Origin of the sequence: Dokdonella sp. (genome assembly GCF_035703485.1) — a bacterium.
Lineage (GTDB): Bacteria > Pseudomonadota > Gammaproteobacteria > Xanthomonadales > Rhodanobacteraceae > Dokdonella.
This window is the reverse complement of sequence record NZ_DASSYD010000118.1, coordinates 1-52543: the sequence shown is the minus strand read 5'-3', so window position 1 is coordinate 52543 and position 52543 is coordinate 1. Positions and strand designations below refer to the sequence as shown.

General features: G+C 59.9%; 47 protein-coding genes and 1 pseudogene. 28 read left to right on the top strand and 20 right to left on the bottom strand.

Going from position 1 to position 52543, the window contains the following annotated elements; all coding sequences use genetic code 11:
- Positions 1-578: hypothetical protein (locus VFN25_RS09055; protein WP_414648916.1), on the top strand; the 578-nt coding region annotated here is incomplete at its 5' end.
- 243 nt (positions 579-821) lie between these two features.
- Here VFN25_RS09055 and VFN25_RS09050 read toward each other — a convergent pair.
- Positions 822-1016 (bottom strand): hypothetical protein, encoded by a 195-nt coding sequence (locus VFN25_RS09050; protein ID WP_325141038.1) that lies wholly within the window; start codon positions 1014-1016, stop codon positions 822-824.
- A 560-nt stretch (positions 1017-1576) separates the two neighbouring features.
- Between VFN25_RS09050 and mnmG the strand changes: the two genes are divergently transcribed.
- A complete protein-coding gene (gene mnmG, locus VFN25_RS09045; RefSeq protein WP_325141036.1) occupies positions 1577-3463 on the top strand; it encodes a tRNA uridine-5-carboxymethylaminomethyl(34) synthesis enzyme MnmG in 1887 nt (628 codons plus the stop codon).
- Between the two features lie 82 nt (positions 3464-3545).
- Positions 3546-5903, top strand: coding sequence for a Tex family protein (locus VFN25_RS09040; protein WP_325141034.1), 2358 nt, complete (start codon positions 3546-3548; stop codon positions 5901-5903).
- Positions 5904-5968: 65 nt separating this feature from the next.
- Here VFN25_RS09040 and VFN25_RS09035 read toward each other — a convergent pair whose 3' ends face one another.
- The 4 genes from VFN25_RS09035 to glyQ all read right to left on the bottom strand — a co-directional run bounded on the left by VFN25_RS09035 (position 5969) and on the right by glyQ (position 11203).
- Positions 5969-6841, bottom strand: coding sequence for a YbaY family lipoprotein (locus VFN25_RS09035; protein WP_325141032.1), 873 nt, complete (start codon positions 6839-6841; stop codon positions 5969-5971).
- A 285-nt stretch (positions 6842-7126) separates the two neighbouring features.
- Positions 7127-8038, bottom strand: coding sequence for a GGDEF domain-containing protein (locus tag VFN25_RS09030; protein WP_325141030.1), 912 nt, complete (start codon positions 8036-8038; stop codon positions 7127-7129).
- A 100-nt stretch (positions 8039-8138) separates the two neighbouring features.
- A complete protein-coding gene (glyS, locus tag VFN25_RS09025; protein WP_325141028.1) occupies positions 8139-10301 on the bottom strand; it encodes a glycine--tRNA ligase subunit beta in 2163 nt (720 codons plus the stop codon).
- Complete coding sequence (glyQ, locus tag VFN25_RS09020; RefSeq protein ID WP_325141027.1) at positions 10298-11203, bottom strand: glycine--tRNA ligase subunit alpha; 906 nt, start codon at positions 11201-11203, stop codon at positions 10298-10300. Before glyQ ends, glyS begins: the two co-directional genes overlap by 4 nt.
- A 74-nt stretch (positions 11204-11277) precedes the next feature.
- Between glyQ and VFN25_RS09015 the strand changes: the two genes are divergently transcribed.
- Positions 11278-13119: a GspE/PulE family protein gene (locus VFN25_RS09015; protein WP_325141025.1), complete on the top strand. Its 1842-nt coding sequence runs from the start codon at positions 11278-11280 to the stop codon at positions 13117-13119.
- A gap of 104 nt (positions 13120-13223) precedes the next feature.
- Here the strand turns inward: VFN25_RS09015 and VFN25_RS09010 are convergent, their stop codons facing one another.
- From VFN25_RS09010 to VFN25_RS08985, 6 genes and pseudogenes are all read right to left on the bottom strand, one after another.
- Positions 13224-13445 (bottom strand): hypothetical protein, encoded by a 222-nt coding sequence (locus VFN25_RS09010; protein WP_325141023.1) that lies wholly within the window; start codon positions 13443-13445, stop codon positions 13224-13226.
- 218 nt (positions 13446-13663) lie between these two features.
- Positions 13664-14428, bottom strand: a complete 765-nt coding sequence (gene tatC / locus VFN25_RS09005; RefSeq protein WP_325141021.1) for a twin-arginine translocase subunit TatC — start codon at positions 14426-14428, stop codon at positions 13664-13666.
- Positions 14415-14717 (bottom strand): Sec-independent protein translocase protein TatB, encoded by a 303-nt coding sequence (tatB, locus tag VFN25_RS09000; RefSeq protein ID WP_325141019.1) that lies wholly within the window; start codon positions 14715-14717, stop codon positions 14415-14417. Before tatB ends, tatC begins: the two co-directional genes overlap by 14 nt.
- A 20-nt stretch (positions 14718-14737) precedes the next feature.
- A complete protein-coding gene (gene tatA / locus VFN25_RS08995) occupies positions 14738-14968 on the bottom strand; it encodes a Sec-independent protein translocase subunit TatA (protein WP_325141017.1) in 231 nt (76 codons plus the stop codon).
- A 132-nt stretch (positions 14969-15100) separates the two neighbouring features.
- Positions 15101-15775, bottom strand: a pseudogene (locus VFN25_RS08990) (lipid-binding SYLF domain-containing protein); the annotation flags it as partial.
- Positions 15776-15841: 66 nt separating this feature from the next.
- Positions 15842-16759 (bottom strand): DUF6923 family protein, encoded by a 918-nt coding sequence (locus VFN25_RS08985; RefSeq protein ID WP_325141014.1) that lies wholly within the window; start codon positions 16757-16759, stop codon positions 15842-15844.
- Positions 16760-16909: 150 nt separating this feature from the next.
- Here VFN25_RS08985 and hemH point away from each other — a divergent pair, with 150 nt between their 5' ends.
- Positions 16910-17962, top strand: coding sequence for a ferrochelatase (hemH, locus tag VFN25_RS08980; RefSeq protein WP_325141012.1), 1053 nt, complete (start codon positions 16910-16912; stop codon positions 17960-17962).
- The gene (locus VFN25_RS08975; protein ID WP_325141009.1) at positions 17959-18942 is read left to right on the top strand and encodes an alpha/beta hydrolase; all 984 of its coding nucleotides are present in this window, start codon (positions 17959-17961) and stop codon (positions 18940-18942) included. Before hemH ends, VFN25_RS08975 begins: the two co-directional genes overlap by 4 nt.
- Before the next feature lie 19 nt (positions 18943-18961).
- Here VFN25_RS08975 and VFN25_RS08970 read toward each other — a convergent pair whose 3' ends face one another.
- Both VFN25_RS08970 and VFN25_RS08965 read right to left on the bottom strand, forming a co-directional pair.
- A complete protein-coding gene (locus VFN25_RS08970; RefSeq protein ID WP_325141006.1) occupies positions 18962-19714 on the bottom strand; it encodes a M48 family metallopeptidase in 753 nt (250 codons plus the stop codon).
- Positions 19715-19738: 24 nt separating this feature from the next.
- Positions 19739-20656: a recombination-associated protein RdgC gene (locus VFN25_RS08965; RefSeq protein WP_325141004.1), complete on the bottom strand. Its 918-nt coding sequence runs from the start codon at positions 20654-20656 to the stop codon at positions 19739-19741.
- Between the two features lie 250 nt (positions 20657-20906).
- On the opposite strand from VFN25_RS08965, the gene VFN25_RS08960 reads away from it, so the two are divergent.
- On the top strand, positions 20907-21113 hold the full coding sequence (locus VFN25_RS08960) for a YdcH family protein (RefSeq protein WP_325141002.1): 207 nt from the start codon (positions 20907-20909) through the stop codon (positions 21111-21113).
- Between the two features lie 11 nt (positions 21114-21124).
- Here the strand turns inward: VFN25_RS08960 and plsB are convergent, their stop codons facing one another.
- Both plsB and VFN25_RS08950 read right to left on the bottom strand, forming a co-directional pair.
- Complete coding sequence (gene plsB / locus VFN25_RS08955; RefSeq protein WP_414648914.1) at positions 21125-23683, bottom strand: glycerol-3-phosphate 1-O-acyltransferase PlsB; 2559 nt, start codon at positions 23681-23683, stop codon at positions 21125-21127.
- A 33-nt stretch (positions 23684-23716) separates the two neighbouring features.
- Positions 23717-24640: a hypothetical protein gene (locus tag VFN25_RS08950; RefSeq protein WP_325140999.1), complete on the bottom strand. Its 924-nt coding sequence runs from the start codon at positions 24638-24640 to the stop codon at positions 23717-23719.
- Between the two features lie 253 nt (positions 24641-24893).
- Here VFN25_RS08950 and VFN25_RS08945 point away from each other — a divergent pair, with 253 nt between their 5' ends.
- The 12 genes from VFN25_RS08945 (at position 24894) to VFN25_RS08890 (ending at position 38070) form a co-directional block, all read left to right on the top strand.
- Complete coding sequence (locus VFN25_RS08945; RefSeq protein ID WP_325140998.1) at positions 24894-25940, top strand: rod shape-determining protein; 1047 nt, start codon at positions 24894-24896, stop codon at positions 25938-25940.
- A 104-nt stretch (positions 25941-26044) separates the two neighbouring features.
- Positions 26045-26971, top strand: coding sequence for a rod shape-determining protein MreC (mreC, locus tag VFN25_RS08940; protein WP_325140996.1), 927 nt, complete (start codon positions 26045-26047; stop codon positions 26969-26971).
- Positions 26968-27459, top strand: a complete 492-nt coding sequence (gene mreD / locus VFN25_RS08935) for a rod shape-determining protein MreD (protein WP_325140994.1) — start codon at positions 26968-26970, stop codon at positions 27457-27459. The genes mreC and mreD overlap by 4 nt, the downstream gene beginning before the upstream one ends.
- The gene (gene mrdA, locus VFN25_RS08930; RefSeq protein ID WP_325140993.1) at positions 27456-29339 is read left to right on the top strand and encodes a penicillin-binding protein 2; all 1884 of its coding nucleotides are present in this window, start codon (positions 27456-27458) and stop codon (positions 29337-29339) included. The genes mreD and mrdA overlap by 4 nt, the downstream gene beginning before the upstream one ends.
- Positions 29339-30454, top strand: coding sequence for a rod shape-determining protein RodA (rodA, locus tag VFN25_RS08925; RefSeq protein ID WP_325140991.1), 1116 nt, complete (start codon positions 29339-29341; stop codon positions 30452-30454). Before mrdA ends, rodA begins: the two co-directional genes overlap by 1 nt.
- Before the next feature lie 85 nt (positions 30455-30539).
- Entirely contained in the window at positions 30540-31538 is a 999-nt protein-coding gene (mltB, locus tag VFN25_RS08920; RefSeq protein WP_325140989.1) for a lytic murein transglycosylase B, read from the top strand.
- Positions 31535-32425, top strand: a complete 891-nt coding sequence (locus VFN25_RS08915; protein WP_325140987.1) for a septal ring lytic transglycosylase RlpA family protein — start codon at positions 31535-31537, stop codon at positions 32423-32425. The genes mltB and VFN25_RS08915 overlap by 4 nt, the downstream gene beginning before the upstream one ends.
- A 64-nt stretch (positions 32426-32489) precedes the next feature.
- On the top strand, positions 32490-33743 hold the full coding sequence (locus VFN25_RS08910; protein ID WP_414648913.1) for a D-alanyl-D-alanine carboxypeptidase family protein: 1254 nt from the start codon (positions 32490-32492) through the stop codon (positions 33741-33743).
- 2 nt (positions 33744-33745) lie between these two features.
- Positions 33746-34036 (top strand): YbeD family protein, encoded by a 291-nt coding sequence (locus VFN25_RS08905; protein ID WP_325140985.1) that lies wholly within the window; start codon positions 33746-33748, stop codon positions 34034-34036.
- A 55-nt stretch (positions 34037-34091) separates the two neighbouring features.
- Complete coding sequence (gene lipB / locus VFN25_RS08900) at positions 34092-34772, top strand: lipoyl(octanoyl) transferase LipB (RefSeq protein ID WP_325140983.1); 681 nt, start codon at positions 34092-34094, stop codon at positions 34770-34772.
- Entirely contained in the window at positions 34769-35749 is a 981-nt protein-coding gene (gene lipA, locus VFN25_RS08895; protein ID WP_325140981.1) for a lipoyl synthase, read from the top strand. The genes lipB and lipA overlap by 4 nt, the downstream gene beginning before the upstream one ends.
- Positions 35750-35790: 41 nt before the next feature.
- Complete coding sequence (locus tag VFN25_RS08890; protein ID WP_325140979.1) at positions 35791-38070, top strand: carboxy terminal-processing peptidase; 2280 nt, start codon at positions 35791-35793, stop codon at positions 38068-38070.
- A gap of 239 nt (positions 38071-38309) precedes the next feature.
- On the opposite strand, the gene VFN25_RS08885 is transcribed toward VFN25_RS08890, so the two are convergent.
- Genes VFN25_RS08885 through VFN25_RS08875 form a run of 3 tightly spaced genes read right to left on the bottom strand, consistent with a single transcriptional unit; the run spans position 38310 to position 41484 of the window.
- Complete coding sequence (locus tag VFN25_RS08885; protein ID WP_325140977.1) at positions 38310-39713, bottom strand: leucyl aminopeptidase family protein; 1404 nt, start codon at positions 39711-39713, stop codon at positions 38310-38312.
- 11 nt (positions 39714-39724) lie between these two features.
- Positions 39725-40411, bottom strand: a complete 687-nt coding sequence (locus tag VFN25_RS08880; protein ID WP_325140975.1) for an HAD family hydrolase — start codon at positions 40409-40411, stop codon at positions 39725-39727.
- A 14-nt stretch (positions 40412-40425) separates the two neighbouring features.
- Positions 40426-41484, bottom strand: a complete 1059-nt coding sequence (locus VFN25_RS08875) for a substrate-binding domain-containing protein (RefSeq protein ID WP_325140973.1) — start codon at positions 41482-41484, stop codon at positions 40426-40428.
- 448 nt (positions 41485-41932) lie between these two features.
- On the opposite strand from VFN25_RS08875, the gene gspL reads away from it, so the two are divergent.
- The 7 genes from gspL (at position 41933) to VFN25_RS08840 (ending at position 49392) form a co-directional block, all read left to right on the top strand.
- Positions 41933-43132, top strand: a complete 1200-nt coding sequence (gspL, locus tag VFN25_RS08870) for a type II secretion system protein GspL (RefSeq protein WP_325140971.1) — start codon at positions 41933-41935, stop codon at positions 43130-43132.
- Positions 43129-43620 carry a type II secretion system protein M gene (locus VFN25_RS08865; RefSeq protein ID WP_325140969.1) on the top strand — a complete coding sequence of 164 codons (492 nt, stop codon included), beginning with the start codon at positions 43129-43131 and terminating at the stop codon, positions 43618-43620. The genes gspL and VFN25_RS08865 overlap by 4 nt, the downstream gene beginning before the upstream one ends.
- A 50-nt stretch (positions 43621-43670) precedes the next feature.
- On the top strand, positions 43671-44438 hold the full coding sequence (locus VFN25_RS08860) for a type II secretion system protein N (protein ID WP_325140967.1): 768 nt from the start codon (positions 43671-43673) through the stop codon (positions 44436-44438).
- 2 nt (positions 44439-44440) lie between these two features.
- Complete coding sequence (locus VFN25_RS08855; RefSeq protein WP_325140965.1) at positions 44441-45244, top strand: inositol monophosphatase family protein; 804 nt, start codon at positions 44441-44443, stop codon at positions 45242-45244.
- Between the two features lie 250 nt (positions 45245-45494).
- Positions 45495-47855: a TonB-dependent siderophore receptor gene (locus tag VFN25_RS08850; RefSeq protein ID WP_325140962.1), complete on the top strand. Its 2361-nt coding sequence runs from the start codon at positions 45495-45497 to the stop codon at positions 47853-47855.
- A 63-nt stretch (positions 47856-47918) separates the two neighbouring features.
- Entirely contained in the window at positions 47919-48605 is a 687-nt protein-coding gene (locus tag VFN25_RS08845; protein ID WP_325140960.1) for a Fe2+-dependent dioxygenase, read from the top strand.
- The gene (locus VFN25_RS08840; protein WP_325140958.1) at positions 48598-49392 is read left to right on the top strand and encodes a tetratricopeptide repeat protein; all 795 of its coding nucleotides are present in this window, start codon (positions 48598-48600) and stop codon (positions 49390-49392) included. Before VFN25_RS08845 ends, VFN25_RS08840 begins: the two co-directional genes overlap by 8 nt.
- Positions 49393-49403: 11 nt before the next feature.
- On the opposite strand, the gene VFN25_RS08835 is transcribed toward VFN25_RS08840, so the two are convergent.
- Both VFN25_RS08835 and VFN25_RS08830 read right to left on the bottom strand, forming a co-directional pair.
- The gene (locus VFN25_RS08835) at positions 49404-50060 is read right to left on the bottom strand and encodes a response regulator transcription factor (RefSeq protein WP_325140957.1); all 657 of its coding nucleotides are present in this window, start codon (positions 50058-50060) and stop codon (positions 49404-49406) included.
- Positions 50057-51511 (bottom strand): sensor histidine kinase, encoded by a 1455-nt coding sequence (locus VFN25_RS08830; protein ID WP_325140955.1) that lies wholly within the window; start codon positions 51509-51511, stop codon positions 50057-50059. Before VFN25_RS08830 ends, VFN25_RS08835 begins: the two co-directional genes overlap by 4 nt.
- A 167-nt stretch (positions 51512-51678) precedes the next feature.
- On the opposite strand from VFN25_RS08830, the gene nudE reads away from it, so the two are divergent.
- Together nudE and VFN25_RS08820 are read left to right on the top strand one after the other, a co-directional pair.
- On the top strand, positions 51679-52242 hold the full coding sequence (gene nudE / locus VFN25_RS08825) for an ADP compounds hydrolase NudE (protein ID WP_325140953.1): 564 nt from the start codon (positions 51679-51681) through the stop codon (positions 52240-52242).
- Positions 52239-52543 (top strand): 3'(2'),5'-bisphosphate nucleotidase CysQ family protein (locus VFN25_RS08820; RefSeq protein WP_325140950.1); only part of this gene is annotated, 305 nt, incomplete at its 3' end. The genes nudE and VFN25_RS08820, both read left to right, overlap by 4 nt.

The window sequence follows — 52543 nt, the reverse complement described above, 5'->3', positions numbered from 1 at the left end:
GCAACTACTACAGCTATGAGGGCAATGGCGACTACTACTACGGCGCCACTGCAGCCGATGTGGTGATCAATTCATCTCCGTATGGCTATGGCTGGGCAGGATCGAACTACGGTTTCGGTTCGGGTTATGGCTATGGCTATGGATCCGGCTATGGCGGTGCATTCGGCTTTGGCTATGGTTGGGGCTACCCTGGGCCTTACTACTATGGCTATCAGCCAATCTGGTGGCAGCCATCGTATCCAAATCAGAATTCGGCGAACTCGCGCGGCGCACGCGTTGAGCATGATCGTGCGGTACGAGCCGGACTGATCCGGCGCGATACCGTGCAAGCTCCCGTATCGGCGAAATGGCGGCGCACCCAGCCTGGCGTACGATCCGGTTTCGCCGCACCTTCGGCGCGCAGAAGTGCAACCGGCAACCTTCGATCCTCGCCGCGTCCAGCGCCGACATCCCGAACCTCGACTCCGGTTCGCAGTTCTTCTATTCGATCGGCTCCAGCACCGATGAGCCGCTCTGCACCTGCTCCTGCTCCAGTGCGCTCGGCACCTTCACCTCGTCCGTCTTCGCGTAGGGACTAGGGCCTTTTATACTAATGCGACGAATGGCGTTGCGGGGGCCGGAAAGCCCCATCGCTACGTCAGTCGTCGCTCATTTGGAATGTCCAAACCACGCTCCTCAGTCCTTGCGCTGCGACTTTCCGGCCTCCGGCGCCAGCGCCGGAATCGTGTGAAAAAGTCCGACAGGCTGCCAGGCGCAAAAAAAAAGACCGCGCAGAGCGCGGTCTTCTGGACCCCCCCAGGCATGTTGCCTGGTGTGTTGCTTCAGGCTGGCAGGCGGCTCAGCGCTTCGTTGATGCGCGCGCGACGACTTTCCAGCTGCTGCAATTGTGAAGTGGGTTGTTCGGTTGCGGTTGTACCGCGCATGTCCTGCATGGCCATTTCAAGGCGACCGAGTTCAATCATCAGGTCGTGGCGCAGGAAGAGCGGGTTCAGACTCATGGTGGCAGAAGTAAGCATGGTGGTGAACTCCTTGGGCTTGGGGTGGGTAATTGAGTAGTAGCAAGGGGCGTGCCAAGTCACCAAAATCCTGAAAACTGGCTGAATATCGATTTTTTTGCGACAGGGTTGACGTTTCTTGTCGTAAAATGACCGACAATGATCTGCAACAACGGGGCTTGCCGTTTTTCCGCGATTCGCGTCACAGTCTGTCATTCGCTGTAACGGATATGGTTTCGCTCCCGCCCGAAAAACAAATGCCACCCCTTTGCAGGCGTGGCATTGTTTGATCGGGCCGTGACCAGTCAACCTGGCACCCGGCATATGGTCCTCTTGGATCCCCCCTGTTCCTATGACCGCCGGGTGCCAGCCTTCTTGGGAGACTGGGCCCTGCAATCATCGAAACAGTGCCTGCCTGAGCAGGTGCTGCTCCCACCGGCACATGGCCAGCCCCTGAATTCCGACCTTCGGCGTGCTCGCATACGCCTAGTGCCAGTGGGAGTGCGATATGACTACAGCAGTATCCGTGCCAAATCCGACAGACTGCTAAACTTGCGCGACTGAAGCGAAGCGGCAAATCCATGTCATCCATTCCATTCCAGCAATTCGATGTCATCGTCGTCGGTGGTGGCCACGCTGGCAGCGAGGCGGCCCTGGCTGCCGCACGCAGCGGTGCACGCACCCTGCTGCTCAGCCACAGCATCGAAACGATCGGGCAGATGAGTTGCAATCCGGCCATTGGTGGCATCGGCAAGGGGCATCTCGTGCGCGAGATCGACGCACTCGGTGGTGCGATGGCGCATGCAGCGGATCGCGCAGGCATCCAGTGGCGTACCTTGAATGCCTCGAAAGGCCCGGCCGTGCGAGCAACGCGCTGCCAGGCTGATCGGGTCCTGTACAAGGCCGCCATTCGCTCGATGGTCGAATCCCAATCAGGCTTGCAGCTGTTCCAGCAGGCTGTCGATGATCTGCTCATCGAAGGGGACCGTGTGACGGGTGTGCTGACCCAGATGGGCCTGCGCTTCCACGCGCCAACCGTGATCCTGACCGCGGGTACCTTCCTTGCCGGAAAAATTCATATCGGCATGAGCAATCACGCCGGCGGTCGCGCCGGGGATGCACCCGCGCAACGTCTGGCCGAGCGCATGCGGGAACTGCCGATTGCGGTCGATCGCCTCAAGACCGGAACGCCTCCGCGCATCGATGGGCGCAGCATCGATTTCTCCGGCCTCGAAGAACAACCAGGCGACAACCCGCCACCGACATTCTCGTTCATGGGATCGCCCGATGAGCATCCGCGTCAGGTCAGTTGCTGGATCACGCATACCAGCGAGCGCACCCACGAGATCATCCGCGGTGGACTGGATCGATCGCCACTCTATAGTGGCCAGATCGAGGGCATCGGGCCGCGCTACTGTCCGTCGATCGAGGACAAGGTCGTGCGCTTTTCCGACAAGTCGTCGCATCAGATCTTCATCGAGCCGGAAGGACTCGATACCTACGAAATCTATCCAAACGGCATTTCGACCTCGCTGCCTTTCGACGTGCAACTGGAGCTGGTGCGGTCGATTCGCGGCTTCGAGAACGCGCATATTACGCGGCCCGGCTATGCCATCGAGTACGATTACTTCGATCCGCGCGGGCTCAAACCGTCACTCGAAACCAAGGCCATTGGAGGCCTTTACTTCGCTGGCCAGATCAACGGCACGACCGGCTACGAAGAAGCCGCTGCGCAGGGACTGATCGCCGGACTGAATGCAGCGCGTGCCGTGCGCGATTTGCCTGCGTGGACGCCACGCCGGGATGAAGCCTATATCGGCGTGTTGATCGACGATCTGACCACAAATGGCACGATCGAGCCCTACCGCATGTTCACCTCGCGTGCCGAGTATCGTCTGCACTTGCGTGAAGACAATGCCGATCTGCGTCTGAGCGAGATCGGTCATCGGTTGGGTTGCGTCTCTGATGCGCGCCATGAGCGTGTGCAACGCAAACGTGAAGCCATCGACACCGAACAGGCGCGTCTTCGTGCCTTGTGGGTCACGCCGGCCAATGCACTGGGCAGCGCGATCAGCGGTGAGCTCGGCGTGCCACTGACTCGCGATGCGAGCGTGCTTGATCTGCTGCGCCGGCCCGAGCTCGACTACGCCAAACTGACCTCGCTGAGCGGGATCGGCCCGGCGGTCACCGATGCAAAGGTTGCCGAGCAGGTCGAAATTGCGACCAAATACGCCGGCTATCTCGATCGCCAGCGCGAGGAAATCGAACGCAGCCGCCGCCACGAGGACAGCGAGATCCCGGACGGCTTTGATTACGATGGCGTGCGTGGGCTCTCTGCCGAAGTCCTGAACAAGCTCAAGTCCGCGATGCCGACCACAATCGGTCAGGCGCAGCGCATCAGCGGCGTCACTCCGGCGGCGATTTCGCTATTGCTTGTGCATCTCAAGCGGCACAAGCGCGTCGCCTGAATCCCTGCATGCCCATCACACCAGGGGGCCGCGTCGGCGGCTCTGCGCATTTTTGTCCAGCTATCAGGAACGCCCGAAAAGAATGTCGAGCATTGAAACGAGAATTGCCGAAGAAATCGCCGCCCGCATTGAACAGGTCCGTGCCGCCGTCGAGTTGATTGATGGTGGCGCGACCGTTCCGTTCATCGCACGCTACCGCAAGGAAGTGACCGGCGGATTGGATGATACCCAGCTGCGCCTGCTTGAGGAGCGGCTCGGTTATCTGCGTGAACTGGAGGATCGTCGCGCGACGGTGATCGCGAGCATCGACGAACAGGGCAAGCTCAGCGACAGCCTGCGCGCTGAGCTGCTTGCCGCCGACAACAAGGCACGGATCGAAGATCTCTATCTGCCGTACAAGCCGAAGCGCCGGACCAAGGCACAGATTGCTCGCGAAGCCGGGCTGGAGCCGCTGGCGCTTGTTTTGCGCGGAGACCCTTCGCAGGTCCCCGAGGAGCGGGCTATCGCCTTCGTCGACAGCGACAGAGGCGTCGCTGACACCAAGGCCGCGCTCGATGGGGCCAGGGCGATCCTGCTCGAATCGTTCTCCGAGGATCCCGCTCTGGTCGGCAGCTTGCGCGACTGGCTGAGCGCCAAGGCCGTGATCCGCGCCAGACTGGTGGCCGGCAAGGAAAGTGAAGGTGCCAAGTTCCGCGACTATTTTCAGCACGTCGAAGCGATCGGCACGATTCCCTCGCACCGTCTGCTGGCCCTGTTCCGGGCGCGCAACGAGGGCATCCTCGATCTCGAACTGGCACCACGACCGACCACGCCAATCACGAATTCGTCGGCCAGCGAAGATCCTGCTGTCGCGCTTGATGAGGCCGCAGCGGCCGGTCACGCCGAGGCCGAAGGCCGCGTCGCTCGCCATTTCAACATCGTCGACCAGGGCAGGCCGGGCGATCGCTGGTTGCTCGACACCAGTCGCCAGACCTGGCGCGTCAAGCTGCACCTGCATCTTGGACTCGATATTTTCGGCCGCGCACGTGAAGCCGCAGAGGCCGAGGCGATCCGTGTCTTCGGCGATAATCTCAAGGATCTCATGATGGCCGCGCCGGCCGGCCCGAAAACGGTGATGGGCCTCGATCCTGGCATCCGCACCGGGGTCAAGCTGGCGATTGTTGATGGCACCGGAAAGCTCCTCGACACGGCGGTTATCTATCCGCACGAACCAAGGAAGCAGTGGGACCAGTCAATTGCCGAGCTGGCCAGCTTGAGTCGCAAACACGGCGTCAATCTGATTGCCATCGGCAACGGCACGGCGTCACGTGAAACGGACCGTCTGGCCGCCGAACTGATGCGCAAGCACGCTGATCTGAAACTCTCCAGGATTGTTGTCAGCGAAGCGGGGGCCTCGGTGTATTCGGCATCGGAAGTTGCGGCAAAGGAGTTTCCGAATCTTGATGTTTCACTGCGCGGCGCAGTGTCGATTGCGCGGCGCTTGCAGGATCCGCTGGCCGAACTGGTCAAGATCGACCCGAAGTCGATAGGTGTCGGCCAGTACCAGCACGACGTCAACCAGGTGAAGCTGGCGCACGCACTCGTTGCGCGCGTCGAGGATTGCGTCAATGCGGTCGGCGTCGATGTGAATACGGCTTCGGCGCCATTGCTTGCCCGGGTTGCCGGATTGAGTGCGGCCGTGGCCGAGAATATCGTCCGCCATCGCGATGAGCATGGCGCGTTCCGCACGCGCAAGGCCTTGCTCAAGGTGCCTCGTCTGGGTGACAAGGCTTTCGAACAATGCGCCGGATTTCTGCGTATCGCGGACGGTGATGATCCGCTCGATGCTTCTTCAGTGCATCCGGAGGCTTATCCGGTCGTGCAACGAATCATTGATCAGTGCGGGCGCGAAGTGAAATCCATGATAGGCGACAGTGCGTTCCTGCGTTCGATCGATGCACAGCAATTCACCGATGCGAGTTTCGGACTGCCCACCGTCCGCGACATTCTCAAGGAGCTGGAAAAGCCCGGGCGTGATCCTCGCCCCGAATTCAAGACCGCGACTTTTGCCGAAGGGGTCGAAGACATCCGTGACCTGAAGCCCGGCATGATCCTCGAAGGCGTGGTCAGCAATGTCGCCGCCTTTGGCGCCTTTGTTGACCTCGGCGTGCACCAGGATGGCCTGGTGCATGTCTCTGCGCTGGCAAACAAGTTCGTCAGGGATCCACGCGAAGTGGTCAAGGCGGGCGACATCGTCAAGGTCAAGATCATCGAAGTTGATATCGCGCGCAAACGTATTGGTCTCAGCATGCGCATGGATGACGAACCGGGTGAGTCACGACAAGCCGCGGTGAAGAGTGGCAAGCCCAATCGACGCCCACGCGAAGCGCAAACTGCGCGGTCGAATCCGCCGGCGGTCAATAGTGCCTTCGCCGACGCTTTCAGCAAGGCGCAACGCTGACCTGAAGCCACAACGAGAAAGGCCGGCGATTGCCGGCCTTTCAGTGAGCGTCCGATTCCGGAAAATTATTTCCGCTTCGGCAACTTCTTTTCACCCATCGCATACGCCTTGAGCGCATCGTCGTAGTAGGACTGGGCTTGTTCTTCGCTGACCGATTCGCCACCACTCACCTCATTGAGGATGAGCGTGCCATTCTCGTCCCAGCCAACCCGTGTCGTGATTCGACCCTTCTTGAGAATCGCCATCGGCTTGCCGTCGAGGAACGCGTATTCGATATTGGTGCGCACTGCGCTGTCACCCTCGCCGAGTTCGGAATTGACGCGCATGAAGCGCAACTTGTTGCCGGCTTCGACAAATCCATCCCACGCCACCGAAAGGTCACCGTCGAGGAAGGAATTCTGAATCCGCTTCATGCCGCCGATATGAGATTTGAGTTTGTTGAACGCAGCCTTGAGTTCCTCGCCGGGCGTTGCTTCAGAGTTGAGCACAACCTCAACTTCCGAACCGGCACCGCCGGTCAGGACCGGTGACTGCAAGGCTGGAACATAGTGGCGCTCACCATCGAGAAGCAGCACATTGACCACGTAGACCCGAGTTGGATCGATGTCGGATGGATCCACTGAAAGGGTGAAATGATAGGGCGGCTGGCCGCTGACCACCTCGGAAGTTTCGGCGAGGGATATCTCCGGCTGGGCAACATCCACCAGCTGGACGCTCAGTTTCGCTCCGGGATTTATCGCGGCAGGTACTCGCAGCTTGATCGTGCCATTGATGTGATCGGGAATCGTGGCTTCGACCTGCTGCTCACTGGATTCCGCGCCATTCCCGTTGCCATTGCCATTTCCATTGGCATTGGGTGCATTGGCGGTTTGATTGGAGGAATTGCAGCCCCCCAGTACAGCCAGCGCGGTTAGGGCGGCGGCGACATATATCTTCATGAAAGGATCCTCAAGAGCAATAAACGAGAAGCATCGTAGTTGGTCGGTGGAGCATAGCGCTCAATACATGAACGAACCATCGACCGCGACGGGGTTTGCCTTAACGAGCTCCTCGGTGGAAGCGCGTGGGGCGAGCACAATAAAGCGCCGGGGCAATGGAATCAATCGCTTCACTCACGTTCGGCTTCATATCTGCTGACTGAATCGACTCGCGGCAGCGCAGATCGAGCGGCGTGATTGTCACTTGATCGGCGTTGCCTTGACCTGGGGAGTTCCGGAAATTCTCTAGTCAGCTGCTGACAGCGTGGAGCGAACGAGATTGCGCCCTCCTTGCTTGGCGCGATAAAGCTGCTCGTCTGCGGCCTGCATCAAGTCACCGGTGGAGGTCATGCCGGGCTTCCAGTTGGCGGCACCGATGCTGACCGTGATTTTTTTCGCCGTATCGTTGAGGGTGAACTCAAGCTCAGACAGCGCGCGACGCAGGCTCTCGGCGAATTCCTCCGCCTGGGCGAGATCGTGCTCGGGCAGCACGACGGCAAATTCTTCACCGCCTATGCGCGCGACGATGGATTCCTCGCGCGAGTGTCCACGCAAGCAAAGCGCTACTCTCTTCAGGACCAGATCGCCATTTGGATGGCCAAATTCATCGTTGATCAACTTGAAGTGGTCAAGGTCGATGATGAGCAGACTGAGCGGTCGCTTGTAGTTGGCGGCGCGCACGATCTCACGATCAATCAGCTCAAGAAACTGACGGCGGTTGTAGAGATCAGTCAACGGGTCGGCCGTGGCCAGTTGATAGAGTTCCTCGTGATAGCGTGCCTCGACGGAAGAGCGATCCATGAACTTGAGTACATAACTGCCGATTCCGAGGTGATCGCCATCCTTGAGTTCGGCCTCAATGATCGGCTGGTCGTTGAGAAAGGTCTTGTTGGTGGAATCAAGATCCTTGATTCGGTAGCCAGCAGGCTCACGAGTGATCCGGCAGTGCGCGCGTGAAACGCTGCGCTCGATGATCTGGAAATCCGCTTCCGGAGCGCGACCGATGATCAGCGGCTCATCGCCGAGATTGATGCGCTGGCCGAGGCGCTGGCCCTGCAGAACGACGAGACACGCCGGAACTTCGCCGCCACCCACCCGGCGATGCGGATGCATGGTCTTGCGTTGGGTGGTGCTGGCGTCGTTGCTGCGTTGAGTCATGTGGCGCGGCGTACTTCAGTCACGAGGGCCCCCGTTTCAAACAGCCGTCTGTCAACAGCGAGTTTACGCGAACACGACCCGATTTTGCCTGCGAATGGGATCACGAAGCCGTGCCCGCAGACGGTAGCAGTGAGATGTCGGCAACATGCAGGAACATCGATCGCAAGCGGCCAAGCAGGATCAATCGGTTGCGCCTTACCGCGCTGTCATCAGCCATGACCATGACGCTGTCGAAGTATTGATCGACGGGATCACGCAGAGTCGCCATGCGTTGCAGCAGGCCGACATAGTCCGCCTCTGCAATCAGCGGCTCACTGTCAGTTTCGGCTTGGGCAACGGCTGCGACAAGATCACGTTCGGCATCCGACTCAAGCAGCGTTCTATCGATTTCGCCGCTCATGTTTTCGCCGGCCTGGCGCAGGATATTGCCGATGCGCTTGTTCGCCGCCGCCAGTGCCTGCGCTTCCGGGAGCTTCGCGAACTCGACCACCGCGCGCAGGCGGCGATCGAAATCAAGAAGCGAGGATGGCGCCAACACACGTACCGCTTCGAAGGCCTCGCTGCCGATACCCTGATCCGCGTAATAGTTGTGCAGACGCTCGGTGATGAACGCGTAGATGTCATCGGCAAGCGCGTGGCGGTGCTTGCCGGCATCGAATTCTCGCGGCCTTCCATCCTTGCCTTTGCCGAGTCCGGCGATGAAGGCTGCTTCCGGCAAGCTGGCCAATGCCTCGGCAAGATGCGCCTTGAGATCGAGATCCAGCTCGGCTTCGATCATGGTCCTGGCAAGGCCAAGCGCCGCGCGCCGCAGCGCGAATGGATCCTTGTTGCCGCTGGGTTTCATGCCGACCGCAAAGATGCCGGTCAGTGTATCGAGGCGTTCGGCAACCGAGAGCACCTGGCCCAGCTTGCCGCTGGCGATGCCATCGGCGGCATTGCGCGGGCGGTAGAACTCGTCGAGTGCAGCAGCGACTTCCGCCGGCTCGGGCTTCTCGCCCTGGCTCGCGTAGTAGCGGCCCATGATGCCTTGCAGCTCGGGAAATTCGCCGACCATGCGCGACATCAAATCACATTTGCTCAATGCGGCCGCTCGTGTCGCCAGGGCGGCATCGACGCCGACGCGATTGGCAATCACGCGGGCCAGTTCGGCGACGCGGATGCACTTGTCCCAGACGCTGCCCAGCGATTGCTGGTAGGTCACCGATTTCAGTGATTGCTGGAATGATTCGAGGCCCTGTTTGCGGTCTTCGTCGTAGAAGAACTTGGCATCGGCAAAGCGCGGTCGGATGACGCGTTCGTAACCCTTGCGAATCTCGGCCGGATTCTTCGACTCGATATTGGCGACGCCGATGAAGTGCTCGCTGAGCTTTCCTGCGGAGTCAAGGACAGACACGAATTTCTGGTTTGACTCCATGGTCATGACCAGGGCTTCCTGCGGCACGGTGAGGAATTCCTGATCAAACTCGCAAGTGATGGCCACCGGCCATTCGGTCAGGTTGGCAATCTCGTCGAGCAAATCCGCCGACAGTTGTGCCGTACCACCGCAATCACGGACGGCGCGGGCAACTTCATCGACAATGCGCAAGCGGCGTTCTTCCGGGTCCGCAAGCACCTTTGCGCCACGCAATGCATCGAGCCAGGAATCGGCATCGGCGACCTGCACCGGTCCGGCATGGTGGAAACGATGCCCGCGCGATTGCCGATCCGATCGGAGTCCGAACAGTTCGGCGGGAATGATCTCGCTGCCGTGCAATACGACCAGCCAATGGGTCGGCCGTACAAACGCGTACTCGTGATCGCCCCAGCGCATCGGTTTCGGAATCGGCAAGGCCTTGATGGCGTCGGCAAGAATTGTCGGCAGCAGGGTCGCAATGGGCTGTCCGGGCTGGGTTGCGCGATAGACAAACCACGCTCCCTTGTCGGTTTCGAGCTTTTCCAGTGCGGAAGTCTCGACGCCACAGCTCGCCGCGAATCCACTCAGGGCGCGTGTCGGTTGACCCTCCGCGTCAACACCAGCAGCAAGGGCAGGGCCGCGCCGTTCAATGGCTTGATCGGGTTGCACGTGACCGACCTGGCCGACCAGCACGGCCAGACGCCGCGGCGAACAGAAGGTCTTCGCATTGTCGGCATCGAACGGGATGGCGTTCTTTTCGAGGCCATCAAGGATGCCCCTGGCGAATGCTGCGGCGAGAACATCGAGGGCCTTTGGCGGCAGCTCTTCGGTGCCGATCTCGATCAAAAGGCTGGCGGGCTTGGTGCTCATGCGGCTTCCTTGCTGTTGCGAAGCCCCGGAAAACCGAGTTTCTCGCGTTGCGCGAAATAGGCTTCAGCGACGGCGCGAGACAGCGTGCGCACGCGCAAGATATAGCGCTGGCGCTCGGTGACACTGATCGCGCGACGCGCATCAAGCAGATTGAAGGTGTGGCTGGCCTTGGTTACCTGCTCATAAGCAGGCAGCGGCAGGCCAGCCTCGACCAGCTTTTTCGCTTCGGCTTCGCAGCTGTCAAACCAGTCAAACAACTTGGCAACATTGGCGTGCTCGAAGTTGTAGGTGCTTTGTTCGACTTCGTTCTGGTGGAACACGTCGCCATAGCTGACTACGCCGCGTGGGCCATCGGTCCAGACCAGATCGTAGACGTTGTCGACGTTTTGCAGATACATGGCCAGACGCTCAAGACCGTAGGTGATCTCGCCGGTGACCGGACGACATTCAAGGCCGCCGGCTTGCTGGAAATAGGTGAACTGGGTGACTTCCATGCCGTTCAGCCAGACTTCCCAGCCGAGACCCCAGGCGCCGAGGGTGGGCGATTCCCAGTTGTCTTCGACGAAGCGCAGATCGTGAACCAGAGGATCAATGCCAAGTGCCTTCAGCGAATCGATGTAGAGGTCGAGGATGTCATTCGGGTTCGGCTTGAGCACGACTTGATATTGATAGTAGTGCTGCAATCGATTCGGGTTTTCTCCATAGCGGCCATCGGTCGGACGCCGAGACGGTTGCACGTAGGCGGCCGACCACGGTTCCGGACCGAGCGAGCGCAAAAACGTCGCGGGATGGAAAGTGCCCGCGCCGACTTCGGTATCAAGCGGTTGAATCAATACGCAGCCCTGCTCCGCCCAAAAGCGGTTCAGGGTCTGGATGACATCCTGGAAGCTGAGTCCTGTCATGTTCTCGATCACGGTTGCATTGGCAAAGCGCGCTAGTATAACGGGCGCTCATGATCTACGAGGATAGACGCGGCATGGCAACTCGACAGGTGCGACCCGGCATCACCGACCGTGCCCCGGCGACGGCAGCAGCGACGGCACCGAAGCTCGGCCTGCATCATCGAATCGAACTCGATGAAACGCTCGCGGCCCTGCATGCTGACGGCCTCATATCAGAGGCCGATGCGCGCCGCGTGCGAGCCGATGTGCGTACGACCCACGGCAAGCTGGAGCTGCATCCGCTGATTCTTGTGGCCAATCTGAAGCTTGCCGATATTCGCAATCCGGACAAGCCCTTGAGCCTGGAAGTGCTGACCCATTGGCTGGCCGGTCGGGCGCAATTGCCGTATCTGAAGATTGATCCGATGAAGATCGATGTGCCGACGGTGACCCAGGTGGTCAGTCACGCCTACGCCTTGCGCTATCGGATCCTGCCGGTTGCAGTCAGCGAGATGCAGATCGTGTTTGCCACTTCGGAACCGTTTGATACGCGCTGGATGGCAGATCTCGGTCATATCCTGCGCCGTGACATCCAGCGCATGGTTGCCAGCCCGATTGATATCAGCCGCTTCCTGACCGAATGGTGGGGCGTGCAGCGTTCGATCCAGAAAGCCAGGGACGCCAAGGCGGTCGCTGGCGACACTTCGGCCTTGCTCAACTTCGAACAATTGGTCGAGCTTGGCAAAGCCGGCGAGCTCGGTGTCGATGATCGGCATGTCGTGCATATCGTCGATTGGCTGCTGCAATACGCTTTCGAACAACGGGCATCGGACATCCATCTTGAGCCGCGGCGCGATACCAGTCTGATCCGCTTCCGCATCGATGGCGTGATGCACAAGGTTTTTGAGCTGCCGACCCCGGTGATGACGGCAGTCACTTCGCGTATCAAGATTCTCGGACGCATGGATGTGGCCGAGAAGCGACGCCCGCAGGATGGCCGCATCAAGACCCGATCACCCGGTGGGCGTGAAGTCGAGCTGCGACTGTCGAGCATGCCGACCGCGTTTGGCGAGAAGGTCGTCATGCGCATCTTCGATCCGGATATCGTGGTCAAGGAATTTCGCCAACTCGGTTTCACCGACGAGGAAGAATCGATCTGGCGCGGCATGGTCGAGCGACCGCACGGCATCGTACTGGTCACCGGCCCGACCGGATCGGGCAAGACGACGACGCTGTATTCGACGCTAAAAGTGCTGGCGAAGCCGGAAATCAACGTCTGTACCGTCGAAGATCCCATCGAGATGGTCAGCCCCGAGTTCAACCAGATGCAAGTGCATAACGCGATCGATCTGGATTTTGCCGCGGGCGTGCGCACGCTGATGCGCCAGGATCCGGACATCATCATGGTCGGTGAAATCCGTGATCTGGAAACCGCGCAGATGGCCGTGCAGGCCTCGCTGACCGGCCATCTGGTGCTCTCGACCCTGCATACCAATGACGCTCCCAGTGCATTGACCCGCTTGCTCGATCTTGGTGTCGCCCACTATCTGATCCAGTCGACCCTGACCGGGGTTGTCGCGCAACGCCTTGTGCGCACCTTGTGCCCGCACTGCAAGGTGGAAGTTCCGTTTGACGAGCAGGGTTGGCTGGCGATGACGCCGCGCTGGAAATTACCGCCGCCGGAACACAATTTCGGGCCCAAAGGCTGTCTGGAATGCCGCAAGACGGGGTTTCAGGGGCGTACGGGTATTTACGAGATGATGCGCATCTCCGCTCCGTTGCGCGGCTTGATCCAGCCAGATATGGAGCTGGCCAAGATCAGCGAAACCGCGCTGGCAGAAGGCATGCGCCCGTTGCGCGTATCGGCAGCCGCCCAGGTTGCGCGAGGCGTAACCACCTTGAAGGAAGTCATGAACGTGCTGCCGCCGATCGAATAGCGGTACCCCAACGGCACAAATAAAAACGCCATCTGACGGACAGATGGCGCTGACAAGATTCGCCGCCCGATATCCTTCAGGCGGCGCGATCAATGTGTTGCGTACTACTTGCGAGCGCGAGCGGCGTTGCTGCGGATCGCCTTCAGCGGGTCACCGAGCTTTACCGTCGAGAGGTAGCTGTTGATGGCTTCGTTGGTTACGTCATAGAGCGGACGACCCATCACGGCCGCTGTCGCCTTGAGGCTGTCACGCATGCGCTTGGATACGCGCAGGCTGGCATCACGTGCATCATCATCAATCGCTGCTGCTTTCTTTTTGGTAGCCATGTTTCCCCCTTAGGGATAGTGATAAAGAAGTTTCTGTGACGATATCCTTTTTGGTCACGGTCACAAGTGTAGTGCCATTCTGTCACGGAATAAACATGTCAAAGGTTGGTTTGGGTAATGATTTGTGAACAAAAACGGCATTCCCATTCACAATGAGCCATTTTGCGGCGAAATCATTGACGAAAATCGATCAGCGGGAAACTGGAAAATTTTCGGAATCAGGCTGAGGGAGCGTCGCTATTGTCGGGTAAACGTCGGGCCAGAAGTCTTGCCGCGAAGATGCCGACCTCATAGAGCAGGCACATTGGAATCGCCAGCAGCAATTGCGAGATGACATCCGGTGGAGTCAGGATGGCGGCAATGACGAAAGCGCCGACAATCGTGTAAGGCCGGCTTTTGGTCAGTTGCTCCGGCGTTGCGATTCCGGTTGCGACCAGCACAACCAGCGCCACGGGGACTTCAAAACAAAAGCCGAATGCAAGAAAAAGGACAAGTACGAAATCCAGAAACCGGCTGATATCGGGCATCACCGTCACCCCTTCCGGAGCGACGGAAGTCATGAAAGTGAAAATGGCCGGAAGCACCAGGTAATAGGCAAACGCGCAGCCGATGTAGAAAAGAGCGACGGATGAGGCGAGCAACGGCACGGCGAGCCGTCGTTCATGTTTGTACAGGCCTGGTGAAACGAACGACCAGAACTGATAGAGGATGAACGGCATGGCCAGAAACACGGCAACAAAGAATGCCAGCTTGAGCGGGGCGAAAAATGGTGAAGCGACATCCGTTGCGATCATCGCGCCGCCGACCGGCAAATTCTCGATCAGAGGCTTGGCCAGCCAGGCGTAGAGTTTGTTGGCCAGCGGTATCAATGCAATCAGGATCAACAGGACTGCCGCCACCGCGCGCAGCAGGCGCGAGCGCAATTCAATCAGATGCGACAGGAACGATTGTCCCTGGTCGTCGTTCTCCTCAGGATTGCTCATCGGATGCCTGCTTGTCCGGTTTGCCGCTTGCGGCATTGCGAATCTGCTCGGCGGTGGAGCGGATCTCCTCGCGCATATCGAGGTTCCGCGCGGTGTCATGGATATTGCGCTTGATGTCCTCGGCCGCCAGTTCGCGTTCGATTTCACTGCGCACGCCTTGCCAACTGTTGCGCAGACGGCGTAGCAGGGCGCCGGCCGTACGCGCCGCTCCGGGCAAGCGTTCGGGTCCAAGGACAAGCAAGGCGACGACGGCAACCAGAGCCAGTTCGCCGAAACTTAGATCAAACATGAGTGTGGCCTAATCCGAACTTATGACTCGGCGCTTTCTTTCTTGCTGTCGGTGGTCGATTGCGCGTCGGGGGCGGGATCGGCTTTCAATTCGGAAGGCTTGGATGGCTCATCACCCTCCTGCATGCCCTTGCGGAAACTCTTGATGGCCGAACCCATGTCTTCGCCGATGTTGCGCAACTTCTTGGTGCCGAACACCAGCGCAACGATGACGAGAACGATAAGCCAATGCCAAATGCTGAAAGTGCCCATCTGATTACTCCGTAAAAACTATTTGGTGAGATTCGCTGGTCGAATGCGAAGCGCAGGAAGTTGCGGCTCGCAAGAGACGAATACTCTCCATTGTATTTCGATATCGGCGCAAATGTCGGTAACGCCGGGCTACTTCGCAGTGTACTCCTCAAGACGATCGCGAAAATCCACCAATACGTTCGGTACGTTGTCGACGCCGCCGTCGAAAATCCGCCGCGGCGTCACGCCTTCACCGTAGATCAACTGGTTGCTGGCATTGTTGATTGACAACACGGTGCCATCGAGGGCAACGCCGGCAAACAATCCGCGCGCACGTGAGTAGGAGAATATCTCGGCCTTGAGCTGGGCATCAGTCGATGCATGTGCCGATCGTCCTACCGGGCCGGCAGCGGCGGAAGCATCGGCACCGAGAGTGAATTTGCCATGCACGATCGAGTCGACGCCGCGTTCGGTGCGGAAGATGAGAACGACATCGGTCGAGGACACGCCAGCCTGAAAGCCGACACTGCCACCGGTCAGATTGACGAACGCCGCGTTCGACCAGGTGCCATCCCGTGTCTTCACTGCAATCAGGCCTTCACCACGACGGCCGCCGATGACAAAGCCGACCTTGATGACATCCGGTACGACGACGATGGCGTGCGCACTTTGCAGCAAGTCACGCGGGATCGCCTTGTCCGGCGCCTGCATGATCTCGTTGAGAACGCGTACGGCGTTTTCGGCGCGTTTCAGTTCCGGGTCGGCGGCTTGAGCGCTGAGGCAAACCAGGGCGAGAACAACGCTGAACAGGCGCAGCAGGACGGGCATGATCGACTCCGGGAGTGGAAATCGGCTCACGCTAGCAGGTCAAGCTGAGCGTTCGATGAAGCGGAGTTACAAGGGCTGGTTGAAGCGGCGCCGCAAATGCCAACCGCTGGCGGCAAGTACCAGCAGACCAAGCAGGATCATTGCCCAATTGGACTGAATTGGTAGCGCTGCCGGTGCTACCGGACTACCGTCCGGAACTTCAGGCACGCAAGAGTTCGGTGCAACCGCAAAGCCCTTCATGCTGATATGGCTCAGACTCGCCGGGCCAGTAATCGGGCCGAGATTGGTCATTGCGCCAGTGGCCAGATCAAATCGTGCCAGATCGCTCCACTCGCGATCGAACGGCGGGTTGTAGCTCAGGGATGCCCAGAGTTTCCCGTCCGAGCCAAAGCCCGGGTCGATCCACGGAACCGTGTCTGCGAGAGTGCTTATCCGTGTCGCGGCACCATTCTGCATGTTGATCGTGTATAGCCCCTGGTCTGCGCCGATACCGGTGCCGTAAAGGACGCCGTTGCGCATGGCCAGACCGCTGATTTGGCGGGAGGTGGAGCCAATTCGTGTAATTGCTGCAGATTGTGCGCTGACTCGCCAAAGATCACGGCTGACTGCCGATGTCATCCAGAATGAGCCGTCGCAGCCGTAGGTCATCGAAAGATCGAGAGAATCGAGTTGTCCCTGACCTTGGCCGGTGAGGCCAAAATTACCGATGTAAGTGGTCGATGCGTTGTTGCTATCGATGCGAATGAGGGACTTCTGATTGCCGGCGATGGCATACAACTCGTTGCCGGGGCCGTAGCTGAGGCCGGTCAAATTCGATAGTGGCAATCCAGCATAGGTGCCGGTTCGACCAACGGAGGTCGCTACTCGGGTTCCAAGGTCGATCCGGTAGAGCTCATCGTATGCCACGCCATAGGCCACCGTATCCGCCAGAACCTGCGAAAACGGAGCGATGGAAAGCACAGCTGCAATGAGGCAGGCACGCATGCGCATAATGGCGTTCTTTTGTTATGTTATTGATAATCGTCAGCCTCAATGCTTCCCCGAGGCCTCGTTCAGTCTAGCAGTTTTCTTTGCGCCGACAAGGCCTTGGAGCATATCCCGTATCTCTTTTCATGCTCTCGAGGCACACTCTGCATGTCGCGTTTTCTCGCGTTTCCCGAACCCTCCCAATCACGCAAGTTGGCCATTCTGCTGGTCAATCTGGGTACGCCTGATGCACCGGATGCGGTATCAGTCAGGCGCTATCTGGCTGAATTCCTTGCCGATCCGCGCATCGTCGAGCAGCCGCGCTGGCTCTGGTGGCTGGTATTGAACGGGATCATCCTGCGCACGCGACCGGCAAGATCCGCGCGTGCCTATGCCAAGGTGTGGACGCCGGAAGGCTCGCCTTTGCAGGTGGAGACAACCGCACTCGCCAGTCGCTTGCAATCGGTTTGTGCGGCGGAGTTTGGCGATCAGGTCCTGGTCCGCCATGCCATGCGCTATGGTTCGCCATCCATTGCCGACACGCTGGCTGACCTCGCCCGCTCGGGCATGCGGCGACTGCTGGTGCTGCCGTTGTTCCCGCAATATTCGGCGACGACCACCGCATCGGTGTTCGATGCGGTGTCGGCCACGCTGCGGCACTGGCGGCGCCTGCCGGAACTGCGTTTGGTCAACGACTATTGCCACGAAGCCTCCCATATCGACGCGCTGGCCCGAAGTGTCGAGCGCCATTGGCGGGCCAACGGCCGTGCTGATCGGCTTTTGCTCTCGTTTCACGGTATTCCCGAACGCTATGTGCGCAATGGCGATCCTTACCGCGAGCAGTGCGAAACGACAACACAATTGTTGCGTCAGCGCCTTGGCATGAATGAATCCGAGCTTTTGTTGAGCTATCAGTCGCGCCTTGGCCGTGAGCCGTGGTTGCAGCCGTATACCGACAAGACGCTGGCCAGCTTGCCCGCGCAAGGTGCTCGCAGTGTCGATGTGATGTGCCCGGGTTTCGCCGTCGATTGTCTGGAGACACTCGAGGAAATCGCCATGGAAGGGCGCGCAACTTTTCTTGAAGCTGGCGGAACCACGTTCAATTACATTCCGTGTCTGAATGACAATGAAGACCAGGTCGGCTCGATCCTGGCGCTGGTCAGACGTCATTGTGCGGGCTGGCCGGAAATGCAGCGCGCGGCTACGGAGATCGAATCGTGAACGACACTGCCTTCAAGGAGTTGCGCATACCGCTACGCCATTTGACCCTTGCCGCCAAGGCCTGGGGAAACCCTGCCGATCCACCGATTCTGGCCGTGCATGGCTGGCTCGACAATGCGGGATCTTTCGATCGCCTCGCGCCGTTGCTGGATGGTCACTACCTGGTCGCGGTCGATCTGGCCGGGCACGGTCGATCCGATCATCGGCCAGCGGGAACCTGGTATCCGTTCGCGGACTACCTCGATGACATTGGCAAACTGATCAAGAGATTCGGCTGGCCGTCGGTCGATCTGCTCGGCCATTCGCTGGGCGCGGCTCTGGTCAGCACCTATGCCGCGATTTGTCCGCAGCAAGTCCGCCGGCTGCTTTTGATCGAGGGTCTGGGTCCGTTGACCCAGAGCGCTGACAAGACCCTCGATCAACTTCGCAAGTCGCATGCTGCCAGAGACTCGTTCACGAGCGATGGATTGCGGGTTTTCGCGAATCTCGACGAAGCGATAGCTGCGCGTTGCCATTCGGGGAATTTGTCCGGGCAGGCGGCGCGCAGTATTGTCGAACGTGGGGTGAAGGCGGTTGCCGGCAACCCGGGTGGATCCGGAATCGACAGCACCTGGCAGGTTCCGGGAACGACCTTGACGGGACTGGACATCAGAAGCGGCGATGGAGCAGCGTGTCTCGATACACGGCAGGCGTCAGCCGGCCTCAGTTGGTCATCCGATCCACAGTTGACGGTTCCGAGTTCGACACGGCTGACAGAAGATCAACTGGCCGACGTGTTGGCGGCGATCGTGGCGCCAACCTGCCTGATTCTCGCCGAGCCGAATGCACCTTATATGCCGCCGGCGATGGTGGAAAATCGAATCGCCCTGCTGGGTGAGATCGAGGTCGTGCGCATGACCGGAACGCATCATCTGCATCTGGAAGAGCCACAACCGGTGGCGACAGCCTTGCGCGAATTTCTGCAGCGGCATTCGTCGTAATAGTGTGATCAGCGTTGCCCTAAATCAAGCGCGTCAGCTCAGCCTTGATCGCCTGGCCATTGATGCGCAGCCACTCACGCTGATCCTTCCAGCGCGGCAGGATCGATTCAACCAGTGCCCAATAACGCGGTGAATGGTTGCGGATGCGCAAATGGCAGAGCTCGTGGACGAGCACGTACTTGAGTGCCGCCGGCGGGGCGAGGGCGAGCGCGAGATCGAGATTGACCCGATCGCGTGTATCCAGACTGCCCCAGAGTGTCTTCAGCGGGCGCACCCGAACCAGCGTCGGCGCAATGCCGATACGCGGGCAATAGAGCGCCAACCAGCGTGAGACATCCTTGCGCAGTTGCGCCTCAAGATGCGTTCGGAGCAAGCCACGTGCGGTTTCAAGCGCACGACGATGCAGGCGCGGTAGGGTCAGGCGCAGACGATCACCGATCAGTTCGATGTGCGGAAACGGGCCTTCGCGCCAGCACAGACGCACGCTTTCGCCGCGCAGCTGGATGACCGTGGTCGCACCAGGCTCGAGAGCGGGCGGCTGGTTAACCAGGCGCAGCTCATCCAGTTTCTGCTCCAGCCATTCGCCATGCTGGTGCAGGAAAGCCAGGGCCTGGGTCGAATGGGTTCCCTTCGGACAAGTCAGCCGGGCGCCACCCGAGGTGATGGTCAGGCGCAAGCGGCGAGCCTGCGGGTGGCTCTTGCGCAAAACCCGGATTACCTCGCCGTTGGCGGTCGGCAGCTCCAGATATTGATTCTCGATTTCGGGATTCATGGCTCGAGCGGCAGCATACGGTTTCTATTCGCGTTCGTCCGGTCGTGGCAGACCGAACCATTCGTCGAGCTTTTCGAGCAAGCGCTTCGTTTCCAGGGTCATCAGGGCAAACCGTGCATCCAGTTCGGCACGTGCGGATTCCGAGGCGTCATCGCCGATCTCGTCAAGGACCACATCGAGGAAGCGGAATTTGCGGATGGTCAGGTCTTCACCGAGGACGAAGGCCATGCGCTCATCGAGTTCGAGGCCAAGCTGGAAAACCTGCTTGCCGGATTTCAGGTGCTCGCGAACTTCGTCGGATTCGAGATCCTGGCGACGACAGCGGACGATTGCGCCAGCCTCGGCCGGGTCGCGCAACTCGCATTCGTCACCCCAGCTAAGGCCCGGCGGAAGCTTGCCGCTGACCAGCCAATCGGTCATCAAGCTGCGTGGTGAATCCGAGGGTGCCATCGGTGTCGCAGGAAACCGGCCCAGCGCTTCACGCACCTGGGTGACCGCTTCTTCGGCCAGCTTGCGGCTGGCGGTGTCGATCACCATCCAGCCCTCGGCCTCATCCAGATAGGCGAATACGCGCGAAGGCCGGACAAAAGCGCGTGGCAGCAAATCGGTCATCACCTCTTCCTTGAGGCGCTTGCGTTCGCGGGCACCGATGCGGCGAGCTTCCTTGTCGGTGATTTCCGCGACCTTTGCCGCGAGGGCTTCGTTGATCACCGAGGACGGCAGCAACTTGTCCTCGCTGCCGATGGCCAGCAGGGTGAACTTGCCGGCACGGTGGGTCAGTTCATCGGATTCGCGCCCATATGGCGAAACGAACCCGCGTGTTGCCAGTTCGATCGGGCCGCAGGGGCGAAGGCGATGGCCATCAAGCAGACCATCGAGCTCGGAAAGGCTTTTCGACGAGCTTTTGGGGAAGCGGAACAGGGTCAGGTTGCGAAAGAACATGGGGTGTCGGGGGTTCCTTGGGGCGTAAGCGGGGCGAAAAAACTGATCCTTGCAGAGGGCAGGATCAGGTCATGAGACTGATGAATCAACCGGCAAGGCCGGGTACCGCATCGATACCGAGGATACCTGCCCGGGGCGTCTGCGCCGAGACCTTTGAACGGCGAAGTGAGCGGTTCCTGCACGTGCTGTCTTGGCGATGTGGGCGTTGGCTCAGCGTTGGCTTAGACTGGGCCCAGAATCAGGGCGCCGCATGAATACCGAAGATCCCTCCACCATCACGCGTCAATTGACTGCTCTAAGGCTCGAGCATCGGGAACTCGATGCCATGATCGGACGACTGGTGCTCGATCCAGGTAACGACGAACTCGAACTCAAGCGCTTGAAGCGGCGCAAGCTGCATCTGAAAGACACGATCGCGATCCTCGAAAGCCGTCTGATTCCTGATCTGGATGCCTGATACCGGCTCGATCAGGCGTTGTCTTCGGTTTTCCCTGCATCATTCTCGCCATTGGTTCCCGGCAACTCTGAGGTCAATTTCAGGATGCCGTGGCGAATATCCCGGCTGAGGATGACTTTCGCCTCCTTGACCAGCGCCTCGAGATCGGCGTCGAAATCGAGCTTGTTGTCGGCATCGGCGCGGACGACGCGACGCTCACGCAACTTCAGGATGAATCCTCGGAACAGCGACTTGTCGAAAAACTCCGGTGCGTTGAGTTCGTTCAGCAGGGACAGCCGCTGGGCAGTCAGCGTGCACAACTTTTCAAGCTCGGCGGCAGTCAGCGAATTGCGACCATTGCTGGTCAGCAAGGCCAGCGTGATGTAGTAGCGTTCGACCGCTTGCAACAGGCTGTGCGACAGGGCGCGCAAGCGGAATGCGTTGTCGCTCTGGCCGGGCGCGCGCTCGATGACGCGACCTTCTGTGTCGCTTTCAAGCAAGCCACGCGCGACAAGAAAGTCGATGGATGCGCGCAGGCGATCGCTGAACTCATCCTCGCTCCACGGCAGAAACCATTCGGCCTGGATAAACGGATAGATCAGTTTTCCGAGACGCAGCACGCTGGCCCGGCTCATGCGCTGGTTATTGAGGAAGCAGCAAGCGATCCAGGCATCGGCAACAAAGACATGTTGCACATTGTTGCGAAAGTAGGAAAGAAGCACCGCGTTGTCGCCCTCGGCCATCAGTACATCACCGAGTGGATGATTGACGCGACGAATCCATTGCATGGCCTCGCCGTAGGCGATAATTTCAGCCGGAGTCTTTTCAGTGACGGTAACGCGATCACTGTAGGGCAGGGCGATCAGCAGATCCTTGTACAGCTCAAGCTGGGCGAGCAGGTCGGCTTCGGCCATGGCGTGTTTGGGCATGGCCAGAAGTGCCAGGGCGAGCAGGTTGATCGGATTGACGTCGACCGCACGATTGATATTTGACTGGATCCGTTCGGCAAGAACGTCGACGGCACCCGACAGCCATTCGGGCTTGCTGTCGGGCTTCTCGATCGAGTCACGCCAGTTCGGTGCCACTTCATCAAGCAAAACGCCAAGATTGATCGGCTCGCCAAAATTGATCGCGACTTTGCCGTAGCGCTGACGCAGCACGCCAAACGCCCGGAACAAGCCAAGCAGGGATTCCTTTTCCTTGGGTTTGCCGGACAGCTCGCCGATATAGGAGTTGCCCTCCATGAGCTTTTCGTAGCCGAAATAGACCGGCTGGAAGAGCACCGGGCGGCGCGATTCGCGGAGGAAGCTGCGCAAGGTCATGGCCAGCATGCCGCTGCGCGGCTGCAGCAATCGACCGGTGCGCGAGCGGCCACCTTCGATGAAATATTCGAGGGCGACGCCGCGAGCGAACAACTGGCTGACATATTCAGTGAAAACCGCTGAATACAGCGCATTCGACTTGAAACTGCGACGCAGGAAGAAGGCACCGCCACGACGCAGCAGAGCGCCCAAACCCGGTAGATTCAGATTGACCCCGGCGGCGATATGCGGCGGCACCAGGCCATTCTGGTAGAGCGTGTAGCTGAGTAGCAGGTAGTCGACATGGCTGCGATGGCAGGGGACGTAGATCACCTCATGGCCGGGCGCGACCGCACGCAGCTTGTCGAAGTGATGCATGACGACGCCGTCGTAGAGCTTGTTCCACAAGGCGATCAGAATGAACGATATCGAGCGCACGACGGTGTGTGAATAGTCGGCGGCGATTTCCAGCGCATAGCTGCGCGCACGGCGGCGAACCTGCTCGACCCTGGCGCCTTCCTTGGTCGCGACGGTGTCGATCGATTGGCGAACCGCATCGGAATCAACGACCGAATCGACCACCGTGCGCTTGTGCGAAAGATCGGCGCCAATGATGGTGGTACGGGTCAGGCGGAAGTGCACACGCAATACCCGCGAGAGTTTGCGTACGCTGCGCTCCAGCGGCACGTCATCCTGTTCGCTCAGGGTTTCCTTGAGCGATACCGGAGCGGAAAACTGGACGATGGTGTCGCGGCCATTGAGCAGGATCGCGAGCAGGCGCCGGAAGCGGCCGACAACCACCCAGTTTTCCGCAAACAGCACGCGGAACCAGCCCGACTGCCGATCCGGGGCGCGACCGACAAAAATCGAAACCGGGACCAGGCGGATATCCTCCTGCTGATTCTTGCTGACCATTTCGGCCAGTTGGCTCAAGGTTTCCGAACGCGAGCTGTGGGAGCGGCTGCGAAACAGGCTGGGTCGCGGAGTCAGCGCGATTATCGCCCGGGTACGCTTGATCGGCAGCTTCGTCGCCGACTCGTATGGCGATGGAAGCTCGGCTTCGCGACAGGCCTGTTCGAGGATCAGCGTGTCGGAGAGGCCGTAGCGTTCGACGACATAGACGGTCGGAATACCATCATTCGGCAGCAGCTCACGGGGTTCGCGCGGTTCCCGGCGAATGCGAATCCACGGCCGCAATACCGCGCTGGCCAGCTTCAGCCAGAACGGCGCGCGCGGTGCGCTCACGTCCTGTGGTGGCGTGGGCAGAGGAAGGTTCTGTTGCATGGGCATTCCGATCGATCGTCTTGATGACGATACTGCGGATCATCCTTCGCCCGTTGCCGGTTCTGTTGATTCTGCGGGTGTCGCCGGCGCGCTCATCCGGGCTTCGGCCTTGCGCGCCTTGAGTTTCTCTATCGTGTCCTTGCTGTACCAGCGACCGTCGATACGTACCATTTCGGTGGTCGCTTGCAACGGCGTCCCGAGCAGGTTGTAGTCGAGCTGGACCACGGCGTTGTCACCTTCACTCGAGACCAGGGTTGTCTTGACCGAATCCAGCGTGTCGTTGATCGAGAAACCATAGACATCGAGGACCTTCTTGAGGCCGTTGAAGGCGATCTTCATCTTCGGAGCGGACTCATCAAAGCTCATGGCGCGGGCCTGATCCAGGGTTTTCAGGTCGAGCTCGCGCGCCGTTGCCGTGACGTTTTCCAGGGCCTTCCTGACCAACTCGGGGTCGGTGAAGCGGGTTTTCTCGACCCAGGTTGCGAGTGCTTCGATGATATTCGACGCTTGTTCCTTTTCGCTGGCGGACAGCTCATTGCTTTGCTGCACAAGGCCTTTCAGGTAGCCGCGACCCATCGCCACGATGGTCGGCATCTGCTTTTGATACTGGGCATCGAACTGGCGGATATCGGGTTCCAATTCCTTGTAGAGAGTCGCTGCGGCGTCATCAGCGGTCAATTTGGCCATGGTTTCGGCAAAACGCGCGCGGGCGGCATCATCGACAGGCGCCTCGTCCTTCTCGCTGGCCCATTCGGCCTTGATCCGGGCGAATTCCTCGGGCGGCAGCGAGTTCTGGATCAGACCGGCGACGTCACTGTCGCGGGCCAGCGCGATCGAGCGCTGGACGGTCTGCTCCGGCCCGCTGGCCTTGGCACCGGCCGATTGCGAGGAATCGTTGTTGCAGGCTGCGGCGGCTAGCACCAGGGTCGCAAGTAGAGCAGATCGAAAAATCGTCTTGAGCATGGGATTTCCAGCGTAAAGTCAGGCGCGCACTCTATCAGTCCGACCCATCCGTAGTCAGCCAGGTCGAACGTGCAGAACTGGCTCGCGAATCGAGCAAGCAATGTTCGCCAGGCAATCGGCGGCTCTCCCAATAGCCGTTTGAGCAACGTTGCCTTAACGCGAATTTGGCTTGCCTGCAGTGTTGGCCGTCTCTAAACTGTCGCGCTCCTTGCAGATCCTCACTGCAGCATCACTTCCCGGATTCAGCTTACTCATGTTCAAAGGCTTGCGTGGTCTCTTTTCCAACGACCTGTCGATCGATCTCGGCACGGCGAATACCCTGATCTATGTCCGAGGTCAGGGCATTGTCCTCAACGAGCCGTCGGTTGTCGCGATTCGTCAGGATCGGGGCCCCGGTGGCCCGCGAAGCATCGCTGCGGTCGGCTCCGATGCGAAAAAAATGCTCGGTCGCACGCCTGGCAACATCGTCACGGTGCGTCCGCTCAAGGATGGTGTCATCGCCGATTTTTCGATGACCGAGGAAATGCTCAAGCAATTCATCCGCAAGGTGCATCGTTCACGCATGTTCCGCCCGAGTCCGCGTGTACTGGTCTGTGTGCCCTGCGGCTCGACCCAGGTCGAGCGCCGCGCGATCAAGGAATCGGCAGAAAGCGCCGGCGCGCGCGATGTGTTTCTGGTCGAAGAGCCGATGGCCGCTGCGATTGGCGCCGGCATTCCGGTCGGTGAGGCGCGCGGTTCGATGGTTCTCGACATTGGTGGCGGCACCTCGGAAGTCGCGGTGATCTCGCTCAATGGCATCGTCTACTCGCAATCGGTACGCATCGGCGGCGATCGTTTCGACGAGGCCATCATCAATTACGTGCGACGAAATCACGGCACCTTGATTGGCGAAGCCACGGCCGAGCGCATCAAGATGGAAGTCGGTTGCGCGTTTCCGCAATCGGACGTCAAGGAGATCGAGGTTTCCGGACGCAATCTGGCCGAGGGCGTGCCGCGCATGTTCACGGTCAATTCAAATGAAATTCTCGAAGCGCTGCACGAACCGCTTTCGGGTATCGTCAGTGCGGTACGCAGTGCGCTCGAGCAGACTCCCCCCGAGCTTTGCTCCGATGTTGCCGAACGCGGCATTGTGCTGACTGGTGGCGGTGCGCTGCTGCGTGATCTTGATCGCCTGCTTTCGGAAGAGACCGGTTTGCATGTGCATGTGGCGGACGAACCACTGACCTGTGTGGCTCGCGGTGGCGGGCGTGCGCTTGAGCTTGTGGATCAGCACGGTGGTGATTTCTTTGCTTCCGAGTGATCAGCGTTGCCACAAGGCGACGCTGATCAAATGGCACAACCCACGCAGCGCTCAGCAGGCCTGCCAGGCGAGCCGCGAGGCGAAGTGCAAGTTCCGCGATACACATGCCCCTCTCGAATCCTGACAAGGTTTTCCTGTTTGCCGAAGGTGCGGTCAGTACCGCGCGTCTGATTGCCTATCTGACCCTGGCAATGATCATCATGGTCATCGATCACCGTGCTGGCTACCTGGAAAGCCTGCGGGTGTTTTCGCGCGTGCTTGTCGAACCGGCTTACCGGATTGCCGCGCTGCCGTCTGATGTGGCGCGCGCAGGCCGATTGGCAGTGGTAACGCAAGGCAAGCTCGTCGACGAGAACCAGCGTCTTCGCGAGGCTCTGTTGCTGGCTCAGGTCCGGCTCAACCGGATGTCGGCGTTGACCGCGCAGAATGAGCGGTTGAAGCAATTGCTTGATGTGCAAAAAGAGCTGGGTCTTGGCGTGCATCTCGCGCGCCTCATTGATATCGATCTGGATCCGTTCCGCCATCGCATCGTCATCGATGCCGGCAGCTCGCAAATGATCGAGGTTGGACAACCCGTGCTTGATGCCTTTGGCATCATGGGACAGATTGTCGAGGTGCTGCCGAATACTTCGGTGGCCTTGCTGATCACTGATCCAACCCACGCCATTCCGGTCAAGGTGCGCCGCACTGGCCTGCGCACGATTGCCTACGGAACCGGTGCCATCAATCGCCTGCGTCTGCCGAACATACCGATCAGCTCGGATATCAAGGTCGGTGATGAACTGGTCACTTCCGGGCTCGGCGGTCGTTTCCCGGCAGGCTTCCCGGTCGGCGAAATCATCGAGATCAGCAATGACGAAAGCGGCATGTTTGCCGCAGCAATTGCCAAGCCCACGGCGGCGCTGGATCGCAGTGGTGAAGTTCTCCTGTTGCAGGATCTGCCACAGCCGATGGGGCCACCGGCGCCGGATGCCGAGCTTGCCCAGTCTACCGAGCCCGAGCCCAAGCCGAATCCGGAGGCCGGACAATGAACCGTCGGCGCATTCAGACTTGGGTTTTCATAGCCAGCATCGCGCTCGCGTTCCTCCTGCAGCTGACGCCGCTGCCGCAGCCGTTGCTGGCGTTCAAGCCCTGGTGGATCGCCCTGGTCCTGATCTACTGGGCGATCGAAACCCCGGATCGGGTAGGTCTGGGTTTCTGCTTTCTGATCGGTCTGTGTGGCGATCTGTTGACCGGGCAGTTGCTCGGTGAACAGGCGATGCGCCTGGTCGTCATGGCGTTCATCGTGCTGCGTTTTCGTTCGCGCCTGCGCTTCTTTCCAATCAGTCAGCAAGCACTTGCCGTGCTCGGCCTGCTGCTCAATGACCGAATCGTGGTAATCATGGTGCGAGGTTTTTCCGGCGACCCGATTCCTCCCGTTGATTTCTGGATTTCTCCATTTACAGGCATGCTGGCGTGGCCATTCGCCTTTCTTCTGCTCGATGATATTCGCGCCCGGTTGCGCGCCCGGGAGTCATGAAGCGTCGGCCAATCAAGGATGGTCGTCAGGAAGCGGCTCTGTTCCTGCGCCGGGCCCTGGTCGGGTTTCTGATCATCTTCGTTTGTCTGGTCGTGCTCGGATTCCGCTTCTGGTATCTGCAAGTCTCCCAGCATGCCGAATTTCAGGCCCGATCCGATGCCAACCGGATTCTGACCCGACCGCTGGCACCGGCGCGAGGTTTGATCTATGACCGCAACAACGTCCTTCTGGCGGAAAACGTCGCGGCGTTCCGGCTTGAGGTGATTCCGGAGCAGGTTGCCGACATGGATGCCCTGCTGCAGGGCCTGCGCGACACCATCGGTATCAGCGACGATGACATTTCCCGCTTCAAGGCGCTGGTCAAGACCAAGCGCTCGTATCAGAGTGTGCCGCTGAGACTCAAGCTGAGCGAAGAGGATATCGCCTTGTTTGCAGTCAACCGTTGGCGCTTTCCCGGTGTCGACGTTGTGCCTTATCTCACTCGCTACTATCCCAAGGGTGTCGAGTTTGGTCATCTGGTCGGCTACGTCGGACGAATCGATGCCAATGATGTCGAACGCCTGGATGCTTCGCTTTATGCCGGTACGACGCATATCGGCAAAACCGGGATCGAAAAATCCTACGAAGAGCTCCTGCACGGCGTGCCGGGCTACGAACTGGTTGAGGTCAATGCGGATCGACGACCGCTCCGGGTTATCGAACGGGTTGCGTCGACCCCGGGCAAGAACCTCTACCTGACCGTGGATACGCGAATCCAGGAGGCTGCTGAAGCGGCATTTGCCGATCGAGCCGGTGCATCCGTTGCGATTGATCCGCGCAATGGCGAAGTGCTGGCGATGATCAGCGTGCCAAGCTTCGATCCGAATCTGTTCGTCAACGGCATCAGCCAGACCGACTACAACGCGCTGCTCAACAACCCTGACAAACCCTTGCTCGATCGGGCACTGCGCGGCAGTTACGTGCCGGGTTCGACGGTCAAGCCGTTTATCGCCTCGGCAGGTCTTGAGCTGGGCTTGCGCAAACCATCGGATACGATTCTTTCGACCGGTGAATTCCACATTCCCGGGCAAAAGCGTGGCTATCGCGATGTGCGGGCCGGCGGCCATGGTCGCGTTGATCTGGTTCAGTCGCTGGCTCAGTCGGTGAATACCTATTACTACGCGCTGGCCCTGGACATGGGCATCGACAAACTCACCGAGTCGATGGCCCAGTTCGGATTCGGCAAGCCGACCGGCATTGATCTTGCCGGTGAAAGTGATGGCGTGCTGCCATCGCGAGAGTGGAAGCGGGCGCAGAAGAACGAGCCGTGGTATCCCGGTGAAACCGTGATTGCCGGGATCGGCCAGGGTTTCTGGGTGGTGACGCCACTGCAATTGGCCCACGGTGTTGCGATGCTAGCCGCTGGCGGTGTTTCGCATCGCCCTCATCTGCTGCTTGCGACGCAACAGGGTATTGGCGATGCACCGGTTGCTGCGCCCGTCGAGCCCGGTGGAACCAGCTATTTCAAGGATCCCTCCAATTGGCAGGCGGTACGCGAAGGCATGATTGCGGTGGTCAACGGGCCGACAGGTACTGCGCGTCGCATGGGTATCGGTTTTCCTTATGTGATTGCCGGCAAGAGTGGCACGGCTGAGCGCTTCTCACGTACCAACGAAGTCTGGCAACACATCTCGCAAGTCGCGGTTGAGCGTCATCAGGTGCTGTTCGAGGCATTCACGCCGGCGGAAAAGCCGCGTATTGCGGTAGTGGTCGCGCTTGAAGCGGGTCGTGGCGGCAGTACCGACGCGGCGCCGATCGTGCGTACGATGATGGACGCCTGGCTGCACGATGAGCCAGACGCCCTGACAGAGCCGCCCAAGACCATGGATGCGGGGCGCTGATGGACGAACTCCTCGCCCAGCTTCGCTATCGCATCATGGGATTGGTGCGTCGTCCACGCTTCGACCTGCCGCTGGCCGGAGCCTTGTTGCTGCTCGCCGTGGTTGGCCTGGTGACTCAATACAGCGCCAGCGATCTGGATCGTGACAAGGCCATTGCCCAGGGAGCTCGGCTTCTGCTCGGCGGCATCCTCATGGCTCTGATTTCGCGCGTGCCCCCATCGAGTCTGCGCAACTGGACGCCGTGGCTCTATGCCGCCAGCGTGATTCTGTTGATTCTGGTCGCCCTGCTCGGCGAAGGCCGCGGCTCCGATCGCTGGCTGGATCTTCGCGTGGTGCGCTTTCAGCCTTCCGAATTGCTCAAGTTGACCATGCCGATGATGGTCGCCTGGTATCTGAACCAGCGACATTTGCCGCCATCCTGGTCGAGTCTGTTTGCGGTCGCCGTGCTGATTGCAATTCCGGCCGGATTGATCGCCGAGCAACCCGATCTCGGCACGGCCCTGCTGGTCATCGCCAGTGGCTTGTTCGTGGTGTTTCTGGCCGGGCTGGCCTGGTGGCGAATCGGCCTGATCATTGGCAGCGTGATTGCCGCCGCGCCGGTGGCCTGGCACTTCCTGCACGAATACCAGCGCAATCGAGTGCGCACGCTGCTCGATCCGGAATCCGATCCCCTGGGGCTCGGCTGGCACATCATCCAGTCAAAGATCGCGGTGGGTTCCGGCGGCATGTGGGGCAAGGGCTGGCATCATGGCACGCAATCGCGACTCGAATTTCTGCCTGAGCACACCACGGATTTCATTTTTTCCGTGTTTGCCGAAGAGTGGGGCCTGATCGGCGTACTGCTTCTGCTGACCCTCTATCTGTTCATCATTGGACGCTGTCTGCTGATTGCAGTGAACGCCAAGGATACCTATTCGCGCCTGCTCGCCGGTGCGATCAGCATGGCGTTCTTTGTCTACGTCATCGTCAACGGCGGCATGATCACCGGCATTCTTCCAGTGGTTGGCGTGCCGCTGCCCCTGATCAGCTATGGCGGCACGTCGGCGGTATCGCTGCTGGCCGGATTTGGCGTGCTGATGTCGATCCACGCACAACGTCGACGAGTGGCAGGGTGATGATCCGACGCGATACCCTTACCGTACCTACTACGAGGCTTGCCCGATCTTGAACAAAACCTGCTGGATCTCATTTGGATTGCTGATGGCCTTCGCCTTCACACCGGTCAGCTCGGTTGATGCCGCCAATGCCAGACCGGTGAAATCGAAGAGCCCGGTTAGCTCGACGCTCGATCCGGAATATGTCGCGTTTGCGCGCAAGCTGCAGAGTGAGGATGGTCTGGTCGAGTCCGATGTTCTGGCGACGCTGGCCAAGGCCAAAGTCCAGCAGAGCATTCTCGATGCCATGTCGCGTCCGGCTGAAGCCAAGCCGTGGAAGGATTACCGACCGATCTTTCTCACCGACAAGCGACGTGACGATGGCATTGCGTTCTATCGGGCCAATCGTGAACTGATTGATCGAGCGGCTGCGGAGTTTGCTGTCGATGCTGAAGTCATTGTCGCGATCATCGGCGTTGAAACCAGCTATGGCCGCAATTTCGGCAGCTACAAGGTGCTCGACGCGCTGGTAACCCTGGGCTTCCATTACCCGCCGCGGGCCACATTCTTCCGCGGCGAATTGCGCCAGTTGTTCCTGCTTGGCGACACGCACATGGCCTATCCGATCGACGAACTGGTCGGTTCCTATGCTGGTGCCATGGGCTGGGGTCAGTTCATCCCGACCAGCGTTGCCAACTTTGCCCGCGATTACGATGGCGATGGTCGGATTGACCTGTGGAATTCGTTGCCTGACATCGTCGGCAGCGTTGCCAACTATTTCGCGGTCCATGGATGGGAGGAAGGCCAGCCGGTGGCGGCCCGGGCAAGCATTCGTGCCGACGCGCGCGAACTCAAGCCGGACGGATTGGATCCGGTCTATCCGATCGAACAGCTCAAGAAGTGGGGCTATCTGCCGAGTGATCCCATTGAACCGACCGAGCTGGCAACCCTGTTGCGCCTTGAGGGCGCCCAGGGTGAGGAAAGCTGGCTGACCTTCCACAATTTTTATGTCATCTCGCGCTACAACCGCAGTCCGCTTTATTCGATGGCGGTCTGGCAATTGTCACGAGAGATTGCCGCTGGTGTGGCTGGCGACAAGAGGTGAAAAGTGCGCTGATTGCGATCGCTGTCGCGTTGCTGCTGGCTGCCTGTGCCCGGCATAAGCCACGACCGCAGACGCCAGCTTCGCAGCCTTCCACGACAGTGCCACAACCCCGCGCTGTGCCAGAAACCAGCCTGCCGCAATCCAGGCGTTATCGCGAAAGCCAGGATGGCGGCCCCAGCGAATCCGACGTCGATATCAGCAAACTGGTCGAGCCGGTTCCCAAGGTCGAAGCAAAGTCACGCTACGGCAACAAGTCACCCTACAGCGTGCTCGGCAAGACCTACCGGGTGATGCCGGATGCGCACAACTATGTCGAGCGTGGAATCGCATCGTGGTATGGCAACAAGTTCCACGGCTACATGACATCAAGCCTTGAGCCGTACGACATGTACAAGTTCAGCGCGGCACACAAGTCCCTGCCTTTGCCGAGCTATGTGCGCGTAACCAATCTGGCCAATGGCAAGAGCGTTGTCGTGCGGGTCAATGATCGAGGTCCTTTCCATGAGAATCGCCTGATCGATCTTTCCTATGCCGCAGCGGTACGTATCGGGGTCTGGCCCAAGGGCACGGCCATGGTCGAGGTACGGGCTTTGAATGCCGGCGAACTGGAACCGGCGCCATCGAATGCTGTCTCAGCGTCGGATATTCCTTCAAGGATCTATGTTCAACTCGGCGCTTTTGCTGATCGCGACAATGCGCAACGTTTCCTCGCACGCATTGAACAAGCCGGTCTCAGCCGCGCCAATATCGTCACCACGCGGATCAACAAACGCGAGATTCATCGGGTTCGCATCGGGCCTCTGGCCAGCGTTGCCGAAGCCGACGCGCTGGTTTCGCGCATTGAAAAGCTCGGTTTTGGAATGCCGCGCGTGGCGATCGAAGATTGAACGGGTGACAATAGCGTCCTTGCGGGTGCCCTGCGCCATACCTCTACTGCTTCAGGAGTCTGTTTTGCCGAACAAGTTGCTGGTCGCCTCCCTGATCGCTGCCTGCGCAGCCCTTCTCACCCAGGCCAATGCGCAGAGCCCGGCCACGCCACGGCCGATGCCACAGCCGGCCTCGCCCACGATTGCCACGCCGACACCACCACCGCCTACCCTGGATGCCAAGAGCTGGGTGCTGATGGACTACGCCACCGGTCAGGTTCTGCTCGAAGGCAATGCTGACGAGCGCGTGGAACCGGCCTCGATCACCAAGATCATGACCTCCTACGTGGTTTCGGCCGAGCTCGCGCACGGCAAGATCCACATGGATGATCCGGTCACGATCAGCGAGAACGCCTGGCGTTCTGGCGGCGCCGGAACCGATGGCTCGACCAGCTTCCTGGAACTGAACAGTCAGGTGCCACTCAAGCAATTGCTCTACGGCATGATTATCCAGTCAGGCAACGACGCAGCCATCGCGCTGGCCGAGCACACGGCGGGTTCGGAAGAGCTGTTTGCGAATCTGATGAATCAGTACGCCGCCCAACTCGGCATGACCGGCACTCACTACGTTGATGCCAGCGGTCTGCCCAACCAGAATCACTACACGACGGCACGCGATGTCGCTCTGCTTTCTCGTGCCCTGATCCACGACTATCCAGCCGAGTACGCGATCTACAAGATCAAGGAATTCGAATGGAATGGAATCAAGCAGCACAACCGCAACACCTTGCTCTGGCGCGATTCCTCGGTTGATGGCATCAAGACCGGTCACACCAGTGCCGCAGGATATTGTCTGGCGACCTCGGCCGAGCGTGGCGATCAGCGCCTGATCGCGGTGGTCATGGGGGCCGGCAGTGAAAAGCAGCGTGCCGATGACAATCAGGAGCTGCTCAACTATGGGTTCCGCTTTTTCGAGACGCACAAACTCTACGAAGTCAGCAAGCCTTTGGCGACGCCGGCATTGTGGAAAGGCGAAGCGGCCACGGTTGCGCTTGGCGTTGCCGAGGATGTCGTTGTTACCCTGCCGCGCGGTCGCTACGACGATCTCAAAGCCAGCATGGATCTGCCTGCGCACCTGATTGCGCCGCTTGAAAAGGGTCAGAAAGTCGGCAGCCTGAAAGTCCAGCTCGATGGCAAGACCTTGCTTGAGCGCCCGATTGTGGTGCTCGCCGATGCCGCCGAAGGCGGGTTTTTCAAGCGCATGCTCGATAGCGTGATGCTGTGGTTCGAAAGCGAGGACAAGCCTGACGCCGGCGCGGCACGCGCAAGCGACGGCTGAACATGAAGAACATCAATGACATCGAACCGCAAAGCTCCAGCCAGGGATTCCAGTTCCCCGGGGCGTTCGAGATCACCGCGCTCGGCCGCGCCGATGCCGATCTGGAATCCCGTGTCATGCAAATCATCGAGGGCCTTGGACTCAGCGTGATCACTGGCAGCCTGCGCTCGAAGCCCTCGCGTGAAGGCAACTATTTGTCGGTCGCAGTCACCTTCACCTGCCCGGATCGCGAAACCTACGACAAGGCACATGCGGCTTTGCGTGCCGACGAGGCGATTCGCTGGACGATCTGAATCCGGTGCCTTCTCCGGGCTTGATCATCGATTTCACTGTCCGAATTTTCTTGATATGTCCCAGCCACTGATCGTCCGTCGCCTTGGTCGCCAGCCCTACCAGCCGGTCCTTGATGCAATGCGCGCATTCACCAATGTTCGCGATGAGAAGACAACGGACGAGTTCTGGCTGCTTGAACACGAGCCCGTATTCACCCTCGGCCAGGCTGGCAAACCGGAACATGTCCTGGCAGCCGGAGATATTCCGGTGCTGCACGTCGAGCGCGGCGGCCAGGTGACCTACCACGGGCCAGGCCAGATTGTCGGCTATCCGCTGATCAGCCTGCGTCGACTCGGTATCGGCGTTCGCGAACTGGTCGATCGCATCGAACAAGCCATCATCGACACGCTGGAGCACTGGAATATTGTTGCAGTACGCCGGGTCGGAGCGCCGGGAGTCTACGTTGCCGATGCCAAGATCGGCGCACTCGGCCTGCGCATCCGGCGTGGCAGCTCGTTTCACGGTCTGGCGCTCAACGTGAACCTGGATCTGGAGCCATTCCGGCGCATCAATCCGTGTGGTTATCAGGGTTTGCAAGTGACCCAGATGCTAGACTTGGGCGGTCCGGGATCGCTCGTCGCGGTCGAAGATGTTCTTGTAGAGGAACTGTCACGGCAGTTCGATTTCACGCCGCAGCCCGGTGCCGCGGAACTTCCGACTTTTGCTGCCGACGCGGCGGCCACGCTTGCCCAATGAACGAACCGATCAAGACCATCGCGCTGACTGTCGTCGGCGAAAAGCAACAAGGCAGTGCCAAGATTGCGCGTAATCGGGCGGGTTTCGCCGATTCACCGACTCTGCGCAAGCCAGCCTGGATTCGCGTACGCATACCACCTGGCAATGCAGTCGCCCAGCTAAAATCCAAATTGCGCGAAAACAGTCTGGTCACGGTCTGTGAAGAGGCTTCGTGCCCGAACATCCACGAATGTTTCAGCAAGGGCACGGCGACCTTCATGATTCTTGGTGAGGTCTGCACCCGGCGCTGCTCGTTCTGTGATGTCGCCCATGGCCGGCCGAAAGCGCCTGATCCGCTGGAACCGGCCAAGCTCGCCGGCACCATTCGCGACATGCGCCTGCGCTATGTGGTCATCACCTCGGTTGATCGAGACGACCTGCGCGATGGCGGCGCCGGTCATTTCGCGGCCTGTATTCGTGCCGTCCGTTTCGAGAATCCGAACATCCAGATCGAAATCCTGACCCCGGATTTCCGCGGCAAGGGGCGCATGGATCGTGCCCTGGAGCTGCTTGCCGAGTATCCGCCAGACGTGTTCAACCACAATATCGAGACGGTGCCGGATCTGTATCGAGAAGTCCGTCCCGGTGCTGACTATGCCTGGTCCCTGCAGCTCCTCAGGCGTTTCAAACAGCAACATCCCGAGATCCCGACCAAATCCGGCATCATGCTCGGTCTTGGTGAAACGCTTGACCAGGTCCGGCGCACATTGAACGATTTGCGCGAACATGCGGTCGATATGGTCACGATTGGCCAGTATCTGCAGCCCACCGCACACCACCATCCGGTGTTGCGCTACTGGTCACCGGATGAGTTCAACGCGCTGGCCGATTACGGCAAAACGCTCGGTTTCAGTCATGTGGCTTCGGGTCCGATGGTGCGCTCCTCGTACCACGCGGACGAAATGGCTCATGCAGCCGGCTTCGCCGAGACAGCCTGAACATCACACCACGCGTTACCCAAGTATTGATGGAGAGCTTCATGCGTCGTATTCCCCTGATCCTCGTGCTGCTGGCCGTGTGTACCCTTGCTGTTGCCAAGCCAGCCGCCGATACCACTGCGCCGCTTGTACTCAAGCCGACCGCCGACCAGACCGAAGCCGCGATCTGGGCGATGCGCTTTCTGTCGCGATTCCACTACAAGCCGATGCCGCTCGATGATGCGATGTCGGAGAAGATCTTCAAGAGCTATCTCGATAGCCTGGATGGCGACCATCTGTTTTTCACCCAGGCCGATATCGACAAGTTCGAACCGGTTCGCGACAAACTCGATGACGCCATATTCGAGCGCGATCTGTCTGCGCCGTTCGCCATTTTCAACCTGTACCAGCAGCGCGTGGCCGAGCGGCTGGACTACTCGCGCACGCTACTCGCCAAGCCGTTTGACTTCAGCAAGGACGAGTCCTACGAGTACGACCGCGAGAATGCCCCCTGGGCGAAGAATTCCGCCGAGCTGGATGACCTCTGGCGCAAGCGCGTCAAAAACGACTGGCTGCGTCTCAAGCTTGCCGGCAAGCCGAGCAAGGAAATCCGAGAGACCCTCGATAAGCGCTACTCGAACTATCTGAATCGCATCCGCCAGCTCAATAGCGAGGATGTCTTCCAGACCTTCATGAATGCCTACGCGACCTCGATTGAACCGCACACCAACTATCTGAGTCCGCGCGCGTCGGAGAACTTCGATCTGGCCATGAGCCTGTCGCTCGAAGGAATTGGTGCCGTGCTGCAGCGTCTCGACGAGTACACGGCTATCCGCGAGATCGTTCCTGGCGGTCCGGCGGCGCTGTCCGGCAAGCTTAATCCGGGTGATCGCATCGTCGGCGTCGGCCAGGGCGTTTCCGGGCCGATCCTCGATGTGATCGGCTGGCGGCTTGATGATGTCGTCGACAAGATCCGCGGCCCCAAGGGAACCGTGGTGCGCCTTGAGATTCTGCCCGATGCGGCCGGACCGGATGGCAAGCACGAAGTGCTCACGATCACCCGCAACAAGGTCAAGCTGGAAGAGCAGGCGGCCAAGAAGTCGATCATCGACGTCAAGAATGGTGACGTCACACGACGTATCGGCGTCATCACACTGCCGAGTTTCTATCAGGATTTCGCCGCACGCCGCAGTGGTGATGCCGACTACAAGAGTGCAACGCGAGATGTCGAGAAACTGCTTGGCGAACTGCGTGCGGAAAAAGTGGACGGTGTCATCGTCGATTTGCGCAACAACGGCGGCGGATCACTGGATGAAGCAACCAATTTGACCGGCTTGTTCATTGACAAGGGACCGGTCGTGCAGATCCGCGACGCCAGCGGTCGCGTCGAGGAAAAATCGGATACACGTGCCGGCACCGCCTGGAACGGACCACTCGGTGTGCTCGTCAACCGGGCTTCGGCCTCGGCCTCGGAGATTTTCGCCGCGGCAATCCAGGATTACGGGCGTGGCGTAATCATTGGTGAACCGACGTTCGGCAAGGGCACGGTGCAGAACCTGCTCAACATGGATGACATGGCGCGCAACGAGACGCCCACCTACGGTGATCTGAAGATGACCGTACAGCAGTTTTTCCGTATTGATGGAGGTTCGACTCAGCTGCGTGGCGTGACTCCGGAAATCAGCTTCCCGATGACCGTGGCCAGCGATGAGTTTGGTGAATCGAGCTACAAGAATGCCTTGCCGTGGACCTCGATCAGCAAGGCTGATTACAAGCCTGTCGCCGATCTGAAGCCGCTGATTCCGATGCTGCAGGCGCGGCATGCCGTGCGCGCCAGCGAGGATGTGGAGTGGAAGAATTTCGTGGCTGAAATCACCGATGCCAAGCGCATCCGTGCGGAGAAGACGCTCTCGCTCAATGAGCAGGTGCGGACCAAGGAGCGCGATGATCAGGAGGCCCGGCGCAAGGCTCGCGAGGCCCTTGCCGGCGGCGCATTCCCGGACAAGGATCCGGCGGCGAAGTCAGTGGAAGATGCGCTCAAGAGTGCCGGTATGCCAAAGAGTGATCGAACCGAGGTTGAAGTCGAAGGTGGGCATACGGTTGTCAGCACCGAAGGCGAAGACGACTCTAACGCCGGGCTGACCCTGCAGGATGACGGCTTGCAAGCTGACGAGCGCAGCATTGCCAAGGATCTTGAGCGCGAGGAACAGCGCAAGGCCAAGCGCGATATCGTCCTCAATGAAGCCGCACAAATTCTCTCCGACGAGGTCGATCTGATCCGCGACGACACCAAGCTGGCCGCCCGCGTGCTTCCGCACGAGGCAGCCGGAAACGTGGATTGATCAGAGGCGGGGAGTCGGGAATTGGGAGTGCGGAGTCGGAAAAGCCGACTTCGCCACGAAGCGAAATTGCCCGCCACCGGTGTCGATCAGATTCGTTGCCGGACTCATTGAGAACTCTCTTGTGCATTCCTCTGCAGGAGTTCCCTTCAGGGGCGATGCCTTTCTGCATATCGAGAAAGAACATCGTCGCTGAAGGGAGTTCCTGCGAAAACCAGATGGCGAAGCTTCCAACCGACCCCCTACTCCCCACTCCCCACTCCGGCTCCTCCAAAGCGCTGCTTGAGGAACGCCAGATACGCTCGCAAGCCCTGCGCTTCGCCGCCCTTCGGTCGCCCCGGGCGTTCGGAGTCGTTCCAGGAATAGACGTCCAGATGGCACCACGGGGTCTGCTCGGGTACGAAGCGTTCGAGGAACAATGCCGCACTGATCGCGCCACCCTGGCGGGACGGACCGGAGTTGGCCAGGTCGGCAATGTAGGAATCGAGCATGGTCAGGTAGGGTCGCCACAACGGCATGCGCCAGAGCGGGTCCTGGGTTTGGGTTCCCGCATCGAGCAACGCCGTGGCAATCTCGTCGCGATTGCAGAACAGAGCCGGCAAATCGGCTCCTAGAGCAACCCGCGCGGCACCGGTCAAGGTGGCAAAGTCGAGAATCAGATCGGGTTTCATTTCGCCGGCGTAGGCCAGCGCATCGCAAAGAACAAGACGACCTTCGGCATCGGTGTTGTCAATTTCAACACTGAGATTGCCGCGTGTCTGGATGACATCGCCGGGTCGGAATGAATCTCCAGAAACGGAATTTTCGACCGCCGGAATGAGCAAGGTGAGTCGGATCGGCAGCTTCGAATCAAGGATCAGGCCGGCCAGACCGATCGCATGGGCTGCGCCACCCATGTCTTTTTTCATCCAGCGCATGCCGTCGGCATTTTTCAGATCCAGTCCGCCAGTATCGAAACACACGCCCTTGCCAACCAGGACCACGTGCGGCGCGTCCTGCGCGCCGTGTGACAGCATGGCCAGACGTGGTGCTCGTGATGCAGTGGCGGCACGACCGACGGCATGGATGGTTGGAAAATTGTCACGCAGCAACTCATCCCCGATCCATTCGCGATAGTCGCCGGCATGACGCTCGGCGAGTGCGCGGACGGCGCCGGCGAGATCGGCCGGTCCCATATCCTGGGTTGGTGTATTGATCAGGTCGCGAACGACGGTCGCAGCCTCGGCGAGGCTGGTGACGCGGGCACGCAACGCATCGTCGATGACCAGCCGCGCGGCTTGACGGGTTGGCTTGCGATAGCGGGAAAAGTGGTAGGCGCCGAGGGCCCAGCCGAGTGCCGCATCGGCGGGATCCAGAGCAATCCCGCGCGAATCCAGCGCATAGTCAGCAGCTGGCAGGCGGCGTGGCAATGACGCCAGCGCAAACAAGCCGCTGCTCGCATTGCAGCCGACAAGCATGATCGACGGCTCTCCGTCGGTGCCGGGGATGCCGAGAAAACGGCCATTTTCGCCGTGAAAGTCATTGGCATTGCATAGCTTTGCAACACCTTTGCCCAAGCGCGCCATCAGTGCCTCGAAGTTTTTCTCGTCGGTGGCGACAAGCGGGGTGATTGATGCGGCTTGCGCTGCGTTGATCCAGGCGTCCATGAGTGTTCTCGTCAGGTTTCGGAATCGAGCCAATCTGCGAGCGCGCCGAGATCGGTCATTTGCAGGTCAGGTTTTGTCTCGTGTAGCCATGAGTCGCCCCTGCGATTGAGCCAGGCCGTGCGCATGCCGGCATTGCGCGCTCCGGCCACATCGGCCAGTGGGTCGTCACCGACATGCAGGACATTTTCCGGCAGGATACCAAGTCGCTCGCAGGCGTGATGGAAAATCACGCTGTCAGGTTTGGCGACGCCGACATCAATGGCGCTGACGCTGAACCGGAAGTGTTCGTGCAGCCCGATTCGCTCCAGTTGCGCAGTGCCATTGGTGATGCCGATCAGCGGAAAACGAGCCGCCATGCGGGCCAGCGCAGGCGTCGTGTCCGCGTAGCATTCGACCTCATTGCGCACGCGCTCATAGACTTCGTAGGTGCGCTCAACCCAGTCCTCGCCGAGATCGAACGAAGCGAAGGCGCGCTGCAAAGTCAGGCGGCGTTGCGCACCAAAATCATGCGCGAGCTCGGGATGCTCGCTGGCAACCTGATTGCGAAGCGTGCGCAGTGACTCGATCGGCCATGCCGCAGCCACTTCCGGGCAATGCTTGCGCAGCCAGCCGTCAACCTTCTGTTCGACACGCTTGATGACCGGATCAATCGGCCAGAGCGTGTCATCAAGGTCAAGCGAAACGGCATGGATCTCCATGGCATCGGCGGAATTCAGAGTGGATTCGGATCGGAATCTGCGGCGGCTTCCCTGGCCGCCTTGGCTTTTTCGGCACGACCAAGATTCTTGCGCGCTTCCTCGGTGGATTCAGCGCCCGGAGCAATCGCGATGCGTTCCTGCAAGGTGGCGCGTGGCGCTGCGATCGGCCTGGGTTGGCGCTTGCGAGGCATCGCGGAGACATCGGCCGGGGTTACCGAAACGATGGCCGAATCAATGAAGGCCAGGCGTTCGCTGTCGCGTGTGTAGACATCGCCGGCTTCTGCATAAGGGACGAGTTGGTGCTGGCGCATCGCTTGCAGTGCCGTAGCTGATCCGAGAAAGCGCACGAAATCATCGATCGCGGGACGATTGGGCGAATCTGCGCGCTGCACGACATACAGCGTGATGAACAGCGGGTAGCTGCCATCGGCGATGCTTTGCGTGCTCGCCGTCATGCCCTCGACGTTGAGCATCTTCATGCCGCGGTTGGCAAAGGCGCTCGACAGGGTCGTCAGGCCGAGGCCGTTTGGATCAATCGCAATGGCTTCTTCCAGCTTGCTCGTATTCAGGTACAGGCGGGGCGCGGCCACGCGCTGCTCACCGCGCTTGTAGAGCAGGTTGCGAAAACTGAACTCGACGCCATCGAGTGGTGCAGCAATCGAGTAGAGGTTGATCGGCGCATTCGTGCCGCCGAGTTCCTGCCAGTTCTTGATCCGGCCAAGATATATCTGGCGCAACTGGGCGAGGCTGATGTTGCTGACCGGATTTCGCGGATGGGTTACGACAACGATGGCATCAAGAGCGACCGGCTGGAAGACCAGTTGTTGCTCGACTTCGCGCTCCTCGTTCATGGCGCGGGCACTGCCGGCAATATCCGCCTTGCCGTCGATCACCGCATCGATTCCCGAGATCGTGCTGAAGGGTTGCACGGTCAACAGGCCTTGCTCCTCTTTGCGATAGGCATCGACCAGGTCGTTGATGAATCCGCGTGCCGAAACGATGTCACCACGCCAGATGATTTGCGACTTCGGCACGAACTTCCCGGTCGAGGATTTGCTGCCACTGGCAGCCATTGCCGGTGCGGCGAAAACGAATGCAAGGAGCAGGAGGCAATGGGTCGCAAATGTGAAGCGATTGGGCAAGGTTGAACGTGAAGCGCACATAGGCAGTAGGACGGCGCGTGGCCGCAGCGAAAAAGAGACGCAACTTTATCACGGGCTCAGTAGAACCAAGCGTTTATGCATGCCCGGTCCGGATGACTGGTGAATAGCGCGCGCCCTCGCGCATTCGATGATTCCATTCGACATCTCAGGCACCTGGCGATAATTCATGGCATCACCTCCATCGTGAAAATCCGAGCGCATCCGCTGTCCATCGGGATCATCGCGCTTCCATGAATGAATCGGACCGGGCCATTCATCCAACTCTCTGATTGCACGGGTTTGCTGGCGTCGACAAGGCGGATTTCCGGCATCCGCTGCAGTTCTCGTACAATCGACCGGTTGTCCAGGAGCTCAACGAATGTCCGATCGCCTCATTCTGCGCCTCGATCGTAGCGACCAGCTTGCCTGGTTACGCCAATCGGTGGACGGCCGCGTGCTCTCGTCGAGCCAGTCGACCCCGCCATCTGCTGCAGTCATCGCCGCCGCTGACGAGATCGTGGTGCTCGTGCCTGCCGAGGATGTCTTGTTGATCGAGACACGGGTCAATGCGCGCAGTTCAGCGCAACTGCAGCAGGCGGTGCCGTTCGCGGTCGAGGATCAATTGCTTGGTGCGGTCGAGGACCAGCATTTCGCGATCCATGCGGACAACGATGGCCGCGTTGGTGTGGCCGTGGTTGCGCGCACGCGCATGCAGCGATGGATTGCAACGCTTGCAGCACTCGGCGTGCGCGCTGATGTGTTGATCCCGGAATCGCTGGTGTTGCCGTTTTCCGCGGAGTCGGCGAGTGCAATGATTGACCAGGGACAGGTTCTGATTCGTCTCGATCGCTGGTCAGCGCTGACGTGTTCGAGCGCACAACTTTCGGACTGGCTGACGCAGGTCCGTGCAAGCGGTATTGATCGGGCGATCGAAGCGCACGATTTCGATGACGAAAGCGATGCCGCAATCGGGCAGCACTTTGCCTCGTATCAAGCGGGCTTGCGCGATCCGCTTGCATTTCTGGCGCGCGACCTGGGCCGGTCGGCCGTCAACCTGCTCAGTGGAGAATTTGCCAGCGACCACCGTCAGGCGCGTGGCACACGCTGGTGGCGACGCGTTGCGATCGCTGCGGCTGCGTTCGTGATCCTGGCATTCGTCCATCGCGGTCTCGAAGTGCGTCAGCTTGGACAAGAAGTCGCAAACGTCGACGCGGCGATGACGGAGAGCCTGCTCAAGACGTTCCCCGATCTTGGCGCCGCCGAGCGATCACGGGCTCCGCAGAGCGTCATGCGTGATCGTCTCGAACGTTTGCGTGGTGGCAGTGAATCCAGTGGTTTCCTGCGTCTGCTCGGTCAGATCGCGCCGGTGCTCGGACGTACCACGCGAACGCAGATGCGCGGCCTTGAGTTTCGCAATGGCATCCTCGAAGTGGGCTTGCGCGCGCCCGATGTGGCCACGCTCGACAGCATGCGCGAGCAGTTTTCCGCCATTCCCGGCCTGAGCGCCGAGGTCACGGCTTCGGTTCCGGCGGATACCGGCGTCGATGGCCGCATACGCATCCGTGGGGACGCACCATGATCGCGACATGGTGGAATCAACAGACGCTGCGAGATCGTCGCGTGCTCATCATCGGTGCGATCGTCGTCGCGATTTTTCTGGTCTGGTCGTTCATCTGGCACCCGTTGGCGGCTGAAAGGGAACGACTCGCCAGCCAGCTCGACAATGCGCGACGTGATCTCGCCTTCGTCCGCGTGGCGGAAGCCGAGGTGGATCATCTGCGCAATGCCGGAGTGCGCTCGCGTGCGGACCGACAAGGCAAATCGCTGCTCGCGCTGGCCGATGTCAGCGCCCGCGGCGCCGGTTTGGAAGGTGTGCTGAAGCGCCTCGAACCGGTTGGGCCCAACAGCGTACGTGCCAGTTTCGAGTTTGCCTCGTTCGATACCCTGATGGCCTGGATCGAGAGCCTGGCCCGCGACTACGGCGTTCAAATCACGGATTTCTCCGCCGACCGGGTCGATGCGACAGGTCTCGTGAACGCGCGGGTAACGCTTGAGGACATACCCTGATCGCCGCGATGTGCAAACCAAACCCCGTCCTTCCCTGAAATCCTGGAAAAATGAAACTATTCAAGTGGCTGTTCGCCCTGTTGATCCTGATCGTCGTCATTGCGGGTGCGGTTGCCTGGACCCTGCCGGCTGATGTTGCCTATCGCTATGTCGCGACACGCCTGGGGCCAATCTCACTGGTCGGTGTGCGCGGTACCGTGTGGTCGGGTCATGCCGACGGTGTCAGCGTATTCGGTCGTGATCTTGGCGAGCTGGATTGGCAAGTCGAGAAGCTGCCGCTGTTTGCACGTCGCGTGCATGCCGATCTGCGCATCCGCGGCGCCGACATTGTCACCTCCGGGCTGGTCGAGCGCGACGCCGATGGTCGCATCACGGCTCATGATGTGCGCTTTCGGGTGCCGGCTTCATTGATGTCGCCGGTTCTTGATGTTCCTTCGCTGAAATTGCTCGGCACGATTACCGGAACCTTTGCCAAGGTCAGTCTGTACGAGGGCCTGATCAGTGACGCCAACGGAACCGCACGCTGGAGCGAAGCGGGTGTCACGGGTACTGCAGAAGCGCGCTTTTCCGACATCCTCGCCGATTTCGCCTCGAAGCCCGATGGCAGCATTGCCGGAACGGTGGCTGACGACGGCAAGGGCAATCTTGAGGTCAACGGTCAGTTCAGGATGACCGCCGCCGGATTCGAAGTCGAAGCTTTCCTCGCCGCGCGCAATGATGACCCGCGCGTGCAGGATGCCTTGCGCTATGTCGGTCAGCCACAACCCGATGGCTCGTCGCATCTGGTCATCACCGGTCAGTTGTTCAAACTGTTCTGAGCATGACGCTGAGCTCTTCATTTCTGGCCGAGGCACTGGCAGTCGCGCATCGAGCCGCAGACGCGGCAGCGCTGGGTATCCATGCGCGCTATTCCAGCCACGACTTCTCGGTTGATGCCAAGGCGGATGCAACGCCGGTCACCGAGGCCGATCGTGAAGCCGAGTTGGCAATCAAGGATGTGTTGCGCGCGCGCTTTCCGGATCACGCGTTTCTTGGCGAAGAACACGGTCGTGAAGGTGAAAGCGATTTTCTATGGCTGATCGATCCAATTGACGGGACCAAGGCCTTCGTCCGTGGCTATCCCATGTTTTCGACCCAGATTGCCCTGATGCATCAGGGTGACCTGGTGCTTGGCGTGTCGGCGGCTGGTGAATACGGCGAGCGTGCCTGGGCCGTTCGCGGTGGTGGTGCCTTCATCGGGACGAATGCCAGTGACGGACAGAGAATGCGTGTCTCGGACGCCATCGATTTTGGTCCGATGGCCGCTGTTTCTACCGGCAATCTGAAGTCGATGGCGACTGATCCAGACCGTTGGCAGGCGCTCGGCTCACTCGTCCAGCGAGTCGGCCGCATCCGCGGCTATGGCGATTTCCTGCACTATCACCTGCTGGCCCGGGGTTCGATTGATCTGGTCATCGAGTCCGATCTCAATATTCTTGATATCGCCGCACTCGCCGTCATCGTTCGCGAAGCAGGCGGCATTTTTACTCCGCTCAAAGGCGGAACCATCGACCTCGACATCCGCGACGCACTCGCCGGCACGCCGGCCCTGCATGCCGAAGCCCTGGCACTGTTCAATCCCTGATGGACTGAAGACGACTTGATGCGATAGCAGATTGAGCGCTTAATACGGTTGCGAATGATTCGCATCTAGTGTTTAATTCGCATCCTGCGCAGCCACACTCAAGCCCTCAAAAGCGCTGGCCACATTCCGGTTTCCCGGCTTCGCGACCTGGTCGCGCCCGAGCAGACCTGGAACGCCCTGGTCCGCTTTGTCGTTGGTGACAGCCAGACGCATTCGCCGCTTCTGATTGAAATCCACTCAAGGAACATTGATGTCTTCCTCACCGTATATCTCCACGTCCCAGGCTTCGCCACGCCGACTCCTGGCAACCGCACTCGGCAGTATTTTCGTTTCGGCGACCGCGCCGGCCTTTGCCGACGCCAATACACCGCCGGATCTTCCGGATGCCGACAACGCGCGCGAACTCGACAGCATCCAGGTTGATGGCTATGTAATCAGCGAGCCGGCATCGAGCAAGTTCACCGCTCCGCTGCTGGATACGCCGCGCTCGGTGGCGATTCTGCCGGAGGCCTTGATTGGTGATGTCGGTGCGACTGATCTGGTCGATGCCTTGCGTCTGATCCCGGGCATCACCTTTGGTGCTGGTGAGGGCGGCAATCCGCAAGGCGACCGGCCCTATCTGCGTGGATTCGATTCGCAGGGGTCGATTTTTGTCGATGGCGTTCGCGATGCCGGTTCGCAAACGCGCGAGACCTTCAACATCCAGCAAATCGAAGTGGTCAAGGGCCCGGATTCGGTCTACAGCGGCCGCTCCAATGGCGGCGGCAGCATCAATCTGGTGACCAAGGCACCGGTTGCCGAGGCCTTCACCCAGATCGCGCTTGGGCTGGGCAATGCCGAGTATCGGCGTGCCACTCTCGACACCAACGTGCTCATTGGTGACAACGCTGCGCTGCGCGTCAATGTCATGGGTCAGGACGCCGGTGTTGCCGGGCGCGACGCGGTTAACGGTCGTCGATTCGGTTTTGCGCCATCGGTCACCTTTGGCCTCAACAGTACGACCTCAGCGACCCTCGGCTTCTACCATCTGCAAACCGATGAGTTGCCTGAGGCCGGCATTCCTTATCGCTACAGCTTCAGAAGCATTCCGGCCGGGGTGCGCGTCGTGCGTCCGGATGATGGCGGCGACAGCAGCAACTTCTATGGCCTGGTCAACCGTGATTTCCGCGACGCCAATGTCGATATCGGCACACTGCAGATCCGTCACGAATTCGGCAACGGAATGAGTCTGCGCAATACCACACGCTACGGTCGCTCGCAGCAGGACTACATCGTCAGCATGCCCGATGACAGCCAGGGCAATGTGATCAATGGAGAAGTCTGGCGGCGCGTGAATACGCGTGCGGGTAACACCGTATCGGCGATCAACCAGACCGATCTCTCGGGAGAATTCAAGCTCGGCGCTACCCGAAACGTCTTCAACGTCGGACTTGAGCTGGCCAACGAGAAAGCGTTCAAGGACCGCTACATCGTGCCCTACATCAATGCATCGACCGCCTGCGAAACCCTCGGCGTCGGTGCGCCCTCGTTCTTCAACTGCACCAGCCTGAGCAACCCGAATCCGAACGATCCGTGGCAGTCAGGCACCTATGATTCGGCGACGGACAGCTTTGTTCCGGCGCCGATCGTGCGTGCCAACGACCCGACCCGCACGACCGCTGACACCCAGGCGCTGTACCTGCTCGATACCATGCATTTCAGCGAGAACTGGTTGTTGAACCTCGGTCTGCGTTTCGACCGCTTCTCGACCAAGGCTCCGGTCACTTATTGCCCTGACCTGCCTGGATCGGTTTGTCCGCGTGGCTACAGTGGTCCGAAAGTTACCGAAGAACATCGCAGTACCAGCAACGAAGTCACCGGCCAGATCGGTCTGGTCTGGAAGCCGGTCGAGGCAGGCAGCGTGTACCTGTCGCTGGCCAACTCGGCAACTCCACCAGGCAGCTTCCTCAGCGAGGGCAGTGACACCAATCCGATCAGCATCAACGATCTCGATCCGGAAAGGACGAAGAATATCGAGTTGGGTGTCAAATGGAATTTGTTCGGCGATCGCCTCGCCGTCAGCGCCGATCTGTTCAACACGGAAAAGACCAATGCACGCCAGCTTGATGTCGATGGCAGTTATCAGAACATCGGCAAATCACGCGTTCGCGGAATCGAACTTTCAGCGACCGGCAACATCACCGAGGCCTGGAGCGTTTTCGCCGGTTATGCCTACATGAAGGGCAAACTGGTTGATGGCGGTTTCGTCGGTGGTGAGCCGAATCCGATCAACGGCACGCCGCTGGCCAACATCCCGGAAAACAGCTTCAGCCTGTGGAGCAGTTACCAGCTCTCGCGACGTCTGAGTTTCGGTGGTGGTGCGTTCTATGCCGATGATGTGGCCGGCAGCTACCGGGTCAATGCCGCCGATGGCCTGCTGACCGAATTCGGCATGCCTTCGTATTGGCGCTTCGATGCGATGGCCAACTGGCAGGCCACGGAAAAGCTCGGCTTCCAGCTCAACCTGCAAAACCTGACCGACAAGACCTACTACACCAAGGCCTATCCGGTTCACTTCGTCTCGCCTGCTGCCGGACGCTCGGTGCTGCTGACGGCCAATCTGAAGTTCTGAGTCATTGCAAAAGCAGGTGGCGAAGGTTCTCGCCACCTGCTTGCAAAATCGGGAGGTGCCTGCGTGCTGGTTCATGTTGCGGATGTACTTGATGCGAATGAGCTTGCCCATTGTCGCGAGCGCCTCGCCCATGCTGAATGGAAAGATGGAAAACGCACGGCGGGCTATCAATCTGCCCAGGTCAAGAACAATGGTCAGCTGGCTGAGAATGATCCGCTGGCCATCGAACTCGGTGCACTGATCCTTGATGCCCTGTCGCGCAACACGACGTTCTTTGCCGCAGCCTTGCCGCACACGATTTATCCGCCGCTGTTCAATCGCTACACGGGTGGCGAACACTTCGGCATGCATATCGACAACGCGATCCGCTATGACCGCCGCCAGCAACCGGCGCTGCCGGTGCGAACCGATCTTTCGGCGACGCTGTTTTTTGCCGAACCCGATGAATACGACGGCGGCGAACTGGTCATCGAGGACACCTATGGATCGCATCGCGTCAAGTTGCCGGCCGGACATCTGATCCTGTATCCGGGTTCGAGCCTGCACAAGGTCACGCCGGTGACGCACGGCGCGCGAGTGGCCTCTTTCTTCTGGTTGCAGAGCCTGGTTCGCAGCGATGCGCAGCGGCGCCAATTGTTTGAGCTGGATGTCGCTATCCAGTCGCTGACCGCACGTGTCCCCGACGCACCTGAACTGGTCTCCCTGACCGGCGTCTATCACAATCTTCTGCGTGCCTGGTCGGATGTCTGAGGCATCGACTTCGGCCTCTACCGGGCTGGATCAGGATCATCTCATCGCCGCATTGCGCGAGGATCCCGACGCGGCCATCGAGGCAATCCGTGCGGCTGCGCTGACCGGCGAAATCGCTGCGCAATTCCTGCTCGGGCAAATGCATTGCGAGGGTCGTGGTGTCGCGCTCGATGCAAGTGAAGGCCTGCACTGGTATCGATTGGCGGCCAACTCCGGCATGCCGGAGGCGATGAACATGGTCGGACGCTGCCATGAACTCGGTACTGGAACCGTCGCCGATGCGGTGCTTGCCGCAGTCTGGTATCGAAAGTCAGCGCAGGCTGGTCACGATTGGGGCATGTACAACTACGCCAATCTGCTCGCGACCGGGCGCGGTGTCACTGAATCGCGCAGCGAAGCGCTGAGCTGGTACCGCAAGGCGGCCGATCTCGGTCACGCCAAGTCGATGAACCTTGTCGGTCGCTATCTGGAAGAAGGCTGGGAGGTGGCGCAGGATCCGATCGCGGCCAGCAGCTGGTATCGGAAATCCGCCGAAGCCGGTGACTTTCGCGGTCAGGCCAGTCATGCGCAGATTCTGATCGAGCAGGGCAGGGTCAGCGAAGCTGTGACCTGGTTGCAGCGTGCGGTCGACGCGGGAAGCCCATCCTTTCTCATTCATATCGCCAAGGATCTTGCGGTTTCGCCGCATCCGGCGGTTCGCGAAATTGCCCGCATTGCACGTGAGCGATGTGCCACTACCGACAGGCTGCCAGGCAATCAGCGAAACGCCCCGCTTGGCGCTGTTTGATCAGCGTTGCGTTACTGCGGCTCGCGCTGCTTCATGCCGCTTCGCCAGGCGTAGACAGCGGCCTGGGTGCGGTCGCTGACGTTGAGCTTGCCAAGCACGTTGCTGACGTGGGTCTTGACCGTTTTCTCGCCGATGCCCAGGCGCTCGGCAATCATCTGATTGCTGAGTCCTTCGGCGACCAGGGTCAGGGTTTCGCGTTCGCGCTGGCTGAGGGATTCGAGTGCGGCGCTGCCCGGCTCGACGCCGCGACGCATCGCGTCCATCAGACGTGCGGCAATCCGCGGGTGCAGCACCGCTTCACTCTGGGCCGCCTTGCGCAAGGTATCGGCCAATGCATCGGCGTCGACATCCTTGAGCAAGCAGGAAAGTGCCCCGGCCTGGATTGCCGAAACAATCTGCTGCACATCCTCGAATGAAGTCAGCAGGACCACCTGGGTGTTCGGGCTGGCACCGCGAATGGCTCGCGTCGCTTCGATTCCGCCGCCGGGCATGACCAGATCAACCAGCGCGACATCCGGCTTCTGCTCCTTGCACAGGTCGACGGCTTCGCTGGCACTGCCGGCTTCACCAACGATGGAAAGGTCGGCGTGGGTTTCGAGAAATCCACGAATACCCTGACGAACGAGGTCATGGTCGTCTGCGATGACGATGCGGATTGGCTTGCTCATCTCGTTACCTCGGTTTGAAAACTGACGGTGACGCGCGTGCCGCGACCCGGTGTGCTGTCGAATTCGAAGTGGCCGCCGGGCAGGGTCTCGGCGCGATCACGCATGTTGCGCAGCCCCATGCCCCTGGTCGACGGGTCGGCTGCACCCGAACCATTATCGTCGATGATGAGGCTGACGCGTTCCGCCGCACGACGGAGGCTCAGATCGACATGCTGGGCGCCACTGTGACGCAGCACATTGGAGAGCGCTTCATCGACGATGCGTAGCAGGGATTCTTCGGTGCCTGCGGCCAGCGACGGAACGTCGTTGATATCGAAACCCAGACTCGCGCCGCTGCTGTGCGCCCAGTCATTGGCGCGCATGCGCAGGCGTTCGGCGAATGGCAGTTCGGCGTCCGAGGCGCGCATTTCATCGAGAATCTGGGCGAGTTCCTGCTGGATCTGCTGGGTCAGGCGCTGGGCCAGTTCGAGTCGTTCGCTGCCTGCTGTATCACCGAGCATGCGTCGCGCCGTGGCCAGTTGCAGGTTCAGGGCGAAGGCTTTCTGCTTGACCGTATCGTGCAGATCGCGGGCCAGGCGTTGTCGCTCGGCGAGCATCGCCAGCTGCGCGCGCGACCGCAGCAGACCCTTGAGGTCGAGAGCCATGCCATCAAGCATGGTCGACAATCCGCCAATCTCGTCGTTTGAACGGTCGTCGATACGGTTGGAGAAATCGCCACGGCTCCAGGCCATGGCTGCGCGTTCGATCCGGTTCAATCGGCGCGTCACCCAGGCAGCAAGAAACAGCGAAGAAGCGAGGCCGAACACGATCAGGAACGCGAAAACGGTGGGTGACTCGAAGCTCGAATCAACCAACAAGTGACGCCATGGTGGCGGAATGCGCAATTCGACAAACAACCATCCCATTCGAGCGCCGCCTGCATCGTGCAGCGGGATTACGAAGCGTTGAATGGTGAAGCTCTTGTCGCTGGAGGCCAGCGAAGTGACCTTCGCTCCCACGGCGCCGTCTGCATCATGAAGTTCCGATGGTGTTGGTAGATCCAGGGCCCATCGAGCGTTGTTTTCGGTACGCGCGAGCAACTCGTTGTCGGCATCAAAAATCGCCGCACCCAGAGGGATGTCATTGAGCTCAAGCAGGATGTAGGACTCATCCGGAGTCAAGCCGCCGCGTGGCTGCTGCAAACGAAGTGTCCAGGCATCGAGCCAAACCTGCAAAGCTGTCGCGTCAACCGTGCCGCCGTTGTGCAAATCAGGCCATTTGCCCAGCAAGGCCGCGGCTCCGCTTTCGGTCGCGCGTTCAAGGCTGCCTTGTTCAACACCGTTGACGAAGCGTTGGAACTCATAAGTCAGGATCACTGCCTCGACGACAATCAGTGTCGGCAACGACAACAGCACATAAAAAAGTGCAAGTTTGGATACCAGGCCACGCAGGCGCGGACGCAACACGGTCATGGGTGGGCTATCGCATTCATCAAGCGCACAAGCATACCGGTTAGGGGTCTGAGCGGCAGTAACCTCGGGTAGCGTATTCATGCCTGGTCCGGGCATATGACGGCGTGACGGCTCTGTTGAGCGCTGGTCCGGCGATGCCTGCACGTGCTTGCGGTTACAATTCATGGATGAGAAGGAAACCCCCCGTCGTGCTGGCGACGCGCCCCATCGAACAAAGTCGCTTCCTGCGCGCGGAGCAGGTTGATCTTGAATTCTCCAACGGCGAACGGCGCACCCATGAGCGCCTGCGTACGTCGGGCCTCGGTGCAGTGATCATGGTTGCCATGCGGGACGAGGACACCGTTTTGCTGATCCGTGAATACGCGACGGGTCTCGGCAGTTACGAGCTTGGCCTGCCCAAGGGACGTCTGGATCCCGGCGAAACCGCGGAGCAGGGCGCAAATCGCGAACTCAAGGAAGAGATCGGTTTCGGCGCACGTGATTTGCTTATCCTGACCAGGTTGTCGGCTTCGCCAACCTACATGAGCGCGATGGCTCACGTTGTGCTGGCGCGTGATCTCTACCCGGAACGTCTGCAAGGCGATGAGCCCGAGGAGCTTGAAGTGGTGCCATGGAAACTGAGTGAGTTGCATACCCTGCTGCAGGAACCCGAGGTCAGCGAAGGTCGCTCGATCGCGGCCCTGTTCATCGCTCGCGAATTTCTCGCTGGCCGCTTCCGGCCGACACCATGAATCTGGAAGCCCTGATTCCAGAGGTCTGCGCGATTGCGCGCAAGGCCGCAGCGGCGATTCTTGAAGTCTACGAAAGCGAGTTTGCGGTCGAGCACAAGGACGATCGATCGCCGCTGACGGCGGCGGATCTGGCCGCGCATCGCTGCATCGTTGACGGCTTGAGCAAGCTGACTCCGGATATTCCGATTCTGTCCGAGGAGTCCGCAGAAATTTCCTGGGATGTTCGTCGCCAATGGACGCGCTATTGGCTGGTCGATCCGCTCGATGGAACCCGTGAGTTCGTCAAGCGCAACGGCGAGTT

Bases quoted from the DNA above. Each gene is read 5' to 3' on its own strand.
- VFN25_RS09050 (WP_325141038.1), bottom strand. From the start codon at position 1,016: ATGCTTACTTCTGCCACCATGAGTCTGAACCCGCTCTTCCTGCGCCAC.
- mnmG (WP_325141036.1), top strand. From the start codon at position 1,577: ATGTCATCCATTCCATTCCAGCAATTCGATGTCATCGTCGTCGGTGGT.
- VFN25_RS09040 (WP_325141034.1), top strand. From the start codon at position 3,546: ATGTCGAGCATTGAAACGAGAATTGCCGAAGAAATCGCCGCCCGCATT.
- VFN25_RS09035 (WP_325141032.1), bottom strand. From the start codon at position 6,841: ATGAAGATATATGTCGCCGCCGCCCTAACCGCGCTGGCTGTACTGGGG.
- VFN25_RS09030 (WP_325141030.1), bottom strand. From the start codon at position 8,038: ATGACTCAACGCAGCAACGACGCCAGCACCACCCAACGCAAGACCATG.
- glyS (WP_325141028.1), bottom strand. From the start codon at position 10,301: ATGAGCACCAAGCCCGCCAGCCTTTTGATCGAGATCGGCACCGAAGAG.
- glyQ (WP_325141027.1), bottom strand. From the start codon at position 11,203: ATGACAGGACTCAGCTTCCAGGATGTCATCCAGACCCTGAACCGCTTT.
- VFN25_RS09015 (WP_325141025.1), top strand. From the start codon at position 11,278: ATGGCAACTCGACAGGTGCGACCCGGCATCACCGACCGTGCCCCGGCG.
- VFN25_RS09010 (WP_325141023.1), bottom strand. From the start codon at position 13,445: ATGGCTACCAAAAAGAAAGCAGCAGCGATTGATGATGATGCACGTGAT.
- tatC (WP_325141021.1), bottom strand. From the start codon at position 14,428: ATGAGCAATCCTGAGGAGAACGACGACCAGGGACAATCGTTCCTGTCG.
- tatB (WP_325141019.1), bottom strand. From the start codon at position 14,717: ATGTTTGATCTAAGTTTCGGCGAACTGGCTCTGGTTGCCGTCGTCGCC.
- tatA (WP_325141017.1), bottom strand. From the start codon at position 14,968: ATGGGCACTTTCAGCATTTGGCATTGGCTTATCGTTCTCGTCATCGTT.
- VFN25_RS08985 (WP_325141014.1), bottom strand. From the start codon at position 16,759: ATGCGTGCCTGCCTCATTGCAGCTGTGCTTTCCATCGCTCCGTTTTCG.
- hemH (WP_325141012.1), top strand. From the start codon at position 16,910: ATGTCGCGTTTTCTCGCGTTTCCCGAACCCTCCCAATCACGCAAGTTG.
- VFN25_RS08970 (WP_325141006.1), bottom strand. From the start codon at position 19,714: ATGAATCCCGAAATCGAGAATCAATATCTGGAGCTGCCGACCGCCAAC.
- VFN25_RS08965 (WP_325141004.1), bottom strand. From the start codon at position 20,656: ATGTTCTTTCGCAACCTGACCCTGTTCCGCTTCCCCAAAAGCTCGTCG.
- VFN25_RS08960 (WP_325141002.1), top strand. From the start codon at position 20,907: ATGAATACCGAAGATCCCTCCACCATCACGCGTCAATTGACTGCTCTA.
- plsB (WP_414648914.1), bottom strand. From the start codon at position 23,683: ATGCCCATGCAACAGAACCTTCCTCTGCCCACGCCACCACAGGACGTG.
- VFN25_RS08950 (WP_325140999.1), bottom strand. From the start codon at position 24,640: ATGCTCAAGACGATTTTTCGATCTGCTCTACTTGCGACCCTGGTGCTA.
- VFN25_RS08945 (WP_325140998.1), top strand. From the start codon at position 24,894: ATGTTCAAAGGCTTGCGTGGTCTCTTTTCCAACGACCTGTCGATCGAT.
- mreC (WP_325140996.1), top strand. From the start codon at position 26,045: ATGCCCCTCTCGAATCCTGACAAGGTTTTCCTGTTTGCCGAAGGTGCG.
- mreD (WP_325140994.1), top strand. From the start codon at position 26,968: ATGAACCGTCGGCGCATTCAGACTTGGGTTTTCATAGCCAGCATCGCG.
- mrdA (WP_325140993.1), top strand. From the start codon at position 27,456: ATGAAGCGTCGGCCAATCAAGGATGGTCGTCAGGAAGCGGCTCTGTTC.
- rodA (WP_325140991.1), top strand. From the start codon at position 29,339: ATGGACGAACTCCTCGCCCAGCTTCGCTATCGCATCATGGGATTGGTG.
- mltB (WP_325140989.1), top strand. From the start codon at position 30,540: ATGGCCTTCGCCTTCACACCGGTCAGCTCGGTTGATGCCGCCAATGCC.
- VFN25_RS08905 (WP_325140985.1), top strand. From the start codon at position 33,746: ATGAAGAACATCAATGACATCGAACCGCAAAGCTCCAGCCAGGGATTC.
- lipB (WP_325140983.1), top strand. From the start codon at position 34,092: ATGTCCCAGCCACTGATCGTCCGTCGCCTTGGTCGCCAGCCCTACCAG.
- lipA (WP_325140981.1), top strand. From the start codon at position 34,769: ATGAACGAACCGATCAAGACCATCGCGCTGACTGTCGTCGGCGAAAAG.
- VFN25_RS08890 (WP_325140979.1), top strand. From the start codon at position 35,791: ATGCGTCGTATTCCCCTGATCCTCGTGCTGCTGGCCGTGTGTACCCTT.
- VFN25_RS08885 (WP_325140977.1), bottom strand. From the start codon at position 39,713: ATGGACGCCTGGATCAACGCAGCGCAAGCCGCATCAATCACCCCGCTT.
- VFN25_RS08880 (WP_325140975.1), bottom strand. From the start codon at position 40,411: ATGGAGATCCATGCCGTTTCGCTTGACCTTGATGACACGCTCTGGCCG.
- VFN25_RS08875 (WP_325140973.1), bottom strand. From the start codon at position 41,484: ATGGCTGCCAGTGGCAGCAAATCCTCGACCGGGAAGTTCGTGCCGAAG.
- gspL (WP_325140971.1), top strand. From the start codon at position 41,933: ATGTCCGATCGCCTCATTCTGCGCCTCGATCGTAGCGACCAGCTTGCC.
- VFN25_RS08865 (WP_325140969.1), top strand. From the start codon at position 43,129: ATGATCGCGACATGGTGGAATCAACAGACGCTGCGAGATCGTCGCGTG.
- VFN25_RS08860 (WP_325140967.1), top strand. From the start codon at position 43,671: ATGAAACTATTCAAGTGGCTGTTCGCCCTGTTGATCCTGATCGTCGTC.
- VFN25_RS08855 (WP_325140965.1), top strand. From the start codon at position 44,441: ATGACGCTGAGCTCTTCATTTCTGGCCGAGGCACTGGCAGTCGCGCAT.
- VFN25_RS08850 (WP_325140962.1), top strand. From the start codon at position 45,495: ATGTCTTCCTCACCGTATATCTCCACGTCCCAGGCTTCGCCACGCCGA.
- VFN25_RS08840 (WP_325140958.1), top strand. From the start codon at position 48,598: ATGTCTGAGGCATCGACTTCGGCCTCTACCGGGCTGGATCAGGATCAT.
- VFN25_RS08835 (WP_325140957.1), bottom strand. From the start codon at position 50,060: ATGAGCAAGCCAATCCGCATCGTCATCGCAGACGACCATGACCTCGTT.
- VFN25_RS08830 (WP_325140955.1), bottom strand. From the start codon at position 51,511: ATGACCGTGTTGCGTCCGCGCCTGCGTGGCCTGGTATCCAAACTTGCA.
- nudE (WP_325140953.1), top strand. From the start codon at position 51,679: ATGAGAAGGAAACCCCCCGTCGTGCTGGCGACGCGCCCCATCGAACAA.